Genomic DNA, 54220 nt, shown 5'->3' on the forward strand with positions numbered 1-54220 from the left:
ACGTGGCGGGCAATACGCCCAACTCGATGCGTGCCTTGAAAACACTGCGGAATATCCTTGAAACGGAATTCCGGGGCGTATATGCCCTCAAGGTGATTGATGTGTTGAAGAATCCTCAGCTGGCTGAGGAGGACAAGATTCTCGCAACCCCCACTTTGGCCAAGATCCTGCCGCCACCAGTACGCCGAATTATCGGCGATCTCTCCGACCGGGAGCGGGTGCTGATCGGGCTTGATTTGCTCTACGAAGAGCTCAGTGAGGAGGTTTTGGAAGAGGAATTATGTGAAACCGACGGCATGGCAAATCCGTCGGTTTCGGTTCCTACAGATCCTCTCCCTTCTCTTGAGCCGCTGCCCTGAGTAGTTTTTCTTCAGAACTCTTCCCTCGATGCAGGAACCAAGCCCCACTAGCAACCCCCTGATGCAGGTGCAGAAGCTCCCGACTGGGATCGAGGGCTTCGACGACGTGTGCCACGGCGGCTTGCCCATCGGCCGCTCCACCCTGATCAGTGGTACCTCAGGCACCGGTAAGACGGTGTTTTCTCTCAACTTCCTATACAACGGCATTCGCCAGTACAACGAACCAGGAATCTTCGTGACTTTTGAAGAGTCGCCTCTGGATATTCTGCGTAATGCGGCGAGTTTTGGCTGGGATCTGCAAGAGATGGTTGAGCAGGATAAGCTCTTTATTCTTGACGCCTCGCCGGATCCGGAAGGTCAAGATGTGGCGGGGAGTTTTGACCTGTCCGGTTTGATTGAGCGGATTAATTATGCAATTCGCAAGTACAAGGCCCGTCGAGTGGCGATTGATTCGATTACCGCTGTATTCCAGCAATATGACGCGGTTTCCGTGGTGCGTCGGGAGATTTTCCGCCTTATTGCCAGGTTGAAGGAAATTGGTGTCACCACGGTGATGACCACCGAAAGGATCGATGAATACGGTCCGATTGCTCGCTACGGAGTGGAAGAATTTGTTTCTGACAACGTGGTGATTCTCCGCAACGTGCTGGAGGGGGAGCGGCGGCGACGCACCGCGGAGATTCTCAAGCTGCGCGGCACCACCCACATGAAGGGCGAGTTCCCTTTCACTATGGGTAGCCACGGCATCAGCGTTTTCCCGCTGGGAGCCATGCGTCTCACCCAGCGCTCCTCAAATGTGCGGCTCAGCTCCGGCGTGCCCCGGCTCGACGAGATGTGCGGTGGCGGCTTCTTCAAGGATTCGATCATCCTCGCCACCGGTGCCACGGGTACGGGTAAAACCCTGCTGGTGTCCAAATTTGTCGAGGATGCTTGCCGCTCCAAGGAGAGAGCAATTCTGTTCGCCTACGAGGAGTCCCGCGCCCAGCTGCTACGCAATGCCACCAGTTGGGGTATCGATTTTGAGCAGATGGAGCAGGACGGCCTGCTCAAGATCATTTGCGCCTATCCCGAGTCCACGGGTTTGGAAGATCATCTCCAAATCATCAAAACTGAAATAGGCCAGTTCAAGCCATCGCGTATGGCGATCGATTCCCTAAGTGCCCTGGCCAGGGGCGTGAGCCACAATGCCTTTAGGCAGTTTGTGATTGGCGTTACTGGTTATGCCAAGCAGGAGGAGATTGCCGGCTTCTTTACGAACACCTCCGAGGAGTTCATGGGTAGCCATTCGATCACCGACTCCCATATCTCCACAATTACCGACACGATCTTGCTGCTGCAATATGTGGAGATCCGCGGTGAGATGGCCCGTGCCTTAAACGTGTTCAAAATGCGCGGCTCTTGGCACGACAAGGGCATCCGTGAATTCGTGATCACCAGCAATGGCCCTGAGATCAAGGATTCCTTTTCCAACTTCGAGCGCATCATCTCCGGGGTGCCCCACCGGATCACCACAGACGAGCGCAGCGAGCTCTCCCGTATCGCCCGCAGCGTCGCCGACGACGAGATTTAAATCTCGGCCTGGTCGTAGCGGCGTCGCTCGGCCAGTAACCGCAATTCGTCCGTGTCGGAATTTTCTAGAGGTAGGTCAAACCAGAAGGTGCTGCCTACCCCTAGGGCACTGGCCATGCGCACCTGGGTGCCGTGTTTTTCGAGGTTGCCACGCACAATCGATAGGCCTAATCCCGTGCCAGCTTCGGTGTGCACGGAGTTTTCAACTCGATAGAAGCGATCAAAAATGCACTCCTGGTCTGCATCCGAGATGCCGCAACCGCTGTCGGCGATTTCGATTCGAATCCGGGGTAGGGGCGAGGTGAGATCACAGCTGGGGCTGTCGCCCCTGGGTTCGTTGCCCGGGGTCAGCACGCAGAGATCGGGCCAGGGGTAGGCCCGTAATTGCAGCCGCCCACCCTTGGGGGTGAACTTGAGGGCATTGCCCACCAGGTTGTCGAAGACCTGCAGCAGCAGGTCCCAGTTGCCGAGGATGCGCGGCAGCTGGGGATCTGCTTCAAAGGCCAGGGAGACGCCCTTTTCATCAGCATTGAGGCGGTAGGTGCGCAGGATCTGCTCGATGGCTGGGGCCAGCTCCAGCGGCTCTAGGTTCCATTCCCGCTCCGACTCCAACCGGGATAGGTCGAGTACGTCGTTGACAAGCCTGGTGAGCCGGTCGGCTTCGGCGTTGGCGATTCCCAGAAATTCGCGCTTTTCCTCCTCGCTGAGCTGGTCGCCAAGGTCGTGGAGGGTTTCCACGTAGCTCTTGATGTTGCAGAGGGGCGTGCGCAGTTCGTGGGAGACATTGCTGATGAAGCGGCTCTGGGCGGCATTGAGCTCCACCTCGCGGGTTAGGTCTTGGATGGTCATGGCGATGCCCTTGAGGCTTTCGCCGCTGGCATCACTCACCGACTGCAAAACGATGCGCAGGGTGCGGATCGGTTCGCCAAAACTGCAACGCACATCGGCGCTTTCACGGTCGCGGCAGGTCACGCTGTCGAGGGCTGGCTGCACCTCCATTGCCAGCCGTTCGGGCAGCTCGGCAATCAGGTCGTTGCCTTCGAGGTTGCGGCCCTCCCAGCGGAACAGGCGACGGGAGGTGGGGTTGGCCAGCACAATTGCGCCCTCGGCATCCAGCAGCACTGCCCCATCGGCCATCTTGGCGATCAGGGACTGCTGCTTCACCTGGGCGGCGGTGAGCTCTTCGATGTTTGCAGCCTTGTAGTCCTCAAGCTGGGAGGCCATGGTGTTGAAGCCGTCAAGCAGCTCCCCCAATTCCCCGCCCACCGGCAGGGCCAGCCTGGTTTCGAAGTTGCCGCCAGCGATCGAGCGCACCCCCTGCAGCAGCTCTTTCACAGGGCGGGTGATGGTGAGGGCATTGAAAACAGCCCCCAAAATCACCAGCACCCAGATTGAAATGAACACAGCCACTGTCACCTCCCGGGTGAGGGCGGCACTGGCCAGCAGGGTCTCATTGGGATTGATACCCAGGGCCAGCACGCCGAGATAGCGGCCGTCACTCACCATCGGCACAAACACATCCGTCACCTGCCCGCCCGGGCTTAGGTGCTGACGGATCAGGGGCGTATCAGGCCGTTTCTGTAAATCTGAGGGCAATTCTAGGCGGCGGCTGAGCAGCAGCTCGCTGCTGCCTGAGCTGGCGCCGATCGGAATGCCTAGGTAGATCACCCCTTCTGGATCGGCGAAAAAGATGTAGCGAAGACTGCGGCTGGAGCGCCAGAAACGATCTGCTACCGCCGCCAGTTCCCGGTCGTTGCCCTCCGCCACCAGGGGCGTGATGTTGGCCGAGAGCAGCAGGCCTAGATCTCGGGCATAGCGGGTATCGCTCAGCTGGGCATCTCTCTGGATGCCGTTGAGGGCCAAAAAGGTGATGCCCGTCATCAGCAGGCTCACCACCAGGGTGGCCACCGCCAGCAGCTTGGTCTGCAGGCTGAATTCCGCCCACCAGCGGCCTATGGCCTGGCGCCAGCTCATCGGTTGCGCACCTGATGGCCGATGTCCCGGCGGAAGGTCATGCCCTCAAAGTGCACCTGGGCTAGCCCGGCGTAGGCCCGCTCGAAGGCGGTATCAAAGTCGTCGGCCTGGGCCACCACAGCGAGCACTCGGCCGCCGCTGGTTAGGCAGCGGCCGTGGTCATCTCGGCGGGTGCCGGCATGGAACAGCTGCAACTGGTCGGTGGGCTGCAGGGCGCTTTCGATGGGATCGTCGCGGCGCAGCTCCCCCGGGTAACCCTCCGCAGCGGCGATAACGCAGGCACTGCAGCCGGGATGGATGGTTAGGGCTGGTGCTTGGTCGAGGTTGCCGTTGGCGCAGGCCAACAAAATTTGGGCTAGCTCCGGCCCCAGCAATGGCATCAGGGTTTCGCACTCCGGATCGCCGAAGCGGCAATTGAATTCGATCACGCTCGGTCCGGCTGCGGTGAGCATCAAGCCGGCGTAGATCACGCCGCGGTAGTCGATGCCTCGAGCCCGCAGGGCGGCCACGGTGGGCTCGAGCACCCTCTGGCGCACTTCCTCTAGGCCGGACGCATCCAATAGGGGAGCCGGGGCGTAGGCACCCATGCCGCCGGTGTTGGCGCCGGTATCGCCCTCGCCGATGCGCTTGTGATCCTGGGCAGTGGGCAGCAGCACCATGCGCTGGCCATCGCAGAGGGCGAATACGGAAACTTCGGGGCCAACGGTGCGCTCCTCCAGCACCAGGGAGGCGCTTGCCGCTTCGGAGCCGGCCGCCTTGGGCCCAGCGCCGAAGCGGCCGGCAAAAATCTCCTCGATGGCGGCCCGGGCTTCCTCAACGCTTTCTGCCACCGTGACGCCTTTGCCGGCGGCCAGGCCATCGGCCTTCACCACCAGGGGGCGCCCTTGGGTAGTCAAAATTTGCAGAGCCTGCTCGCGGCTGTCTGCGGCCCAGTAGCCGGCAGTGGGAATGCCGGCCTCCTGCATCAGCGCTTTAGCCCACTGTTTACTTGCCTCCAGCTGCGCCCCATCGGCCCCCGGGCCAAAGCAGGGGAATCCCGCGGCGCGCAAGCTGTCGGCCAGGCCAGCAGCCAGGGGGGCTTCTGGACCCACCACCACCAGTTCAATTGCTAGGTCGCGGCAGGTGGCCTGGAGCCCGGCCTGGTCGGATTCGGCGATGGCCAGTTGCTGGCAGCCCGGTAGGTCGCAGCTGCCCCCATTACCAGGGGTAATCCAGACCGCCTCAACCCCTGGCGAGCGGGCCAGGGCCCAGCCCAGCGCGTTCTCGCGGCCACCTGCCCCGATCACCAGGATCCGCGCGGGTGTTGGACAGGAGGCAGGGGGCATGGGCCAGACGGGAGGTGGGAGGTGAGCGAAAGCTCTTCTAAGTTGAAACGTGCTGCGGGGGGCCGCCAAGCCCTGTTTCTAGTCATGCCGGCAATACCAGCGCCATTCTCCCCCCGGGCCCGGCTGTTACCAATTTTTGGCGCTGCGCTGGCTGGCCTTATGGCCGCCGCCCCTGCCCCAGACGCGCAAGCCAAAACCAGTGTTGCCAGCGCTGATCCAGCCCTGATTGCCCTGCTGCGCGATGGAGATCTCAATGCCCTCGACGCTGCCTGTGTCACCGCCGTGCGGCGGCGCGATGGGCCGCTGTTGCGCCAGCTGCAACAGCGGCTGCTCTCCATCCACCCAGCCCCCCAGCCTCTTGCGGTGGTGCTGGCTAATGCCCACAGCTTGTTGAGCTGTCAGGCCCCTGACGGGGCCCTGCAGGTGCTGGCGCGGGTGGGGCCGGCAGCGGGCGCTGAGCGGACCCAGTGGCTGGTGCTGCAGTGGCGTGCTGCCCAGGCGGGCTTGCACCACCAGCTGGCGGCCGATGCCCTCGAGCGGCTTGCGGCTGGAAACCTGGGGCAGTTGGCGTTGCTGGAGTTGCCGGTGGGCGAGAAAAAGGACGGCACCCGGATCAATCGCCCAGCCCTGGATCTGTTGGCGGACCATCTTGAAAGCCTGGGTCAACGGCAACGGGCCGCGGAGGTGTTGGTCAGTAGCTCCCAGCCCGGTGCGGCGACGGCGGCCCGGCTGGCTAAGGCGGTAGCGCTTTTTGGAGCCTTACCAGCGCTTGAGCAGGACCGGCTGCTGGAGCTGGCCCTCGAGCAGGCGGCATCCTCTGGCAGCTGGGGGCTGGTAGCTGAGATCCTCGACCAGCAGCTGGCCCTGGCTGGCGGTACGCCGGAGCAGGTCGCCCGGGCAACGGAGCGGCGCGTGCGCCTCAGCGCCCGTATCGACGATGCCTACGGTGAGTGGCTGTTGCAGCGGCGGGATCCAGCTGCCCTGTCCCGGCAGGGTGATCTGGAGCGTCAACTTCGCACCCCCCGCGCCCCTGGTGGCCATACCGCCGCACAGCAGTCCCCCGATCCTCAGCCATGACGGCCTACACACTTGGTTCCCTGCTTTACGAAGGTAAGGCCAAACGGGTATTTGCCACAGATCAGCCCGACTTGGTAGCGGTCGAATACAAGGACGATGCCACTGCGTTTAATGCCCTCAAAAAAGCCCAGCTGGCTGGGAAGGGAGAGTTGAACTGCCAAATATCGGCTTTGCTTTTTGAGCATCTCGCCGCACGGGGCATTCCCACCCACTACCTCGGGGTGGAAGGCAGCCGCTGGATGCTGGCCCGTCCAGTGCGGGTGATCCCGATTGAAGTGGTGATCCGCAACGTGGCTGCGGGCTCGCTTTGCAAGCAGATGCCCATCGCGCCAGGCACGCCCCTGGAGCCACCCTTGCTTGATCTCTACTACAAGGACGATGGCTTCGGAGATCCCCTGCTCACCGAAGCGCGCCTTGGGCATTTGGGCCTGGTTACGCCCGAGCAGCGCTGCCAACTGGAGGAGCTGGCCCGTCAGGTGAATCGGGAATTGCTGGCTTTGTTTGATTCTATCGGCTTGCAGCTGGTGGATTTCAAGATCGAATTGGGGCATACCGCCAGTGGTGAATTGGTGGTTGCTGATGAGATCAGCCCTGATACCTGCCGTCTTTGGGATCGGGCGGTGCTGGATTCTCAGGACCGGATTTTGGACAAGGATCGATTCCGACAGGATTTAGGCGGCGTTGTCGAGGCCTACGGGGAGGTCCTCAAACGGGTCCAAGGGGCCTGTCCTCCACCCAGGGTCTACCGGTAAGGTCAGCGCAATTTGCGGCCTGTCCGCTCCGCTACCCCTTCCCCATGGCTGGTTTGCTGAGTTTGAAGGCTGTTTGGCCCCTGATGGGCGCCGCCCTCCTCTCGGCGAGCCCTGCCCTAGCCCAGCCTGCATCGCAGCAGGTGGACAACCCATTGGCGGATCCGGCCAGCCAGGCGCCCGCGCCCACCAAGCCCGTCCCCCAGACACCATTTCCAACTCAGGCCGCCCCGGTAGCCGAGCCTGCTGCCAAAGCTGAACCCAAGGTTTTGATCGCCGAGGTGGCGATCGAAGGCCTCCAAGACCACCCTGAACGGGAACGGCTGGAGCTGGCCGCCTACGCTGCGATGGCGGCCACCCCAGGTTCGCGGGTTACCCGCAACGAGCTGCAGACCGATCTATCAGCGATCTATGCCAGCGGCTGGTTTTCCGATGTGCGGATCCAGCCTGTAGATGGTCCGCTGGGCGTGCGGCTGGTGGTGGTGGTGGTGGCCAACCCGGTGCTGCAGCAGGTCAAGCTCGATCCAGCCGACCTGAAGTTGCCGGAGCAGGTGGTCAAGGACACCTTCGCCGCTGACTACGGCAAAACTCTCAACCTCAACACCCTGCAGACCCGCATGCAGGAGTTGCAGCGCTGGTATGCCGATCAGGGCTACTCCCTGGCACGGATCACCGGTCCTAGCCGGGTGAGTCCGGAGGGGGTGGTGGAGCTGCTGGTTCGCCAGGGCACCGTTGAGGGGGTTGAGGTGCAGTTCCTCAATAAGGAAGGCTCTGCCACCAACGACAAAGGCGAGCCAATTCGGGGCAAGACCAAGCCCTGGGTAGTGACCCGCGAGGTGTCCATGCGCCCTGGACAGGTGTTCAACCGGCGCGAGCTCGAGGAGGACATCAAGCGCATCTACGGCACGGGCCTTTTCAGTGATGTCAAGGTGACTCTTAAGCCGGTGCCGGCCGAGCCTGGCAAGGTGGTGATTGTGCTTGGCATTGTTGAGCAGTCCAGTGGTTCTTTGTCAGGTGGCCTGGGCTACAGCCAGAGCCAGGGTGTGTTTGGCCAGATCCAGTTGCAGGACAGCAACCTCTTTGGCCGGGCTTGGGACCTCGGCACCAACATCTCCTACGGCCAATTCGGCGGCCTTGGTGATATCACCTTCACAGATCCTTGGATCAAGGACAACAAATATCGAACTTCCTTCCGGGCTCGCTTCTTCTTTAGTCGCGAAATTCCTCAGCTATTTCAAAGTGAAAATACAACGTTTAGCTACCAACTTAGGAACTTCGATGGAGCTGATTTTGATGTTGTGACTAGTCGCAAGGTCAACCCAAATGGTACTGAAACTATCAAGACAAACTTTGATACGGTCGCGATTCAGCGTATTGGGGCGAACGTTCAGCTTGTGCGTCCCTTGAATGGTGGTAACCCTTACAAAAAAGCTCCTTGGAATCTGATTTTGTCATTCGGGGGCCAGGAAGTTACCCCAATGGACTTTTCGGGAGGTAAGTATTCTTACGGTGTGGTCGGGGCTACTAAATCGCCGACTCGTGTGCCGAGCAACCAGGTTATCTGCCTCGCCTTCAACTGCGCTTCTGAAAACCAGCTGGTTAGTTTTAGGGTTGGTACTACGTACAGCACCCTTAACGACCCCCGCAACCCAACAAAGGGTAACTTCCTGAGCCTGGGCACTGAGCAATTTATTTCTGTTGGGGAAAACTCCCCAACTTTCAATCGCATTCGGGGTACCTTCACCCACTACATACCTGTGGAGTGGTTGAAGATCTTCAAGGGCTGCCGTCCCAAGCCCGGTGAGACCAAAGATTGTAAGCAGGCATTGGCTTTCCAAGTTTCAGCTGGGACCTTGGTAGGCAGTGACATTCCCCCTTACGAAGCTTTCTGCCTGGGTGGTGGCAATTCTGTGCGTGGTTACTACGACTGCGATTTAGGTGTTGGCAAGAGCTTTGCTGAGGCAACAATTGAGTATCGATTCCCGTTGTTTAGTATTGTTAGTGGTGAGATATTCTTTGATGCTGGTACCACTTTTGGGACCCAGGGAGATATCCCTGGTAACCCTGGCGGATTGCTTGGCAAAAGTGGTGAGGGCTATTCCCCGGGAGTTGGCTTAATCGTGACTACGCCAGTGGGCCCCCTGCGCCTTGAAGTTGCCACCCAGGATTTCTCCAGTGATTGGCGCTTCAACTTGGGTGTGGGCTGGAAGTTCTAGTGGCGCAATGGCCAAGTGACTATTCCGGTGCCTGGACTCTGAGCCAGTCGGTGCAACGGGAGGGGGTGGGCTTGCACAGCGGGCAGCAAACCCAGGTGCGTTTACAGCCATCACAGCGCCCGGGCTACTGGGTGGGTTGGCTGGATGCCCCGGAGCTCCCCTTGATTCGTTTGGCCCCGGATCAGGTGAGCGACACTCAGCTTTGTACAGCTTTGCGGCTAGACCAACGTCGCCTAGCCACGGTTGAGCATCTGCTGGCTGCCCTGGCCGGCACCGGTGTTACCCAAGCTGAAATCCTCGTGAGCGGCGAGGAGATCCCCTTACTGGATGGATCGGCGCTGCCCTGGGTGGAGGCGATAGATGAGGCGGGCCTTCAGGCGCTGCCCTATGCGTCAGCGGCGCTGGAGCTTGAGCTGCCGCTCACTGTTAGTAGTGGAGTCAGCTTTGCCACTGCCTTGCCCCATGTCGGCTTGCGGCTTGGTGCGGCGATTGAATTTGCCGATGCGGCCATTGGCCGCCAGCTGTTTTCAATCGATTTGTCACCTAGCGCGTTTGTTGAGCAGATTGCCCCGGCCCGCACCTTTGGGCTGCGTTCCCAGGTGGATCAGCTGCGGGCGGCCGGTCTGATCCGGGGTGGCTGCCTTGAGAATGCCCTTGTATGTGACGGCGACAGCTGGCTCAATCCGCCGCTGCGGTTTGTGGAGGAACCGGTGCGCCATAAAATCCTGGACTTGTTGGGAGACCTGGCGCTAATCGGATTGCCTCGAGCCCAGGTTTTCGCCTATCGCGGCTCCCACGGGCTCCACACATCTTTGGCTGCGGCCCTGGCCGGCCTGGCCAGCACCTCCCCCTCCAGTTCTTTCGCCAGTTGATGCCCTTGTCTGACACCAGCCCACCGCTTTCTGAGCCCGCCGCGCCGGCGTCCTTGGATCCCCGAGCTGCGGTGATCCTCACCAGCGAGCAGATTCAGGGACTGCTGCCCCATCGCTATCCATTCGCTTTGGTGGATCGGGTGATTGAGCATGAGCCGGGCAAACGCGCTGTGGCGATTAAAAACGTCACCCTCAATGAGCCCCAGTTTCAGGGCCATTTCCCCGGTCGCCCCCTGATGCCGGGAGTGTTGATCGTTGAGGCCATGGCCCAGGTGGGCGGGTTGATCGTTACCCAGATGCCCGATCTGCCCAAGGGCTTATTTGTGTTTGCCGGCATCGATGGGGTGCGGTTTCGTCGTCCGGTGGTGCCTGGCGACCAGCTGGTAATCACCTGTGAGTTGCTGAGCCTCAAGCGCCGCCGTTTCGGCAAGGTCAAGGCAGAAGCCAGCGTGGATGGTCTGCTGGTTTGCTCCGGGGAACTGATGTTCTCGCTGGTGGACTGATGGCCACGACCATCCATCCCACGGCTGTTGTCGATCCCAAAGCTCAGCTGGCTGAAGGTGTTGAAGTTGGGCCCTACGCCGTGATCGGCCCCCAGGTGGAGCTCGGTGCTGGCTGCCGCATCGGGCCCCATGTGGTTCTCGATGGCAGGGTGCGCATGGGCCGCGATAACCGCATATTTCCTGGGGCCTGCATCGGCCTCGAACCCCAGGATCTCAAATACACTGGTGATCCCACCGAGGTGGTGCTGGGCGACGAGAACACGATCAGGGAGTGCGTCACCATCAACCGGGCCACCACTGGCCACCAACAAACGCGGCTTGGGAGCGGCAATTTGTTGATGGCCTATTGCCATCTGGGCCACAACTGTGAATTAGGCGACCGGATCGTGATCGCCAATGGGGTAGCCGTGGCCGGCCATGTGGTGATCGGCGATCGGGCTGTGATTGGTGGCGTGCTCGGTATTCATCAGTTCGTGCATATCGGTACCCTGGCCATGGTGGGGGGCATGAGCCGTATCGAGCGTGATGTGCCGCCATTCACATTGGTGGAGGGTCATCCCTCCCGTGTCAGGGCTCTCAACAAAATTGGCCTCCAGCGCAGCGGCCTATTCGATCAGGACGGCGGCCGACAATTTGAGCAACTCAAGCAGGCTTGGACCCTGGTTTACCGCAGTGGCATCACCCTGGCTGAAGCCCTAAGCCAGTTGCGCTCCCAGCCCCTGGGCGGCGCCGCAGACCAGTTGTGCAGTTTCCTAGAGGCCTCCATTGGCCCCTCCCGCCGCGGGCCGATCCCGGGGACGCGCTGATGCTGCGATTGCTGGTGAGCACCGGTGAGGTGTCTGGGGATTTGCAGGGATCGCTGTTGGTAAAGGCTTTGCACGAGGAGGCCCGGCGCCGCCAGCTCAATCTCGAGATCGTGGCCCTTGGTGGCGAGCGCATGGAGCGCGCCGGTGCGGCACTGCTGGCTAACACCACCCGGATGGGTGCTATCGGATTACTGGAGGCTATTCCCTTTGTATTGCCGACCTTGAGGTTGCAGCGGCGCTTGAAGCGTTGGTTTCGCCGCGACCCTCCCGATGGCGTGGTGCTGATCGACTACATGGGCCCCAATGTGAGCTTGGGGCTGCGGCTCAAGCGCAGATTTCCCAAGGTGCCCGTCACTTACTACATAGCCCCGCAGGAGTGGGCATTCAAATTCGGCAACGGCGGCCGCTCCAATCTGATCAGCTTCACAAATCAGATCTTGGCGATTTTTCAGGAGGAGGCCCGCTTCTATCGCTGTCGTGGCGCCAATGTCACCTATGTGGGCCATCCCCTGCTGGACACCATCGGTGAAGTGCCAAGCCAGCAGGAGGCCCGCCGTCAGCTTGGGCTGCGCGGTGATGCGCCAGTGCTGCTGCTGATGCCGGCATCGCGGCGCCAGGAGATCCGCTACATGCTGCCCCACATCGTGGCGGCGGCTGCCGAGCTGCAGCGCCAGCGGCCCGAGTTGCAGGTGGTGGTGCCGGCGGGATTGCCAGGCTTCGAGGCCCATCTGGCGCGGCAACTTGGCCAGGCAGGGGTGCGGGCGGAGATCATTGCTGCCGCAGATTCAGACCAGCTCAAGGCCTGCCTCTGCGCTGCCGCCGATTTGGCCTTGGCCAAATCGGGCACGGTGAATCTGGAGCTGGCCCTGCGGGGTGTGCCCCAGGTGGTGGTGTATCGGGTCAGCCGGGCGACAGCCTTCGTGGCTCGCCACCTCCTGCGGTTCAGCGTGCCCCACATCTCCCCGGTAAACCTGGTGCTGGGAGAGCGGCTGGTGCCTGAGCTGCTGCAGGAGGACCTCACGGCTGCGGCAATCGTGCGCGAGGCCCTACCCCTGCTTGAGCTTGATGCCAGCGGTGGGGCTCGCCAAACCATGTTGGATGGATACCGGCGGCTGCGATTGGAATTAGGTGAGCCGGGCGTCACCCAGCGGGCCGCATCCGCCATCTTTGACCAGGTACTGGAAGCTCGATGAATACCCGCCCCCCCACTCTTGGTGCCCGTCCCCTGGCCTGGCTGTTGAGCCTGCTGCTCCTGCTTTGCGCTGCCCCAGCCCCAGCCATGGCTGCCAATGCGCCTCAGGAAGCGGTGCTTGCTGGCGGTTGTTTCTGGTGTTTGGAACACGACCTCGAAAAGCTCCCAGGGGTTTTGGACGCTCAGAGTGGTTACAGCGGTGGCGCCGGAGCTAACCCCACCTACGGCCAGGTATCGGCTGGGGGCAGCGGCCACCAGGAGGTGGTGCGGGTGCGGTTCGATCCTTCCCGGATCAGCTACGCAAGCCTGCTGCGCTCCTACTGGCGCAACATTGATCCTTTAGATGGTGGCGGCCAGTTTTGCGATCGCGGCAGCTCCTATCGCCCGGTGATTTTCACCAGTGGCGCCGATCAACAAAACCAGGCCCAGGCAAGCCTGCGCGCCGCCGCCGCCGAGCTGGGCCGTCCGGTCGCAGCCCTGAAGGTGCAGATCAAGCCGCTGAATCGCTTCTGGCCGGCAGAGGCCTACCACCAGAACTATGCGCAGCTCAACAGCGTCAAATACAACTACTACCGCTGGGCTTGCGGCCGGGATCGGCGGCTTGATTCGGTGTGGGGCAAGCGCGCTCGCAGTGGGGCGGCTTGGGCTTCTGGCAGCAAGTCCTGACTAGCGATCGCTCCCCTGGGAGCGCAGACAGCCAGGAATTGCGGCAATTCTGAGGAAAATCTAAAGGAATAGTGTCTCTGGTGGTCGCTTAGCTGCAGTTATGGAGCGGCTTTCCGCCCTTTCAGGGCCAGCTAGGACTGCCTAAGATTCTGTTAATTGCGTGAGCAGTCCTGTATGTATCTGCTGACCATCCGCGATGGTTTGAATACCCGCCATGTTGGGCCCTACGTAAGTCCGAAGCAGGCTGCTGACGACCTTGATCGCCTCTTGCCCCTCTGCGGTGAGCGGGCCCGCTGGCAGATTCATGCCCTGGAATCGCCTGCGGAGTTGATGGCCAGCCTGGGTGCTGGAGCCGCTCGTACGGCAGTCGTGGCTGCCTAAGCCCTAACTGCGTCCGGGATAGCCGCGCAGTAGGCCGCTCTCGATCATCAGCCCCACGCCGGCATTGATCAGGATCAGGCCAAACGTGCCATACCAGAACCAGGGCCCGGGGCTGGTAAGGGTTTCCAATTTGCCCGCGGCGGCAAGCACCTGGATACCTTTGCGGATCACCGCCTCGCCAAATAGGCAGAGCCCGGCGGGCAGGAGCAGCACGCCGAGTTGGGCCTTGACATACCAGCGGATCTTCTGAACGGCCATGGAGGGCTCAAAGGCGTCAGGGCTCCAAATTTAGGCCGCAGCTTCAAGCAGCGCCTCCGAACACACCCAATTCACCAGAGTGCGCACGCCGAAGCCGGTGGCGCCGGCGGGATCCTGGCCGCGGCCCTTGTCACTCCAGACGGTGCCGGCGATATCGAGGTGGGCCCAGGCCAGCTTTGGGGTGACGAAGTCCTGCAGGAACAGGGCGGCGGTGATCGAGCCCCCGGGCCGGGGGCCCGTGTTCTTGAGGTCGGCAAACTGGCTCTTGAGCCCGGCCTTGTAGGAGGCCCTCAGGGGCATGCGCCAGAGGTCTTCACCGCTGGCTTTGCTGGCGCCCAGCAGGGCATCGGCCAGGCCATCGTTGTTGGACCAGAGGCCCGCCATCTCCTCCCCCAGGGCGATCACGCATGCTCCGGTGAGGGTGGCCAGATCCACCACCGCATCCGGCTCGAGCTTGCAGGCATACACCAGGGCATCGGCCAGGGTCAGTCGCCCCTCGGCATCGGTGTTGTTGATCTCGATCGTTTTGCCGTTGGAAGCGGTGACGATCGCGCCGGGGTGGATGGCCCCGCCACTGATCATGTTTTCGCAGGCCGCCACGATCATGTGCACCTCCACGCCGGCGGGCTTGAGCTCGGCGATGGCACGCATGGCCCCAAGCACCGCCGCGCTGCCGCCCATGTCGTACTTCATCATCTCGATCTGGGAGCCGGCGGTCTTGAGGTTGTAGCCGCCGGAATCGAAGGTGAGGCCCTTGCCCACTAGTACCAGGCGCCGCTTAGCCACACCCTCGGGGCGGTAGGTGAGGTGGATGAACTTGGGCGCCAGGTCTGAGCCCTGGGCCACCGCCAGGTAGGAGCCCATGCCCAGGGCTTCGCAGTCGGCCCTCTCCAGCACCGTCAGCTCCAGGCCGAAGTCCCGGGAGAGGGCAGCGGCGGTGTCAGCCAAATGTTGAGGCGTGGCCACGTTGGGTGGAGCGGCCACCAGCTCCCGGGCCAGCTCGACGCCGGCGCAGCTGGCTGCCACTGCCGCCAGGGCGGGAGCGGCGCTTGCTGCCACGCCGATCAGGCTGATCGTCTCCGGCAGGCTCCGGGGCTCGGGCTTCCCCTTGAAGCGCTGGTCGCTGAACAGGGCCAGGCGGCTGGCCTCCGCCATGGCCTGGGCCGCAGCATCTGCTGCCAAGGCCTCGATCGGCATGGCCAGGGCCAGATGGCTTGCACCAGCGGCAGCAGCAGCTTGACTGGCGGCGGCGCAGGCCCGGCGCAGGCCGGCGAGGTTGAAGTCGGCTGGAGCCCCCAGACCCACCAGGATCAGGGTCTGGGGGCTGGCATCTAGGCGATCGAGGCTGAGGCATTCGCCGGGCTGGGCTTTGAAGCGTCTTTGCTCCAGGCGACTCGTCAGCGACTGACCCAGGGCGGCGCTGAGCAGCTCAAGCTGGGGGTGGTCGGGGCGATCTTCGGCACCGGCGAATAGGCCGACGGCCAGGCAGTCACCATCGAAATGGCCCAGGGCCGCAGGCAGGACGTCGGGGATGCAGCGAAAGTCCATGGGGCGGCCGAGGTTGGGCGCGATCGTAGCCAGCGCGGCCAGCCCAATTCACCTAGGCAGGATCGGCTTGAAACGGCGTGGCCCAGCGGCTGCGGGTTTCCTTGTTGAAGGGCGGCAGCCAGCGCTGAATCAGGGCCTGCTCCAGGGCGCGGCGCGGCCGGATGGCGGCGGGCACGTCTAACCAAAAGCGGATGCTGGTTTGGCAGCCCAGGCCCGCTTTCAGCAGGGCTTCGCTATATGCGGCGAGATAGGCCTTGCAGTCGTGTTCGCCTTTCCAGCGCCGATCTGCCTGGCCGGTTTCACCCACGTAGAGCAGCAGTGGCTGGCCCAGGCCGGCGGGCCGATCTGTTACCAGATAGAGGGCTGCACCCTGTTGGGGTGAGGCGGGCCAGCGCCAGAAGGAAAGGGCCTGGGGGGTGAGCTGCAGGGGGTTGAAGGCCTCGGCGATCTCGTCAGGCGTTGCAGGGCTACCGGCAAACAGAGAGACCTGCATGGCACCACCAGCTTGGTTGCTCCACAGGGGCTGCTGGTGGGCGGCGAGGCGGGTCTGCCAGTCCAGCAGCTGCGAGGCTTGCAGGGGCAGATCAGGGCCATCGGTGCGGCCAGCGCCCCCCACCTGGCTGGCCGTAAACAACTCGCCTTGACGCACCATCGCTTCAGGCCCCAGTGCTGGTTTGGCCTAGGCGGGCAGTGCCCTTGCGGCCTGGGGGCAGGGCTGGGCCGGCAGGGCCTTGCCTGAAGCTCACTTTGCCAATCCAGCTTTCCACCAGGTCGGCGGGAAATTGCAGCCGCTGTTGCAGGTCTGCCAGATCGCGAAAGGGGCTGCGACTTCGTTCACGCAGCAGTCGGCTGAGCCTGGGCGGATCGAGCCCCAGCCCTGCTAGCTCCTGGCTGGAAGCCTGGTTGAGATCCACTCGGGTAGCGGATTGCAAAGGCGTTGCTGGCTCTCCGTACCAGCGAAATTCCAGCAAGGGCAGCCAGCAGCGCATCACTGCCTCGGAGAGATCCAGCAACCGTTGCAGGTCGTCGGCGCCGCTGAGCTGGATGCCGCCCGCCTGCAGCCGCAGCAGCAGGTCCACTTGGTCGGCAGCGATGCCCGGCAGCCGCAGCCAGTCGGCCGCGGTGGCGCGGTTCACATCAAGCCGCCAGCCCAGGGCAGCGGCTCGGCCCACGGCCTCAGCATCTTCAAGCTTGAGGGCGGGGTTGTGTTGCAGCTTTAGGGCCAGCAGCTCCTGCTCCACCAGCTCCCTTTGGACCCGCTCCCGCTCCGCCGCTGCATCGGCAGGTGCAGCAGGGAGCTGTGCTGGTGGGATCTGGCCAGTGGCCCTCAGCAGCTGACGCGCCAGGGGATCCAACCAGTGCCGCTTGGCCATGGCGGAATGCCACCGCATCAAAAACGCCTCGAACCTAGCTGGGGTCTCACTCTTCAGGCCAATCGATTAAGCCCCAGCGCAGTCCGAGCACGGCGGCATGGGTGCGGTCGCGGGCCTGGAGTTTGCGGCAGAGGGAGCGCAGGTGAGTTTTGGCCGTGTCGGCGCTGATAAACAGCCGCTGGCCGATCTCTACGTTGGTGTCGCCTTCGGCCACCAGGCTGAGCACCTGCCGCTCGCGCTCAGTTAGGGGTTCAAGGGGCCCCCCCTCACCGGGTCCGCGGCGAAACAGCTCCGTCAGGCTGCGGTCTACGTAGACCCCGCCACCGCTGATCGCATGCAGGGCGGCCATGGCACTGCCAAGCCCAAGGCGGGACTCGACCAGCAAACCGTCGCAGCCGGCATCAATCGCTGCTTGGATCTCGCTCTGGCGGTGCTCCTGGGTGATCAGCAGCAGGGTGTGCAGGGTGGGCCAGCGTTGCTTGATTTGCAGCAGTAAGGAAACGCCCGAGCCCTGCTCCAGGGTGTCGCTGAGAAACACCATCGAGGGCCGGTGCCGCTCCACCAGCTCCAGGCCGGCAGCTTCACAGGTGGCGGCACCCACCAGGTGCTCCTGGCCGATCAGGCCGCCCACAAAGAAGCTGAGCAAGGCCCGGTTGCCAAGGCAGGCCACCAGGCGGGCATCCCGCAGCAGGTTGTTGATCTGGCTGGTGTTGCGGCGGATCTGCTCAAGCTTGGGCGTGAAGTCCATCGGCGCTGAAGGCTCTGCTGGGGCCCTGCACTGGCGCCATCCTGGCCAGCCCCGCTCGATTTGCCAGGGGCAATACGCCTATCCGCACTCCCCAGGGGTGCCCGGCCTCACCAGAATCTGCAAACGCTGCGCTGCCAGGGTTATGGCGTTCTTTGAATCCGAGATCGTTCAGGACGAAGCCAAGCGCCTATTTGGCGATTACCAGCAGCTGATGCAGCTGGGTAGTGAATACGGCAAGTTTGATCGCGAGGGCAAGAAGCTCTACATCGAAAAGATGGAGGACATGATGGAGCGCTACCGGGTGTTCATGAAGCGCTTCGAGCTCTCCGAAGACTTCCAGGCAAAGCTCACCGTGGAGCAGCTACGCACCCAGCTGGGCCAGTTCGGCATGACACCGGAAACGATGTTTCAGCAGATGCACCAGACCCTGGAGCGCATGAAGTCTGAGCTGGAGGCCACCGCCTAGCGGCTGCCTACGATCTCGCCACAGAGTCAAGGCGGGTCGCAATTCGAATGACAACAGCGCAGCCTCCGGCTGAAGAGCAGCCTCGAGCAGAGCATCCACCTACCGGCCTGCCTCCTCTGCCGGCCTGGCTTGAACGGGGAATGGCGGATCTGTTCCCCGCCGGCAGCGGTGCAGGTGCCAGCAGCGATCCAGATCAGCAACTTACCGCCCGTCTTGATGAGGCCAAGCGGGCCGGGCGGCCCTTGCGCATCAAGCTCGGCATCGACCCCACCGGCTCCGATATCCACCTGGGGCACTCGCTGCTGTTCCGCAAGCTGCGGGCCTTCCAGGATGCCGGCCACATCGCCGTGCTGATCATCGGCGACTTCACCGCCCGCATCGGCGATCCCACCGGTAAGAGCGCCACCCGGGTGCAACTCAGCGCCGCTGCGGTGGAGGCCAATGCCGCCACCTACCTGCAGCAGCTGGGCCTGGGCCAGGCCCGCGAGCGTGCCCTGCTTGATTTCGAGACTCCTGGCCGGCTGGAGGTGCGCCGCAACAGCGAGTGGCTCACCGGGCTTGACCTGCCCCAGGTGATTGAGCTGCTGGGCATCAGCACCGTGGGCCAGATGCTGGCCAAGGAGGACTTTTCCAATCGCTACGGCTCGGGGGCCCCCATCTCCCTGCACGAGTTTCTTTATCCGCTGCTGCAGGGCTACGACTCGGTGCAAGTGCAAGCGGATCTAGAGCTGGGCGGTACCGATCAAAAGTTCAACGTGGCCATGGGCCGCGACCTGCAGCGTCACTTTGGCCAGCGGCCTCAATTTGGAATGCTGCTGCCGATTCTGCCGGGACTAGATGGCGTGCAGAAGATGAGCAAAAGCCTGGGCAACACCGTGGGCCTCGCCGAAGACCCACTTTCGATGTATTCGAAGCTTGAAAAGGTTCCCGATGCGGTGGTCGACGACTACCTAACCCTGCTGACTGATCTGGATTTGGCGGGTCTGCCGCAGAACCCAAGGGAGCGTCAGAAACTAATGGCCCTGGAGATCACCCAGGCGCGCCATGGCGGGCCGGCGGCGGCGGCGGCCCAGGTGGATGCCGCCAAGCTTGTAGCCGGTGCGGCTGGTAGTGGTGCCGCCGCCGCCGAGGTGCCGGAGGCCTCGCTGACGGCGGTGAACTTCCCCGCCAAGGCCTTCTACCTGCTCAGTGCTGTGGGCCTCTGCGCTAGCAGTAGCGAAGCCCGCCGCCAGATCCAGGGCGGCGGCGTCAAGCTCGATGGCGAAAAGCTTGTTGATCCCAACCAGGAGTTTGGCGGCCCCGAGGCGCTCGCCGGCAAGGTGCTGCAGCTGGGCAAGAAGACTTTCCGGCGGCTGGTGGCTGGCTGAGCGCTCCCACCGGCAGCTCCTACCTGGTGCCCAGCAGGTCGTCCCAGCTCGGGCCCTGGGCTGCAGCTACATCACCGGAACTGCCGCAGGGAATGCTGATGCCCCCATCGCCCCAGGGCTGCCAGGCAGGTAGGGGGCAGGAGGCGCCCGGCTCAAGGCTGAGGGTCACCGGCAGGGGCAGGGGAGTGGAATCGGAGAAGGCCATGGCCACGGCTCGCACCACCTAAGCCTGGGCGGTGGCATGGGGCCCTCAATGCAGTGCTGATGCCATCGCCATGTCTTCTGGGAGACGCCCTGTCTAGCCTGCATGCAAGCTGCCAGCGGCCCTTGCTTGAGCCCAGTGATCGAATCATCGTGGCCCTCGATGGCATGGCCCCTGAGCAGGCCCTGTCCTTCACCGCCGCCGTACCCGAGCTGCGTTGGGTGAAGGTGGGCCTGGAGCTGTTCGTGGCTGGCGGGCCGGCGGTGGTCCAGCAACTGCGCGATCAGGGCAAACGGGTGTTCCTCGATCTCAAGTTCCACGACATCCCGGCCACCATGGCCGGTGCCTGCCGCAGTGCCGCCCGCCTCGGTGCTGAGCTGATCACGGTGCATGCCTGCGCCGGCAGCGCGGCCCTGGGCGCGGCCCAGGCGGCGGCGCTGGAGTCGGCTGCGGCGGCAGGCCTGCCTGCCCCCACCCTGCTGGCGGTGACGGTACTCACCAGCTGGGAGCAGGCCCGTTTTGCCTCTGAGCTGGCGATTGTGGAGCCGCTTGCTGCCTACGTGCCCCGGCTGGCCCAGCTGGCGGCGGCGGCCGGTATCGGCGGCTGCGTCTGCTCACCCATGGAGGTGGCCGCCCTGCGGGCAACCCATCCAGAGCCCTTTGCTCTGGTGACCCCCGGCATCCGCCCCGCTGGAGCAGCTCTTGGCGATCAGCAGCGGGTGCTGACACCGGCCCAGGCTGTCGCCGCCGGTGCCAGCCAGCTGGTGATAGGCCGGCCGATCACGGCGGCGCCAGATCCAGCTGCGGCCTTCGCGGCTTGTTGCCTGGAGCTGGGCGGGCTTTAGGTCACCAGTGAGGTTCAGGCCACCAGTGAACTTCGGGGCACCAGCTCGGCGTAGAGCGCCTCTAAAGCGTCGATGTTGCCCTCAAGTGTGTAGCGCTCTAGGGCGCGGGCGCGGGCGCGACGGCCTAGCTCGGCGGTGAGCACGGGTTGATCGCGCAGCACTGGGATCAAGGTGCGCAGCTGGGTGGTGACGCCCTGGGTGCTGATCACGATGCCAGCGCCCCCCTCCAGCACCTCGCCATCGGCGCCGGCGTCTGTGGCGATGCAGGCGGTGCCGCTGGCCATGGCCTCCAGTAGGGCCAGGCTCAGGCCCTCCACCAGGGAGGGCAGCAGAAACACCTCGGCCAGCTGCTGGAAGGCCACGCGCCGCTCCAGGCTGGGCTCATAGCCCCACCACACCAGATCTGGTTCATCCCCCGGGGCCTGCAGCGCACTGCGCAAGGGGCCATCGCCCACGATCACCAGCACGCAGCCGGCGGGTCGCACGAGCCGCCAGGCCTTGATCAGGGCCTCGACGTTTTTCTCAGTGGCCACCCGGCCCATGTACAGGAAGACGCGCCGGCCGGCAAAGCGCTGGCGCAGCTCCTGCAGCTCTGGGCTGGCAGCGGCGGCCAGCGATGCCGGCTGCCACATGCTGGTGTCGACGCCGTTAGGGATCACGGCCAGCCGCTCGGCCCGCACCCCCAGGCGCAGCAGCATCTCCGCCTGCAGCTCCGAAAACACGATCACCCGATCAAATTTGGCCAGGGTGGGCCCATAGAGCTGGTAGGTGAGCTGCTGGGTGCCGGCGGTGAGGTTGCGCAAGCTCGCATCGAAGGCGGGATGAAAGGTGGCCACCACCGGTAGCCCCAGCTGCTGGCAGAGATCGGGTAGGCGGAAATCGAGGGGAGAGAGGGTGAGGCTGGCGTGCACCAGGTCGGGCTTCAGTCGCTCCAGGGATTCGCGCAATTCCCGCTGGGCCCCCAGCGATGGAATCGTGTACACCTGCGACTTCACTAGGTAAGGCAGGGCAACTTCTGGGCCGCCGCCATTGCTGTCGCCCTGGTTGTCAGCGTCCGGCAGGGCATCGCTGGAGCGAGCCAGGCTGCCGGGGGGTGTGTCGAAGTGGATAAAGCTGATCCCATGGCCGCGGCTGCGCAGCGCGTGGGTCGTGCTCAGTCCGTAGGTGACGTTGCCGCAGAACGGTGTTTTCTTGCCCAGCCAGGCAATGTGGGCCACCAGGGCTCGCGCGTCCGGAGGTTCACGCTACCAGCGCTGCCAGGGCCGCTCCAATAAGGCCGCCAGCAGGGCAATGGCTGCCAGGCCCCAGAGCACCGGCAGCAGGCCGTAGCGGCTCACCACCGCCCCGGCCAGCACCAAAGGCAGGCTCAGGGCCACGTTGATCAGGTTGTTTTGCAGGCCGAATACCTTGCCGCGCAGCTCTTCCGGTGTTTCTTCCTGGATTGTGGTTTGGGCGGGAATCGCCAGCAGGGCCGAGCCCACCCCCAGCACGCCGCAAAGCAGCAAGGTGAACACCAAATTGCCGCGCAACTGACCCAGCAGCACCAGGCTCCAGCCGATCGTGGCGAGGCCCGTGGCAGCCAGGTGGCGGCGGTTGAGCCCCTGGCCCAGCTGGGCCACGGCTAGGGCCCCAATGGCCAGGCCCAGGCCGCTCATCGCCAGCAGGGTTCCAAACTGGGTGGGGCCAAGCCCGGGGATAGCCGCCGCCAGGCTGATCGCCAGCACGTAAAGGGCGGCAAGCAGGCTGTAGAGCAACACCAGCTGCACCATGGCGCTGAACACCCGCGGCCGCTCCCGCAGCACCTGAATCCCCTCGCCGATTTCTTGCCACACGGTTGTGCGGCTCGGCGCCCGAGGCGGCTCCTGCCAGCGGATTCGGCTGATGGCTACGGCCGCTAGGCCGTAGCAAAGGGGCAGCAGCAGAAATTCACCACCGCTGATGCCGATGCGTTGCAGGCCCAGGTTTAGGAGCCGCAGGATCGGATCACCCAGGGCAAAGCCCACGATCGTGGCGGCCATGCTGGTGGCCTGATAAAGCGAGTTTGCTGCTAACAGCTGGTCGCTTGGCACCAGCTGGGGTAGGGCTGCTTGTTCGGCCGGCGCAAAAAACTGGGTGAGCACCGATTCGAAAAAGGTCATCAGCACCAACCCCCAGTAGCCCCAGCTCAGCCCCAGCCACTCGGGGCCCTCCAGCAGGCATAGGGGAGCTAGCAAGACCAGCAGCGCCCGCAGGCCGTTGGATGCCACCATCACGCCCCGCTTGGGCCAGCGGTCGGCCCAGACCCCGGCGACAGTGCCCAGCAGCATGGCTGGAATCGTGTTGGCCACGTAGATCCCCGTGGCCAGCAGGGTGATCATCTGGGCCCGGGTTTCGGGCAGGTCCAGCCGGATTGCCGAGGCGGCCTCCGCCAGGGCGGGGTTGGCCTCAGGCGTTCCCTTCACCCAGGTCTGGGCGATCAGGAACACCATCAGCACGATGTAAAACTTGTCTGCCAGCTGGGAAAAGATCTGGCCAAGCCAGAGCCAGCGGAAATCGGGCAGCGCCAGAACGCCCTGCAATCCGGTGGCGTTGGAATTGCCGCTCAAACTGGCTCGAATTGCTGCTGGCTCGTCATGATGGCGCAGTACCGGCTGCCAGGCCGGTGCGCAGCAGCCGGAAAGCCCGGGGTTTGCGGCTGAGATGCTCCTGGCACCAGTGTTCCACCAGTTCCAGCAGGTGCAGCCATACCGGCAGGGGGCCCATCAGTTCGCCATCGCGCCGGCGGGGCAGGTTGGGCCGCAGCAGCCGTTGCAGCAGGGCCAGTTCGGATGCATTGAGCACTACCCGTGCCCCCGGCACGCCTCCGATCACCAACCCCTCGCTCGGCACCAAGCTGCAGCGCCAATCCCAATCGCCCACGGGCGGATCCAGGGGCTCGCCGCTGCGGCTGCAGCAGCCCAGGGGTAAGGCGTAGCCGCCAAGGGCCAGCAGGTGGACGCTGCCCTGCACCGCGATTGCCAAGGCTTCTAGGTCGCAGCTTCGCTCCCGCACCAGGGCGTCGAGGCGGCCTAGCTGCATCAGTAGGTCGCCCAGGATGCCGGCGGAGGGTGCGTCGCTTGGCACCAGGGCCAGACAGAGCTCCATCAGGGCCTGGGCGGCGGCGAGGGCCTCCAGCTGCTGGGCCAGGCCGCTGTAGCTGCGCAGCACTTTCAGTTGACGCACCCGCCTCAGGCCGCTGCGACCGCCCACCTGCAGGCGTAGATGGCTCAGGGGCACGGCGGCGGCCAGGCTGCTGCGGGGTCTGCGCGCCCCCGGCACGGCCAGCCGCACCACCCCCTCCTCGTCGCTGAGCAGGGTAAGCAGCCTGTCGTTTTCGCCCAGGGGCCGGCAGCTCAGCGCCAACCCTTCGAGGCTTTGCTCCGGCACGGTTGCTTCAGCCCCGCATCGCCTGGGCCAGGGCCACGCCGCGGCTGGTGCCGAGCCGGGTGGCGCCAGCCTCCACCAGGGCAAGGGCATGCTCCAGGTTGGCGATGCCACCGGAGGCCTTGATGGCTGCCCGACCGCGGGCCAGCTGGCGCAGCTGTTCAATGTGGTCCACCGTTACCGCTGGCCCAAAGCCGCTGCCGCTTTTAAGGAAGCGGGCGCCGGCATCGATGCTGATCTCCACCAGCAGGGCCAGGGCGTCGGGATCGAGCCTGCCCACCTCCAGGATCACCTTCACCGGCAGGCCCAGCTCGCAGATGGCGGCGAGTTCGTCGTGGATCGGCGTGCTCTGGCGGTCCGCTAGGGCGCCGAAATCGGGCACCACGTCCAGTTCGTCGGCCCCGGCCTCAGCCGCTGCCACCGCTTCGGCCAGCTTCACCGCCGCTGGCACGGCGCCGAAGGGGAAGCCCACCACGGCAATCAGCTGGGGGCTGGCGCCCTTGCCCTCAAGGGGCAGCTGCTCCCTGGCGCTGGCCACCCAGCGGGAGGCCACGCACACCCCGGCAAAGCCGAAATGGCGGGCTTCCTCGCAGCACTGGCGCACCGCGCTGCTGCCGTGGTGGGGATCCAGCAGGGCGTGGTCGATCAGGGGGGCTAGGTCTGGCCGGTCGGCGCTCACGCGTCTTTGGCCTGGATTACCCCGAAGCCGCCATGGTTGCGGTGATAAACCACCTGGATCTGGCCACTTTCGGCGTCGCGGAAGACGTAGAAGTCGTGGTCGATCAGCTCCAGCTGGTGCAGGGCATCATCGATGCTCATCGAGGGCATGTCGTAGTACTTACGCCGCACACCCCGGTTGGGCAGTTCGGGCTCCTTGCCGTCCACCAAGGTGCTGCCGGGGGGCGGCAGATTGGCGGCGGCGCCGGCCTCCTCGTCGCGGGCGGAGCGGTGCACCGGCCCCTGCTCCTGCTCCTGGATACGGTCCTTGTAGCGGTGCAGCTGGCGGCTGAGCTTGCTAGCCACCAGGTCGATGCTGGCGTAGAGGTTGTCGCTGCGCTCTTGGGCTCGGATCACGGTGCCATTGGCAAACATCGTGACTTCAACCGTTTGCTGCGGCACCCGGGGATTGCGGGCCACCGACAGGTGCACATCGGCCTCTTTAACGAGGCCCTCAAAGTGGTGAATGGCGCGGGTCAGCTTGGTTTCGGTGTACTCCCGAATGGCGGGAGTGACGTCAAGATTGCGGCCATGGATCAGCAGTTTCATCAGATGGCAACCGCCTCCGGTGCTCTGGTGCACCAACGCTAAGAACGGCTTGTGATATCAACCAACCTCGATGCAATCCTTTTTGAAGCGACGGTTCCGGTGCCGTTTGAACGGGCCTGGGCGGCCCAGCGCCAGCTGCAGCAGCGGCTGCTGGACCATCCCGAGGGGCCTGACAGCGTGCTCCTGCTTGAGCATGAGCCCTGCTACACCCTGGGCCGAGGCGCATCGGAGGCCTTTCTGAGCTTCGATCCCGCCGCACCGCCCCTGCCCCTGCATCGCATTGACCGCGGCGGCGAGGTGACCCACCACGCCCCGGGCCAGTTGGTGCTCTACCCGGTGCTCAATTTGCAGCGCCACGGCGCTGACCTGCACCTGTACCTGCGCCAACTTGAGCAGGTGGTGATCGATGTGCTGGCGGGTCTGGATTTGCAGGGCGAGCGGATCGATGGGCTCACCGGGGTGTGGCTGGAGGGCCGCAAGCTGGCGGCGATCGGTGTGGGGGCGCGGCGCTGGATCAGCCAGCACGGCCTGGCCTTGAATGTGGATTGCGACCTGGCTGGTTTTGCGGCAGTGGTGCCCTGCGGACTCGCTGATCGGCCCGTGGGGCGTCTGGTGGATTGGCGGCCGCAGCTCAACACCCAGCAGCTGCGCCGGCCATTGCTGGATGCTTTTGCCAGCCGTTTCGGCCTGGTGCTGCGGCCATCCAATCCCCAGGACGGGATGTTCCAGCTGTGACTGCTGAGCTGGCCAGGGAAATTGTTTTCCGCAGCGGCGAACACCTTGTTCTGGTGACTTCCAGTGTGGCGCTGGCCCTGCTGATTGCCCTGCCCCTTGGTCTGGCGATTCAGGCGCACCCCCGCTGGCGCCGCCTGGTGCTGGGGCTGGCCAATGCCGTGCAGACCATCCCCAGCCTGGCGATATTCGGCTTGTTGCTGACTGTGCCCCTGCTCGGTGGCATCGGCTCCACGCCGGCCGTGGTGGCCCTGACCCTCTACGCCTTGCTGCCCCTGCTGCGCGGACTGCTCACCGGGCTCCAACAGGTTCCGCCTGGGCTCAAGCAGGCCGGGCAGGCATTGGGTCTCAGTGGCGGCCAGGTGCTGCGCTACGTGGAGCTGCCGCTGGCCCTGCCCAGCCTGATGGCGGGCCTGCGGGTGGCTGCCGTGATCGCCGTGGGGGTGGCCACGATCGGCGCGGCGATTGGTGCCGGTGGGCTGGGGGTATTCATCTTCCGGGGCATCGCCACGGTGAACAACACCCTGCTGCTGGCCGGGGCCCTGCCGGCGGCGGCCATTGCTCTGGCTGCCGATGCTTGTCTGGGAGCCCTAGAGAATCACCTAGTCCAGGGGACGGGGCAGCCCCTTCAAAGGTCACGGCTATGGCTAGGGATCCGGGAGTGGCTCCGGCGGCGGTGGGCCCTGGCGGCGGCCCTGACCGGCGCGGCCCTGCTTGCCGTCGTCCTCGGCTGGCATCAGCTGGCCCCTCCAGGCCCTGCTGGCTCGGTGGTGATCGGGGCCAAGGGTTTCACCGAACAGCAGTTGCTTGGTGAACTGCTGGCCCAGGAGATTGAAGAACTCACTTCGCTGCAGGTGCGGCGCGAATTCAGCCTCGGCAGCACCTTTCTTTGCCATGAAGCCGTGCGCCAGGGCCGGGTCGATGGCTACGTCGAATACACCGGCACGGCCTGGTCGGCGATCCTCAAGCAGCCCTCGGGACCCGGCGCCAGCGACCGGGCCAGCCTCTGGAGCCGCGCTCGCCGGCTTTATGCCGAGCGCTACGGGCTGAGGATGTTCCCCTCGCTTGGCTTCGAGAACACCTTTGCGATTTTGATCCGCCAAGCCCAGGGGCAGCAACGCGGGCTCCGCACCATCAGCCAGGCGGTGCAGCCCGCCCGCCGATGGCGGGCGGCCTTCGGCTACGAGTTTCTTAACCGGGGCGATGGCTACCCGGGGCTGGCCAGCCGCTATGGCCTGCGTTTCGCTGCGCCGCCCACGGCCATGGATCTGGGCCTTACCTACCGGGCCCTGGCCGACGGCCGGGTGGATCTGATTGCAGGAGATAGCACCAGCGGCCTGATTCCCTCCCTGAAGTTGCAGGTGCTGCTGGACGACCGCCATTACTTCCCCGCCTATGACGCGGTGCCCGTGTTCAACGCCGCAAGCCTGGAGCGCCATCCGGAGCTGGTGCCGGTGCTGGAGAACCTGGCGGGCCGCCTCTCGGCAGCCACCATGCAACAGCTCAATGCTGCGGTGGATCTGGACCACCAGAGCCCCGAACTGGTGGTGCGCCGCTGGCGGCAGGATCACTGACCAGTCCCCTCCCTTGCAGGCTGGCGTGCGCCCCAGGGGTGTTAACACTGCTGCCAAGCCCTACCGCTTCCACCGCCGTGGCCCGCGCCGCCTCCCCCGCTGAAATCCATTGGAGCGGCAGTCGCCGCGATCGCCAGGCCCTGGCCCAGCGCGCCGACTGGAGCGGTCTCACCGGCCTGGAGCAGCTCTGGCCAGTGCTGGCGGCGCGCCACGGCGATGCCCTGGCCCTGGAGGCTCCCCATGCGGTCACGCCCGAGCAGCTCAGTTACCGCCAGCTGCAGCAGCGCATTGAGCAGGCCGCGGCGGCCTTTGCCGGCCTGGGCGTGGGCGCTGGCGATGTGGTGGCCCTGTTTGCCGAAAACGGTCCCCGCTGGCTGCAGGCCGACCAGGGGCTGATGCGGGCTGGGGCCGCTGATGCGGTGCGGGGCAGCGCCGCTCCTGTGGAGGAGCTGCTCTACATCCTTGAAGATTCCGGCGCTTGCGGCCTGGTGGTGGAGTCGGCGTCCCTGCTGGCCAAGCTGAACCTCTCCCCTGAGGCAAGGGCGCGCTTGCGCTTTGTGGTGCTGTTGGAGGGGGAGCGGGATGGGGGGGCGGAGCCAGGGCCCTGTTTCAGTTGGGGCGAACTGCTCGAGCGCGGGGCGGCGGCGTTGGCCTGCGGCACGCCGGCCCCGCCACCACCGGCTGCTGGGGCCCGCCTCGCCACGATTTTGTACACCTCTGGCACCACGGGGCAGCCCAAGGGCGTGCCCCTGAGCCACGCCAACCTGCTGCACCAGCTGCGCCACCTGGGAGTGGCCGTGGCACCCAAGCCGGGTGACCGGGTGGTGAGCGTGCTGCCGATCTGGCACTCCTATGAGCGCAGCGCTGAGTATTTCCTTCTGGCCTGTGGCTGCCGCCAGACCTACACAACCCTCAAGCAGCTGCGCGCCGACCTGCAGCGGGTAAAGCCCCACTACTTGATCAGCGTGCCGCGCCTGTGGGAGGCCTTGCTCTCTGGCTTTGACGACGCCCTGGCGGCCATGCCGGCCTCGCGCCAGCGGTTACTGGGCGCGGCCCTGGCCAACAGCCGCGCTTTTGGCCGCCGCCGCCGCCAGGCCCTCGATCTCACCCTGCGCCCTGAAGGGGTGTTGTCTCGGTTATGGGCGGCCGGCTTGGCCTTGCTGCGCTGGCCCCTGCACCGGCTGGCGGCGGCCTTGCTTTGGCCGAAGCTGCGCCAGCAGCTGGTGGGCGGCCGCCTGCGCACTGCCATCAGCGGTGGCGGCGCCCTGGCCATGCACGTGGATGGCTTCTTCGAGGCCATCGGCATCGAGCTGCTGGTGGGCTACGGCCTCACCGAAACCAGTCCCGTGCTCACCTGCCGGCGCCGTTGGGCCAACCGCCGCGGCAGCGCCGGCCAGCCCCTGGCGGGCACCAGCCTGCGGATCGTTGATCCCGAATCCGGCGAGCTGCTGGCCCTGGGGCAGCGGGGCCGGGTGCTGGCTCGCGGCCCCCAGGTGATGGCGGGCTACTGGGGCAAGCCGGAGGCCAGCGCAGCCGTGCTTGACGGCGAAGGCTGGTTTGACACCGGCGATCTGGGCCACCTGCTGCCCGATGGCTCCCTGGTGCTCACGGGCCGGGCCAAGGACACGATCGTGCTCAGCAGCGGCGAAAACATTGAGCCCGGCCCCCTCGAGGAGGCCTTGGTGGCCAGCCCCTTGATCGAGCAGGTGCTGGTGGTGGGCCAGGACCGCAAGCAGCTCGGCGCCCTGGTGGTGCCCAAGGAGGCTGCGGAGTCAAGCGATCTGGCCCTGTTGCGGGCTCTGACGCGAGAGTGCAATCGGCTGCTGGCCGCCCGCCCCGGCTCCCGTCCCGACGAACGCCTCTGCGGTGTGGCCTTGGTGGAGCCATTCACCCTCGATAACGGTCTGCTCACCCAGACCCTCAAGCAGCGCCGCGACCGGATTACGGCCCGCGACGCTGCGGCGATTGAGGCGATCTACGCACCCCGCTGACCCTTGTGGGTGCGGTGCGGCGAACCGGCGGTTGACCCCGGTGCGCCCTGCTGACAGCCTGGGCGCTGCTTTGCTCCCCCCATGGCTGACGGCTCCCTCACGATCAAGCGCACTATCACCGTGCGTGCCGTGGTTACTCCCCGTTGGAAGGAGGACGCCGAGCGAGAGCTAAGCAATGCCATCGCCAATGTCGACGCCCAGCTGTCCCAGCTAGAGCAGGAGGGTCAGCAGCTGGTAGACGAAATCCGCCGCCAGAGCGCCAACCCCCTCGACCCCCGGGTGCAGGAGCAGGTGGCTTCAGTGCAGCAGCAGGTGGCGGCAAAGCGCGCCGAGCTTGAGGAGCAGAAGCGTCAGATGCTGGAGCAGCAGCGCCAGGTACGCGAATTGGAAATGGAGCAGATCGTGGAGCAAGGCCAGATCGAGAGCGTCTGCGATGTGCAGGTGGGCGACAACCTGGTTGAGAAGCTGCAGGCGGCTGTGCTGGTGCGCGATGGCGTGATCGAGGCCATCGAAGCCGGCTGATCCCCCTGGCGGGAGCCGCGTAAAATCAGCCCATTACACGGCAGACCTCCGTTGGCCACCCACGAAATCTTCATGCCGGCCCTCTCCTCCACCATGACGGAGGGCAAAATCGTGGAGTGGCTCAAGCAGCCAGGCGACAAGGTTGAGCGCGGGGAGTCCGTGCTGGTCGTCGAATCGGATAAGGCCGATATGGATGTGGAGTCCTTCAACGAGGGCTACCTAGCGGCTGTGTTGATGCCTGCAGGCGGCACGGCGCCGGTGGGCGAAACAATTGGCCTGATCGTCGAAACCGAGGCTGAGATTGCCGAGGTGGCAGCCAAGGCCCCAGCTGCACCTGCTGTCGCCCCAGCACCAGCTGCTGCCCCAGCGCCTGCGGCCGCCACCCCAACTCCTGCTCCCGCAGCACCCGTAACCCAACCTCCTGCCCCGTTGACACCCGCTGCTCCGGCTATTGCTGTGGCGGCTCCGGTGGTGGCTCCCGCGTCGACGGCCAGCGGCCGGGTGGTGGCCTCGCCGCGGGCCAAGAAGCTTGCCTCCCAATTGGGTGTCGATCTGGGTGCCCTGCGCGGCAGCGGTCCCCACGGCCGCGTCCAGGCGGAAGACGTGATGGCTGCCACCGGTCAGCCGATCACGGTGCCGCGGGTTGCCGAGGGTTCAGGCCCCGCCTCCGCACCTGCAGTTGGCAATGGTGCAGCCGCGCCTGCCCCAGCTCCCGCCGGCGATGCCTTCGGCCGGCCCGGCGAGAGCGTGGGTTTCAACACGCTGCAAAACGCGGTTAACCGCAACATGGTCGCCAGCCTGGCGGTGCCCTGTTTCCGGGTGGGATACACAATCACCACCACCAAGCTCGACGCTTTCTACAAGCAGGTGAAGCCCAAGGGCGTCACGATGACCGCCCTGCTCGCCAAGGCCGTGGGCGTGGTGCTGGCCCGCCATCCCCAGGTAAACGCCGCCACCAGCGCCGATGGCAGTGCCATGGCTTTCCCCGCATCAGTGAATGTGGCCGTGGCCGTAGCCATGGAAGACGGCGGTCTGATCACCCCGGTGCTGGCCAACGCCGACAAGACCGATATCTATGCCATGGCCCGCAACTGGGCCGATCTGGTGGCGCGGGCCCGCAGCAAGCAGCTCCAACCCGAGGAATACAGCACCGGCACCTTCACCCTCTCCAACCTGGGCATGTTTGGTGTGGATCGCTTCGATGCAATCCTGCCCCCAGGCACCGGCGCCATCCTGGCGGTGGCCGCCTCCCGGCCCGCTGTGGTGGCAGGTAAAGACGGCTCGATTCGGGTGGCCAATCAAATGCAGGTGAATCTCACCTGCGACCACCGCACCATTTACGGCGCCCAAGCCGCCGCCTTCCTCAAGGATTTAGCTCAGCTGATCGAGACCAACCCCGAAAGCCTCGCTTTTTAAGCCGGCCATGGGTGGCGCTCCCGAGCAGCTCGATCTACGGCTCTCCAGCTACGACTTCCATCTGCCAGAGGAGCGCATCGCCCAGCGTCCCGTTGAGCCGCGCCATGCGGCGAGGCTGCTGGTGGTGGAGCGAGGGGAGGCTAGTCCTGCGCCCCAGGCTCGTCATTTGAGTGTCTGGGACCTGCAGCAAGAGCTGCGGCCCGGCGACCTACTGGTGGTAAATAACACCCGGGTGCTTCGGGCCCGCTTGGAGGCGCGCCGGCCCAGTGGCGGGGCAGTCGAGCTGCTGGTGCTCGAGCCTTGGCATGGCGGGCCGGCCCAGTGGCTTTGCTTGGCTAAACCCGCCAAGAAGCTCAAGCCTGGTGATTGGCTCGAGGTGGTGGCCGAAGGCCAGCCGCCGCTGCCGTTGCAGGTGCTTGGCAGCGACCCCGCTACGGGCGGGCGGATTGTGCAGTTTCCGGTGGAGTGCGCCGATGCGGCCGCATTGGAGCCGCTGCTGGTGCAGTACGGCGCTATCCCCCTGCCGCCCTATATCCACGAGCACGACGCCAGCGACAACGAGCGCTATCAGACCCGCTACGCCTCCCGGCCGGGAGCCGTAGCTGCCCCAACGGCGGGGCTGCATCTCAGCGACGAACTGCTGGCGGCGGTCCGCGCTCGAGGTGTAGAGCTGGCCACCACCACGCTGCACGTGGGCCTGGGCACCTTTCGGCCTGTGGAAACGGAAGACCTAAGCCAACTCCAGCTGCACAGTGAGTGGGTGGAGGTGACCCCAGAGCTGGTGGCGGCGGTGGCCGCCTGCCGCGCCCGGGGCGGCCGGGTGATAGCCATCGGCACCACCTCGGTGCGCAGCCTCGAGGCGGTGGCCCAGCTGCATGGCGGTGAGCTGCGGCCCCATACGGGGCCGGTGAATTTGGTAATTCAGCCGGGCTACAGGTTTGCCGTGGTGCAGGGGCTGCTAACCAACTTCCACCTGCCTAAGAGCTCCTTGTTGCTACTGGTGAGTGCCCTGCTAGGCCGCGAGCGCCTTTTGGTTCTTTATGCCGAGGCGATTGAGCGCCAGTACCGCTTTTTTTCCTATGGCGATGCCATGTGGATTGCGCCGGAAGTAGTGCTCAGCTCAGCAAGGCCATAAAAAAGCCCCCGGATTCGCCGGGGGCTGAGCTCGCAGCAAGGAATTGCTGCTACGGGGGTGCGACTCAGGCGGCGGCCAGATTGGCGGCTACGAAGTCCCAGTTCACCAGCTTCTCGAGGAAGGTGGTCATGTAGTCGGGACGGCGGTTCTGGTAGTCGAGGTAGTAGGCGTGCTCCCACACATCCATGGTGAGCAGGGCCTTCTGGCCGTGGGCCAGGGGTAGGTCGGCGTTCGCGGTCTTGGTGACTTTCAGGGTGCCACCATCGAGCACCAGCCAGGCCCAGCCGCTACCGAACTGGGTGGCACCGGCGGTTTTGAACTGCTCGACGAAGGCCTCGTAGCTGCCGAAATCAGCATTGATCTTGTCGGCCAGGGCGCCGGTGGGCTGGCCACCACCACCAGGCTTCATGCACTGCCAATAGAAACTGTGGTTCCACACCTGGGCTGCGTTATTGAAAACGCCAGCCTTGCCAGCATCACCAGCCACTGCGGTGATGGTGTCTTCCAGGCTCTTGGCCTCAAGGTCGGTGCCAGCCACAAGGTTGTTGAGGTTGGTCACGTAGGCAGCGTGGTGCTTGCCGTGGTGAAACTCCAGGGTGGAGCGGGAGATGTTGGGCTCGAGCGCATCGAGGCCGTAGGGCAGCGCGGGCAGCGTGTGAGCCATGGAGAGGGAAAAGACGACGGGTTGGGCAGGAGGGGCGGCGCGCCAGCATCCAGCCAGAGCGCCCATCCTAACGATCCCCGCCCGCAGCTCAGCCGCCGATGCGCAACAGCTCCACCTCAAAAGTGAGGGTGGCGTTGGGGGGGATAACGCCGCCAGCGCCCCGATCGCCGTAGGCCAGATCGGGTGGAATCACCAGCTTGCGCTTGCCGCCCACCTTCATGCCAGCCACACCCTCATCCCAGCCCTGGATCACCCGGCCGCCGCCAAGGGGAAAGGAGAAGGGACCGCGGCCGTAGCTGCTGTCGAATTCCGTGCCGTTGGCCAGGGTGCCCCGGTAGTTCACGGACACGGTCTGGCCGGCGATGGCTTCAGCGCCGTCGCCGACTACCAAGTCGGTGATGCGCAGGCCGCTGGGGGTGGTGCGCTCTTTTGGAGCGTTGAGTTCACCGCCGAGGCCGCTGGCCTGGGCGATCTCAGCGCCGCTGGTTTGATCGTTTTCGCTGGCCATCACAAAAAGGGTGGGGTTGGGGTCGTCGGGGTCGAGCTCGAAGCTGCTGCTCACGGCTGGCCGCGCTTGGGCTGAAAACAGGGAGGCCATGGCTTGGCCACCGGCGCTGGCCGCATCAACTCTGGCCGCGTCAACCACGGTGGGATTGACCAGCTGGCTCACCAGAGCCAGCAGCAGACAGGCCACGCAGACAGCGGAGCTGATCAGGATGTCGCGCATGGGACTCCAAGTACTCGACTGATTCTGACGGGCAGACGGATAGCCAGGGCTGATCAGTCGGGAATTTCGATCTCGCCAGGCATTTCATTGCCTGGGCGCTGACGCAGGCTGCGTTCAAGCCGGTCGAGTCGGCCCCGCAGCTCATCAAGTTCGCGCTGACGGGCCAGGCCTAGGTCTTGCAGGAGCTGGTCTTTATTGCGCTCCAGCTGGCGTTCGGCCTGCTGCTCTAGCTCGGGGGTTTCGCCCCGCAGGGCTTTGAGCACGTCGTCGACGAGGGCTGGAGCCTGGCTGGGATCGAGCTTGCCGCTGCGCACCCAGGCCTGGGTCACGCTGCGCAACCGCTCTGACACCAACGAGGTGGTGCCGAGGCCGCGCAGCAGCAGTTGTTGGAGGGGGTTGTTCGGATCCATGGCGGCTTGATTCCCCAGACACCCTGGCGCTTCCTACGCTTGCTTGCCATGGGCAATGACCGGCTGGGGAGGTGGTGGCTGGCTCTGGCCTCGGGGCTGCTGGCCGGACTGGCGCTGCCGCCTCTGGGCCTGCCTCCCCTGCTCTGGCTGGCCCTGGTGCCCCTGTGGGCCCTGGCTGGCTCAGCCCTCGGCGCTTGGGGTGGGGCCCTATGGGGCGCCGCCGCCGTGCTGGTGAGTCACCGCTGGTTGCTGGGTCTCCATCCCCTCGATTGGATCGGCGTACCGGGCCCCTTGAGCCTGCCCCTGGCCCTGCTGTTGCTGTTGCTGTGTGCCCTGGCGGGAGCACTGCTGGTGGCCATCTGGGTGCTGCTAGCGCGGCGCCTGGACCCGCGCCGCGTCAGCAGCGCCCTGCTGCTAGCCGCTGGCTGGGGGCTGATTGAGGTGCTGCTGGCTAAAGGGCCTTTGTTTTGGCTGGGGCTGGGGGCTGCTGCCCTACCCGGCGATCGCCCCTTGGCGGGATTGGCTGCCTTTGGCGGTAGCGGATTACTGGCAGCGGTGCAGTTGCTGCTGGGCTGGTGCCTCTGGCGCTGCTGCACCGCCCCCCAGCGCCGCCGCTGGCTGGTGGTTACAACCGCAGCGGTGCTGCTCAGCCACGGCGCTGGTGCTGCTGCCTTAGCGGCCATGCCCCTGCGGGGGGAGGGCGGCAGCGAGAGAGTGCTGGTGCTGCAGCCGGCGATTCCCACCCGCCGCAAGTTTCAGTGGGACCAGCAGCAGCGGCTGCAGCAGCGCCTGGCGGCCGCGCTGGCGGAGGCGGCCCAGCGCTCGGTGGATGTGGTCGTGCTGCCGGAGGGGGCCCTTGGCCTTGAGCCCCAGCTGGCGGAGCCGGTGCCGGTGGAGCTGATCAGCGGCGGCTTCCGCTGGCAGGAGGTGGCGGGGGAGCCCGAGCAGCGCAGCGCCCTGTTGCGCCTGGCGGCAGGGGAAAGTCAGGCGAGTAGCTGGCTCGATAAGCATCGGCTGGTGCCCTTGGGGGAATGGGTGCCCTTAGCCGACCTGGCTCGCTGGAGCGGCCTTTCGGCCGTGGGGGGCCTGCAGCCAGGAGCGCCGTCGCGGTTGCTGCTGCGGCCATCTGGCGCCATCGGCGGGGCAATTTGCTACGAACTATCCGATGGGTCCTCCCTGGCTGCCGCCGCCCGCGACGGAGCCGGCTGGCTGCTGGCCAGCGCCAACCTTGATCCCTACCCTCTGCTACTCCAGCAGCAGTTTCAGGCCCTGGCCCAGCTGCGGGCCATCGAAACGGGCCGCTGGCTGGTGAGTGCCGCCAACACGGGGCCCAGCCTGCTGGTGAATAGCCGCGGCATGCCCGTGGCTTCGCTGCCTTCCGGGCGGGCCGCCACCGGAGTGTTTACTGTTCCTCGCCTGCAGGCCCCCAGCCCCTACGACCGCTGGGGAGAGCTTCCCTTGCTACTGGTGCTGGTGGGGGTGGCTTGGCGCAGATGGGGCTGAGGGATCACCTGCTTCGGCGTAACTGCCGGAGCCGCCCCAGGGTGCAGGCGTAGACAGCCAGCAGCACCGCAAACGGCAACACCACCACGCCCAAGCTGCCGTGGATGTCAATCCAGTCGCCCGGCAGCTGCAGTGGAAGCCGCCCCCAGCGTCCGTCATAACGGCTGTAAACCACCACGCTCGTTAGCCAGCAACCCAGCACGGCCAGGGCGCTGCAGCCATGCAGGGCGCGCAGCAGGGAGGGTTGATAAGGACCCTTTTTTGGAGAACCGTGATTAACGGAGCCTTCTTTTGAGGGGCTGGGCCTCACAGGAGCGCTGCTCATTGTTTTTTTGGGATTGCCGCCCTATCCCGCAGCCGGTGGCACAAAAACATCCCAATGGTGTGGCCAAGGGCGACCAAGGCAACCCCACCTGCGAGGCTCGCCAGCAGCAACAGAGCGCTTTCCCCTGGTTTGCCGGCCTGCAGGGCTCTTGCCAGGTCCAACATCCAGGTGCAGAAGGTGGTGAGGGCCCCGCAGAAGCCGATGCCTGCCAACAGCATCAGCCTTTTGCGCTGGCTGGCTTGGGCCAAAACCAACCCAAGCAGTAGGCAGCCCAGCATGTTGGCGATCACATCGGCCTCCAGCTGCCAGCGCAGTAAGGCGCCGGGGATGGCGCCGCCGGCCACGAGGGCCAGGTCGCGCAAATCTCCCTTCAGGCTGCGGCTTGGGATGGTGCTCACGGCTGAGCGCCCAGGCTGAGGCCCGCCAGCATCGCCAGCAGACCTCCGGTCACCGATCCGCCAGCGAGCACGGCAGCCTCGCGCCAATGCCGCTTGCCCAGCTCGCTCCAGAGCTCGGCGCTGAAGCTAGAGAAGGTGCTGAAACTACCCAGGAAGCCGGTGCCGATCAGAAGCAGTGCTCTGCGGGAAGCTTCGCCGCAGCTCTGCTCTAGGCCCACAATCAGCCCTAGGGCAAAGCAGGCGATCACATTCACCCCAAAGGTGCCCCAGTGCCGGCTGGGCAGCACGGGCTCCAGGTGATCCACCACCCGGAAGCGGAGCCAGGCGCCGGGAACGGCGCCGATCGCCACCAGGAGGGCATCGGCCTCTGATGCTCCTGCGGCCATTGCTGCCCAACAATTCCCTGTCACTCTGCCCCCGGCTGGGCAGCTCAGGGCCTGGTTGCGGAGGGATCAGGTTCTTGGCGGCGGAATAGTCCGTCGAGGTAATGGCGAGCCACGGCCCGGTCTGGGCAGCCGTGCTGGAAGAGGAAGCCGGCCAGGGCTGCCTGCATCAGGCGGTATTGATCCCACTGCGGGTGAACCCGGACAAACTCCCGCATGGCGTCGTACAGCTCCTCAGGGAACTGGTTTTCGACCGAAACAAAGGCGGGGGCGTGGTCCGGGATCTGGAGCATGGCGGCTTCGGCCTGGGTCCCCCATCACCCCACGCCAGGCGCTCATCCGTCAAAGGCTGCCCCGGGAGGCGAGTCCGGCAAGACGCACGGCCACCAGCACCGGCCCATGGGCGCTTTCGGGGTTTGGGGGCTGCGGCCTCAGGCTCGGAAGTGTTGCTTGGAGACGCGTCAAGGGGAGGGCCGTTTTCCCCATCTAGAACCAAAAGGATCAGGGCGAGCGGCCGATATTGAGCCGACGTTCTGTGGAAAAACCTACGCAAAGCTGGGGATAAGGGCGCTTGGTTGGGGAAAAGCCCACTGCTCAGCAGTGGTGATCAATCCAGGGTTGGTCTGCAGGAACCCCTATGGCCGGCCCCGATCGAGCGCAACCTCAGCTTCAAGATCTGTTACGATCATCCTAAGTTTCGTAACCAACGAACATTCATGGCTGAATCCACCACCCGCTTTGGTTTTGTCGCTTTCGCTGAAACCTGGAATGGTCGTCTCGCCATGCTCGGTTTCGTGATCGGACTCGGTACCGAGCTCCTCACCGGCCAAGGAATCCTGGGCCAATTGGGTTTGGGCTGAATCCACTCGGGCTGACCACAACAGCCTTCAGAATTTTTCCGGGCAGTGAAAACTGCCCGGTTTTTTTCTGTTCTTGCAGCCAGACCCTGCTGCTGACGGCTGCCTAGCTGGCAATCGGCTTGGCGGCAATCACCGCCAAGAAGGGATCGCCTTTGCGGCCAAGCCAGCCGAGAGCTCCTGGGGCTGCTGTCTCTTCCGCCACCAGCTCAGGCCTGCCCCAACCCTGGGCCATCAATACCTGGGTCACGTAGGCCAAGTGATCACGGTCGCCGCCGTCGGTCCAGATCTGGGGCGCTTTTTGAAAGAACATCCGGTTGCTGAACGCCACGATCACTTCACCCCTGGGCCGGATCACCCGCAGCAGCTCGGCGGCTACAGCTTCCGGTTGTTGAAGGTATTGCCAGCCGGCCACGATCAGCGCCACATCCACGCTGTCGTTGGCTAGCGGTAGCTGCTGATCAACGTTGAGGTTTTGCACCCAATGGCGATCAAGGCGCGGATTGGCTTTGAGCTCTTCGGCATTGAGGCCATGGCCGATCACCTCCTGATAGGCGATGCCCTCTGGTAGATGGCTCACCCAGCTGCTCATCAGATCCAGCACCACGGCGCAAGGGGGGATGCGCTCTCCATACAGAGAGGTCAGCCGGGCCCGGAAGCTGGCATCGAGGTGCTGGACGAAGCGGGGCTCTGCGTAAAAAAGAGCGTCGTCTGAGCGATCGAGCTTGTAACGGTCGGCTTCATTTAGCACCGGTACGGGCGCAGCCATGGTCAAGGAGTCGAGTGTTTGGAGCAGAATTGGATCATGGCGGAGCTGCAAAACGGCTGCGACTTATCAGATCTGGCTCCTTGGCGCTAGAGTCTGCAAATCTCCTTAACAATTGGATCGTCGCCGCATGTTCACGCTTGAGAAGGCAACCCAGATCTTTCCCGATACAGCTTCAGCTGACGTCGTGCCTGCGATCACGGCCCGCTTTCGCTTGCTGAGCGCCGAGGACCAACTGGCTCTGATCTGGTACGCCTATCTCGAAATGGGCAACACGATCACCGTTGCCGCCCCTGGAGCAGCACGGATGCAGTTTGCCGAGCCTGTGCTCAACCAGATCAAGGCGATGAGCTTCGCTGAGCAGAGCCAGGTGATGTGCGAGCTTGCCAATCGCGCCGATACCCAAATCGGTCGCACCTACGCCTGTTGGTCGGTAAATATCAAGCTGGGCTTCTGGTACCAGTTGGGCGAATGGATGGCCGCCGGTTTTGTTGCTCCGATCCCTGAGGGCTACCAGCTGTCGCCCAACGCTTCTGCCGTGCTCAGCTCAGTGAAAGCTGTCGATCAGGGCCAGCAGATCACCCTGCTACGCAACTTTGTGGTTGATATGGGCTACGACCCCGCCAAAGGCGAGGGACAGCGAGTCATGGAGCCCATTGCCGCTCCCACTCCCCAAGAGCAGCGCAAGCGGGTGTTCATCGAGGGCGTTATCAACCCAACGGTGAACAGCTATATGGACCTGCTGAACGCCAACGACTTTGACAATCTGATCGAACTGTTTCTGCCGGATGGTGCCCTACAGGCCCCTTTCCAGAAGCCAATCGTGGGTCGTGACGCGATCCTGCGCTTCTTCCGTGAAGACTGCCAAAATCTGCAGCTTCTTCCTGAGCGAGGCTTTGCTGAGCCCACAGAAGGCAATTTCACCCAAATCAAGGTGACTGGCAAGGTCCAAACCCCCTGGTTTGGAGCCGGCGTTGGTATGAACGTTGCTTGGCGTTTCCTGCTCAACCCTGACGGCAAGATCTACTTCGTGGCCATCGATCTATTGGCTTCGCCTGCAGATTTGCTGAAATTCGGCCGTTGAGCGTAGCCAGCCGCAAGGGGCTTCTGCTTGCCGCACTGATAATGCTGGGTTGGCTGGCCAGCCTTGCTGGCCTGTTGAGCTGGGATTTAAACGCCACGCAGCTGGCCGGACCACTGGTTTGGCTGGCGATCTTTTTTGGAGTGGTAGGCCGGACCCTGCTTCAAACAGGCCTATTCATCGTTGGTCACGACGCCATGCATGGGGTGTTGTGGCCCCATTGGCGCTATGGCAATGCCTTGCTGGGCAGGATCGCCCTGGGCCTATATGCGGCGCTTCCTTATCAAGCCTGCTGCCGCAACCATCAACACCACCATCTATTCACTGCAAGCTCCGCTGACCCTGATTTCTACGGGGACCCGGCTGCAGGGGCCATTGGTTGGTATGTCCGTTTCATGGCTGGCTATCTCACCTGGGGGCAGATGGGCCGGTTACTTACCGGCTGGACAGTGTTGTCCTTGATCGCCTGCCGCTTGGCTCCAATCGGCTGGCTGAATGTGCTCCTGTTTTGCACCTTGCCCCTGCTGCTCAGCTCGCTGCAGTTGTTTGTTTTCGGCACCTACCTGCCCCACCGAGGCCAGCGTTTGCCCCAGCGTCGCCCCCATGCCGACAGCCTCGAACTGGCCCCCTGGCTCTCCCTACTGGCCTGTTTCCACTTCGGATATCACCGGGAGCACCATGACGCCCCAACGCTTGCCTGGTTTGAACTTCCGGCCCAGCGGCGTAGGTCTCGCAGCAGGCTGAGTCCCCGACTAGCCTCGCTGCTAAGGGAGAGGGCTCAATTCACATGATGGACACAATGCTCGAAGGTTGGACAGACACGGAGCAGGCGGTTGCCCGCGAAGCCTTCGAACGTGCGTACACCAGGGCAGTGCAGAAGCTAGTGGCTCAGGTGCGTGCCAAGGCCGACGAACTTGAATCTGCAGAAACCATATGGCAGCTGCATGATTACTTGAGTATTGAGCGCCACACTATCGAAGGTCGCTTTGATTTCCGCCTTGACGGCATCCTGTTCGTGTTTGCCAGCTTGGTCAAAGACAGCCTGCTGCAGATCGACGAACTGAACGGTCTAGAAGCTGAGAAGCTGGCCAAGATTGTGGCGATGTCCCGCTTTTAGCCCTCAAGTGATTGAGCGGTTGCCCTGATCGGGCATGGGCCTTGGGCTGGGTGGCTCGAAGGCAGGCAACAGGCTGTTAACTCCCAGCATCACGAAGCCAAGGACCCCAAGCAGGGCCAGCAGCCTTAGCAACAAAGGGCGCCCCTGGTCGATGGGCCAGTCGTCTTGGTCCTCCCTTAATGGAGGCAAGGGCTTGCGGTTAGGCATCAGATGTAAAACATCGGCAAGGGCTGCTTTATGGCATCGTGCTCGCGCAGCAGTTGGGCCAGGGTGGTGGCTCTGAGAAGGGCTTCCTTACTGGCTTCCAGTTTTTGCTCTAGAGCTGCAAGCACCAGGAAGGCCGGATCATCTGGTTCTCTTTGCTGTTCCGTGCTGCTGCTGCCTTCCAATGCAGCCACTACATCTGCCACGGTGATGTTGTCTGGATTGAGGGCGAGTTGAAAGCCCCCCCTCGGTCCACGGATGCTGGTTAGCAGTCCGGCCTTGCGCAGGCCGGTGAGCATCTGCTCCAGGTAGCGTTCGGGAATGGCATGGCGCTTGCAGATTTCGCCGGTTTGAACCAAGGCTCCAGAGGCGTAAGCCCCGGCGAGGTCTATGAGGGCGACCAATCCATATTGGATTTTGGCGCTGAAGCCCATGGGCTTGCAATGGTCAACTGCCATTCTGCCAGCCAAACAGCGCTCGGCGGGTCGGAAATCCCAAGGGCTGTCAACTGGTTGCGCCAAAAGCCCCCAAACCAAGAGGAGGCTGGGGGCTTTTCTATAAGACGGCTCATTGGTTGAGAAACCGTCAGCCGGTAGAAAATCGGGCGTTAAGGCCAACCAAGGCAGGCTCGGCGCTCACACACGCCATGCGACTCGGTGGTTCCGTGTGATCAGTTGGTTGGGTGGAAAAGGGTTGGATATGGCCTGATGGTGGATCTGAGTCAAGGGCATCACCTCCAAAGAGCGGAGATTGGTTGGAGCGGAGATCTGGGTAGGCCCATCTCCCCTCAAACTCAAAATAGTCCGAATCAGGGATCTAAGTAGGTTGGCGGGGGGGCCTATTCCCGTACGGCCGCAAGCCCTTTTCCCAGATAGGCTTTAGGGGTTGGGGGAGAAAAGGTAGTGACGAAGCAGGAAGATTTAATTCAACGGGCGTTGTTGGAGTCGGAGCAGCGCTACCGGCGTCTTTTTGAGTCTGCCCAAGATGGCATTTTAATAATTGATGCGTTGACTGGCTTGATTCTTGAGGTTAATCCCTACCTCTGCGATCTACTTGGTTACCCCTCTGCTGAAATTGTGGGCTTGAAGTTGTGGGAGATTGGCGCTTTTGTTGATAAGGGTAAATCGCTTCAGGCTTTTTCTGATCTGCAAGACAAGCTCTATGCTCACTATGACGACATGCCTCTGCTCACGAAGGCCGGAAAGTCGATAGCGGTGGAATTTGTTAGCAATGTCTATTCGGTTGGCGAAGCTATGGTGATTCAGTGCAATATTCGTGATATTTCAGAGCGGAAGCGGGCCGAAGGCCTGCAGCAGGACTATGACAATGCGGTGTTGGCCGGCTTAAGTGGCATCGTTAACGCCCTCACCTCGGTGCTGGAGGCGCGCGACCCCTATACCGCTGGGCATACTCACCGAGTGGCGGATCTTGCCGAGGCGATTGGTCGAGAGCTGCTCCTGGATGCCAGCACCATGGAGGGTTTGCGCATTTCCGCACTTGTGCACGACATTGGCAAAATTGCAATTCCTGCTGAATTGCTGACCAAGCCCACTGCTTTGTCTATTTGGGAAATGGCCCTGATTAAGAGCCATGTGGAGGTGGGCTATGAGGTGCTTAGTGAAATTGATTTTCCCTGGCCCGTGGCTAAGGCGGTGCATCAGCACCACGAGCGGCTCGATGGCAGCGGCTACCTTCAAGGGCTCGAGGGCGACGCCATCATTCTCGAAGCCAGGATTCTGGCGGTGGCCGACACCGTAGAAGCGATGACTACCAACCGTCCCTATCGCTTTGCTAAAGGATTAGTGGAGGCGCTGGAGGTAGTTAGTGCGGGCAAAAATACCCTTTTCGATGGAAATGTGGTGGATGCTTGCCTGGCGCTCTTCCGGGAAAAGGATTACTCCTTCCCCCAATCTTTGGCCCGCCACGGCGGCGGTAATAGCTAATTAGTTGTGAGATGCCCCTAGGCACCTCATCGCTCAAACATCAAAAAACCCAGGAATAGCCTGGGTTTCGGTATGGAGCCAAGCGGATTCGAACCGCTGACCCCCTGCATGCCATGCAGGTGCTCTACCAGCTGAGCTATGGCCCCGATAGGACGCCATGGCAACGGAATGCTGGTCATTCCGCTTGGCTTGTGGCCTTGCCTGACGCTCAATGAGCTTACAACGCCACCTGTTTAGACCTGGCGCCAGACGGCCACTAGCTTGCCCTGCACCGTTACCTGGTCGGCTGGGAGCACGATTGGGGCATAGGCCGGATTGGCTGCTTCCAGGGTCACCGTGGCGCCGCTGCGGTGGAAGTGCTTCAAGGTGGTGCCGCTGCCGGGCACCAGGGCGCTGACAATCGTGCCTGCTTTGAGCCGGCTCGGGTCGCTGACAGGTTCAAGCAGCACCACGTCCCCGTCGGCGATGTGGGCGTCCACCATTGAATCGCCGTTCACGGTGAGGGCAAAAAGGCCGCGGGTATCGAGCACCGGGGCCAGGTCGAGGCGCTCCTGGATGTCGTCGAAGGTTTCAACCAAGCCGCCGGCGGCTACGGCGCCGAGCACTGGGATGCCGCTGGCCATGCCGCCTAGGAGCTGCAGGGTGCGGGCTTGGCCCTCTTGCCAGGTGATCCAGCCCTTCTGCTGCAGGTGGCGCAGACGGCTCTGGATCGGCGCTGGCGAGCGCAGCCCCATCGCTTCCATCATTTGGCGGATCGAGGGGCTGTGGCGGTTGCTGCCGATGTAGTCGCTAAGCCAGTCGTATAGCTCTTGCTGGGCAGAGGAGAGCTCCTGCTGGTCTTGGTTGGCTTGGCTGTGGTTGGTTTTGGTGTGACTGGAGTGGCTGGGGCTGGAATTGGGCACGGACGCTACGTCGCTGATACAGATGTACCGCCTCGCGGCCTGTTTGTCCAGCTCAGGCGCCGCCGAGTAGTGCTACCAGTAGGGCTTGTTGGGCGTGGAGGCGGTTTTCGGCCTGATCAAATATGCGGCTGGAGCTGCCCTCCATGGCGCCGGCGCTGATTTCCAGGCCGCGATAGGCCGGCAGGCAGTGCAGCACGATTGCGCTTGGATCTGCTTCTGCGACCAGCTCTTCGTTTAGGCACCAGCCGGCAAAGGCCCTCTGTCGCTCTGCCTTTTCCTCCTCCTGCCCCATCGATGCCCACACATCTGTGTAAAGGGCGTGGGCGCCGCGTACAGCAGCCACCGGCTCGTGCAGCACCGCCACCTCGGACCCGCGAGCAGCCGCGAGACGTAGTGACTGCTCAAGCACGGCTGCATTGGGTCCAAATCCCACCGGGCAGCCGATGCGCACATTCACCCCGAGCAGGGCGCCGCAGAGCATCAACGAGTGGGCCACGTTGTTGCCGTCGCCCACGTAGCTGAGGGTCAGGCCCTCCACTGCTCCGAAGGCCTCCTGCAGTGTCAGGTAGTCGGCGAGGGCCTGGCAGGGGTGCTCGAGGTCGGTGAGGGCATTGATCACCGGGATCGTGGCCCAGTGGGCGTACTCCTCGAGCTCGCCCTGGCCGAAGGTGCGGATCGCCAGGGCATCTACATAGCGGCTCAGCACCCGCGCCGTATCTGCCACCGGCTCCCCGCGGCCTACCTGGCTCACCTGGGGATTGAGATCGATGGTTTGGCCACCAAGCCTGGCCATGGCCACCGAGAAGCTCACCCGAGTGCGGGTGGAGGCCTTGCTGAAGATCAGCCCGAGGGTTTTGCGGCCTAAATCAACGGGGCTGCGGCCGGCCTTTAGGTCGGACGCCAGCTGCAGCAGGGCCTGGGTCTGTTCGCCGCTGAGGTCGGCCGAGGAGAGCAGGTCCTGCCCGCGCAGCTCTGCAAGGGGCGGATAGGCACTGATGGCAGCCATGGCTCAACTCCTAGGGCATGACGCTGCTAGCCAGCAGCTCCTTGAGGTCGTCGCCTTCGATCACCTCCTTTTCGAGGATCTTCTCGGAGATCGATTCGAGCAGCCCCCGGTTGTGGTTCAGGATCGCTAGCGCCTTGTTATGGGCGTTGTCGACTAAGGAGCGAACCTCCTTATCGATCGCTTGGGCCGTGGCGTCACTCACCACCCGGCGGGGGTTGTTGTTGCCACCAAGGAAGCGGCTGCCGCCCTGCTTGTCGTAGGCCAGGGGGCCGAGGGTTTCGCTCATGCCGAAGGTGCCCACCATCTGCTCGGCGATGTCGGTGGCGCGTTGCAGGTCGTTGGCGGCGCCGGTTGTGACCTCACCAAACACCACCTCTTCAGCGCTGCGGCCGCCAAGCAAGGTGGCAATTTGACCCTCGAGGTCTTCCTTGGAATTGAGGAAGCGCTCTTCGGTGGGCAGCTGCAGGGTGTAGCCCAGGGCGCTCATGCCGCGGGGCACGATCGAGATCTTGGCCACCTTGCTGCCGCCTGGCATTAGGTGTCCCACGATTGCGTGGCCGACTTCGTGATAGGCCACCACTTTTTTCTCATCGGGTTGCAGCACCCGGCTCTTCTTCTCCAGGCCAGCCACCACTCGTTCAATCGCCTCGTTGAGGTCGCCTTGCTCCACCTCGGTGCGATAGGAGCGGGCTGCAAGCAGGGCTGCTTCGTTCACGAGGTTTGCCAGGTCGGCGCCGGCAAAGCCGCTGGTGGCTTGGGCAATCTTGTCGAGATCGACGGCGCTGGAGAGCTTCACCTTCTTGGCGTAGATCTCCAGAATCAGCTTGCGACCGGATAGGTCGGGGCGATCCACCAGCACCTGGCGGTCGAAACGACCGGGCCGCAGCAGGGCGGCATCAAGGGTTTCGGGCTGGTTGGTTGCAGCCAGCACGATCACCGGCTTGTCCTGGCCGGCAAAGCCATCCATCTCCGTGAGCAGTTGGTTGAGGGTCTGCTCGCGTTCGTCGTTGCCGCCCACCACACCCATCGAGCCCGAACGGCTCTTACCGATGGCATCGAGCTCGTCGATAAAGATGATGCAAGGCGCTTTTTTCTTGGCTTCTTCGAATAGGTCGCGCACTCGCGCAGCGCCAGCACCCACGAACAGCTCCACGAATTCGGAGCCGGAAATGATGAAGAAGGCCACGCCTGCTTCACCTGCAACGGCCTTGGAGAGCAGGGTTTTGCCCGTGCCGGGAGGGCCTACCAGCAGCACACCTTTGGGAATGCGGGCGCCGATGGCGGCGTAGCGCTCGGGTTTTTTGAGGAAGTCAACGATCTCTGCCAGCTCGGCTTTGGCTTCATCCACGCCAGCTACGTCGGCAAAGGTGACCCGCGATTCCTCATCGGGCACGTAAACCTTGGCTTTGCTCTTGGTGAAGCTCAAAGCTCCCTGGGCGCCACCGCCCATCTGGCGGCGGGCGAAAAACTGCAGCACCAGGATGAAGATCAGCGGCGGCACCACCCAGCTCAAGGCGGTGGTGAAGAAGCTGGGCTTCTGGGGGGGCGCGGCGGCGAACTCAACCCCGTGCGACTCGAGCCGCTGAGGCAGATCCATGTCGAAGATCGGCGTGGTGGAGAGCACCGTGGGAGCACCCTCCTCTTCGGGCTCCTTTAGCTCGTAGCGGATCTGGTCTGAGGTGATGTAGGCCCGTTTGACGTTGCTGCCGTTCACCTGATCGATGAACAGGGAGTAGGGCACCCGCGGCACCTGGGCGGCTGGATTGGGCAGGAAGTTGCTGAACAGCAGCAGCACACCAAAACCGATCAACACCAGGTTGATGATTCCGAAGCGGCGGTTAGGGCGGTTGTCGTCCTGGCGGATCGCCATGGTGCGGCAGCCAAAGGTGCACCCAAACTAGGGCTGTGGTCCCCTGGTCGTTTCGGCGGCGGGTCGGGAGAACCGTACGAGGACCCATTCCAGCTATGTGTGGTCGCTATTCCCTCTGCGCTGGCTTCGATCGCCTGCAGCCCCGCTTGCAGGGCCCCCTGCCGCCCGGTCTGGCGGCCCACTACGCGCCGCGCTTGCAAGTGCTTCCCGGCGAACCCCTGCTGATCCAGCGCCAGGAAAATGGCCAGCTGCAGGTGGGGCTAGCCCTTTGGGGGCTGCTGCCCGACTGGGTCAAGGATCCCGCCATCGCCCACCGCTGCTTGCATGCCCGCGCCGAGACGGTGGCCTTCAAGCCCAGCTTTCGCGCCGCCTGGCGCCATCGCCGATGTTTGATTCCTGCTGATGCTTTTTGGGAGCAGGGCCAGTGGCTGCGGCGCCGCGATGGCGATCTGTTTTGGCTTGCCGGCCTCTGGGAGCGCTGGATCGGCCCCGATGGCAGCGAGCTCGACAGCTGCTGCGTGCTCACCACCGCCCCCAATGCTCTGATAGCGCCAATCCACCGGCGTATGCCGGTGGTGATTCCCAACGGCCTGGAGCAGGCCTGGCTTGAGCCCACCGATGGCCATGGCCTGCGGGCCCTCGAACCGCTGCTGCTGCCCTGGGATGGCGGCGACTGGCAGGCCGATGGGGCAGCGATGGCGCTAGACCAACCGCAGTTGGAACTGGACCTGTGAGCCTCGAGCGCCTCGATGCCTTTTTGGCGCATGCCCGCCAATCGCCTCAGCTGGCGACCCAGCTGGCGGAGCCCTTGGAGCTGCAGGACTTTCTGGAGCTGGCCCGCGGCGCTGGCTATGCCCTTGAGGAGGCTGATGTGATCGCCGCGCAGCAGCGGCAGGAGTCCAGCCTCAGCGATGCGGAGCTCCAGGAGCGGGCTGGCGCTGAAGGCCGGCGGTTGCGCAATTTCATCTACTCCTGATGGCAGCCCCTGAGCTGGTAGGCGCCTACCCCCGCCCCCCGGCCCTGGTTGAGAGCAGCCAGCTGGTGCGGGTTGAGGCCCTTGGCCAGCTTCTGGCCGAGAGCCGCCGCAGTTTGCGGGTGCTGGAAACCTTTCACCCACCCACCTACTACTTGCCGCCTGAGGCGGTGCGCCAGGAGCTGCTTGTGGCCAGTAGCGGCGCCAGTTTTTGCGAGTGGAAGGGGGTGGCGCGCTACTTCGATGTGGTGCTGGATGGCGGTGGCCAGGCCGAGCGCCGGCTGCGGCGGGCGGTGTGGACCTACCCCGAACCCACCGAGGCCTTTGCTGCTTTGGCCGGTTGGTTTGCGGTGTACCCGGCCTTGATGGACGGTTGCTGGCTGGATGGTGAACTCGTGCGGCCCCAGCCAGGCGGCTTCTACGGCGGCTGGATCACATCCCATGTGCAGGGGCCATTCAAGGGTGATCCCTTGCATCCGGAGCTCGTATGAGCAGCCTGGTGGGGAAGGGCATCGAGCCACCGGCCTGCTCCACCACCTCGCCGATCAACAGCAGGGCTTGCTGCCGCAGGGCCCAGGCAGCGTGGATATCGCTGCTGGCCGCGTAGCAGAGCAGGCGCAGCTGGAGGCTGGACTCGCCGTAGCCCACGAAGTGGGCTAGCTGATCCTTGGCCGGGTCTAGGCCGGGCAAGCTTGAGAGGCGCTGCTCCAGGTTTTGGGTGATCTTGGCGACGCGCTCCCGGTCTGCGTAGCTGAGGCCAAATTCGATCCAGATGCGGCGGTTGTCGATCTGGGCCAGGTTCAGGATTGCTTGGCTGGTGAACACCCCATTAGGCACGTAAATGCGCTGGCGTTCCGGATCGCGTAGCTCGGTGTAAAACCAGCCCACCTGCTCCACCGTGCCAAGCAAATTCAGGCCAGGCAGGTTGATGGTGTCGCCGAGCACGAAGGGGCGGTTGATGTAGAGGCTCAAGCCACTGAGGCCGTTTTCCACGATGGTGCGGGCGCCGAAGCCCAGGGCAGCTGCTCCAAACCCCCCTGCGGTGATCAGCACTCCCGCCGATACACCCAGCAGATCTAGGCCCATGACCAGCACCACCAGCAGGGCTGCTGTGGTCAGCAGCTTGTCGAGCACGTCGAATAGGAACAGCTGATCCTTGCTGGAGAGATGCGGTAGCAACTGGGCGGCGTAGTGCTCGGTGCGCTGTTTGAGTTCGCCGCGCCAGCGCAGCAGGGTCCAAATCACGCCGATGGTGAGCAGCAGATTGCGCACCTCCAGGCCCGCCAGCCACCAGCCCGCACTGCTGAGCAACACCGTGCCCGCCAGGCTGACTCGCCCGCTCAGTAGCAGGGCTTGCCCCAGGGAGCCGCTGCGGCAGCGCCTGCCGAGCCGGTCGAGCAGCAGCCAGGTGCCTAGGGCCAGCAACACTCCCGCCAGGGGAAGCTGCAGATCGAAGGGCAGTTTTGCGGCGATCATGGCTCCAGCTCTGCAGGTGAGCTGAGTTGCCAGAGCAGATCGCTGCCCAGGCGCTGGGGCGCTTGCGCCTGCCAGCTCCGCACCTGGGCCATAGCTGTGAAACCCAGCTCACCAAGGGGGGTGCGGGCCGGCTGGCCGCCCATCAGCTTCGGGGCGATCACGGCGGCCAGCTCCTGCACGCAGCCCTCGGCTAAAGCGGCGGCGGCCAGTTCGGGGCCGCATTCCCAGAGCACCTGGTTGCAGCCCCGCAGCGCCAAGGCCTCCAGCAGCAGTCGGGGGCTGCAGCCCTCGAGCTCCAGTCTGGGCACGCCCCGTTTATCCAGGGCGGCTGCGGCCGCGGCTGGAGCCTCTGGCCCATGCACCACCAGGGTGGCGGCGGCGCTCTGATCCCAGAGCTTGGCCTCGGCGGGGAGCTCCAGGCGGCGGCTGAGCACCACCCGCAGCGGCTCGGGTTGACGTTGGCCGCGGCTGGTGAGCAGGGGGTCGTCGGCGCGCACGGTGCCGCCGCCGACGATCACCGCATCGCAGCCGGCCCGCAGCTGGTGCACCCAAGCGCGGGCCTCGGGGCCACTGATCCACTGGCTGGCGCCGTTGCTCAGGGCGGTGCGGCCGTCGATTCCCATGGCCCACTTGAGGATGCCCAAGGGGCGGCCGCTGCTGATGCGGTGAATGAAGGCTCGGTTGAGGCAGCGGGCCTCGGCCTCGGCTACGCCGGTGATCACCTCGATGGCCGCGGCCCTCAGCTGGGCTAGGCCGCCCCCCGCCACTTGGGGGTTGGGATCGGCCATGGCCACCACCACCCGGGCGATGCCGGCGGCGATCACCGCCTGGCTGCAGGGGGGGGTGCGGCCGTGGTGGCAGCAGGGCTCCAGGGTTACCACCAGGGTGCCGCCGCGGGCCCGCTCGCCCGCCTGGGCCAGGGCGCCCACCTCGGCGTGGGGCTCGCCTGCCCGGGCGTGATAGCCCTCCCCCACCAGCGAGCCGCCGGCATCGAGCACCACCGCTCCCACCAGCGGGTTGGGGCTGGTGCGGCCGGCGCCCAGCTCAGCTAGCTGCAGGGCCCGTTGCATCCAGGGAAGCCAGGGCGCCGTGGAGTGCATCACTGGCTCATCCAGCAGCGCTGGGCAGGCTGCGCCATTCCGCCACCACAAATGGCGGCACCGGCAGCTCCACAAATACCCCCGGCAGCACCAGGCGCAGGGGCCGGTCTTGGTGCAGGTCGGCCAGCAGGGGAGCTAGATCAAACTCGGCGGCGGCGGCGCGGCCATCACCCGCTAGCTGGGGATTGGCCATGGTCACATCGGCCAGCTCCCAGCTGAAGTGACCGCTGCGCACCTGTAGGGAGGTGGGGTGGTCTAGCCGCACCTTGCCGGGATAGCCCACGATGCGCAGCTTCAGGGGGCCGCCCGGGGTACCTTCGCGGTAAGCGACCACCTGCCAGCTCTGGTAGTCGAGGTCGCGCAGGCTCTCGAGGCTGCGCACCACCGGGGTGCCGTTTTCGTCGTTGTGGGCGTGCACCAGGGCCTGGGCCGGGGTGGGCAGGCTCAGCCAGAGCCCTAGCGCCAGCAAGGGGGCCAGCAGCAGGGAAAGCAGGCGTTTCATGGTTGGCGCTCAGCGCCTGGAATCCCTTGCCAGTTGGTGTGGGTAGCCCAAAGGGCCCAGATCGCCATGGCGCGCAAGTAGTGGCAGGCCCGGAAGGTGTTCACGCCAGTGATCGCCTCGGGGGTGCGGAACTGCAGGCCGCCGCTATACACCTGCTCCACTACGGCGCCGGTGATGGCAAAGGCCGTGCTGGTTTCTCCCATTAGGCGGTAGTAGGCCGCCAGGCCGAAGTTGATGCCGGTCCACACCTCAAGGGGATGGGTGCCGTTGGGATCGAGCGGGGTGCCGTCGCGGCGCAGGCCGTTGGCTACCCCGAGCTTGCCGCCCTGGAAGCCCTCAAAGCACGACTCTTTAATCGCTTTAAGCGCACTGCTGGCGCGCTCATCAGCCACCACGGAGGGCAGTCCCAGCAGGCGGGCGTAGAAGTCGCCGCAGAGCTGGTCTGCCATCACCACCGGCGTGCCGCTCTCGGCATCGATTTTGTAAAACTCGCCGTTCCACAGCAGCAGATCGAAGTTGGCGCGCGACTGCTCCAGCCAGCCGCCCAGTAGGCGCTGTTCGCCACTGGTGTCTAGCCCTAGCTCCAGTTGCAGCTGCTGGGCGATCGCCAGCCCCGCCTCCAGGGCGGCGATCCAGAGGGCGCCGCAGTAGGCGCTGACGCCCTTGAGCGGCCAGTCGTCGAAGGTTTGGTCGGGGGCGCCGCCGTTGTCGGGCAGGCCGTCGTTGTTTACATCGAAGGTTTTGAGGTAGGTGAGGGCCTGGATAGCTGCCGGCCAGCACTCGGCCAGGAAGCCAAGGTCTGGGCCGCTGGGGGCGAGCTTGTAGGTGCGCCACACCTGCAGCACATAGTCGCTGGCTAGGTCTTTCCAGAGATTGCAGTCTTGGTAGGCGGTGTAATTGGTGGCCTCAAACGGCCGCTCGTTGGGGGCACCCAGATCGTGGGGGGTGGCACCGGCCAGTTTGCGGGCGGCCTCCACCCGGCCCTTGCCCTGGGTGAAATACCAGCCGATCGGCCGCAGGGTGGCATCGGCAGCGGGGATGGCGCGGGCGAAGCTGCGCAGCACGGCCTTGTCGAGCTCGGGCCAGAGCTGCAGCAGGGCAAAGGAGCCGTAAAGCCGCACGTCCAGGCTTTCGTACCAGGCGTAGTCGAGGCACTCGAGCACGCCAAACTGACCCACCGGATCGCCTGCAGCAGCGGCGGTCCAGAGGCTGCCGCCACTTGCTAGGTCGTAGAGCTCGTTGAACAGGGCCATCCGCAGCGGTTCGGGCAGATCGCTGCGCTCCAGCACCGGTTTTTGCCAGGCCTCGATCTGACTGCGCCAGTCGCGCCAGTCGCGCAGAGCCTCGGCGGCGATGGCGGCGGCGCTGGTGCCGCTGCTGCCGCCGGCCTCTCCGCCAAAAAAATCGGTGTAGCGGCGCAGGGCGCGGCTGCCGGTGGCGAAGGCCGTGACCGGCAGGTCCCAGCTGATTACCAGGGGGATTTCGATGCTGGCTCCCGGCTCAAGACAGCACTTCACCGCCAGGGCGGCGCTGGCAGGGTCGCTATCGCCACTGCGGCGGTCGTTGTTGCTGTCGGGGATCGAGCCGTCGCGGGCGAAGGGTTCCCACAGCTCAGCGCCACTGCCGCTGGGATCCCAACGGCTGCAGCGCTGCACCTCCAGGTGGTCGGCGGTGGCGATGCACCACTGGCCCTGGCCCTCGGCGAGGGGGGTGGCGCGCTCACCATCAAGCAGCACCCCCTTGAGCCCCGGTTGCTCCACCCAGGTGTTGCGGTGGCCCTTGCTGCGGCCGATCGCGGGCACATAGTTGTGCTCTGGGCTGCCGTCGTCTCGAAACTCGACTGCTGCTGTGGGGTCTGTGTTGGTGAACCAGCCCGTGGTGTTGCGCCAGCTGAGCAGCAGGGAGAGGTCGAGGGGCCGGTTGGTGGGGTTGGTGAGGGTCCAGACGAACACCGCCACCGGGTAACTGGTGCGCTGGTAGTCGCCCGGCAGGATCGGACTGAAGGCTTCGCAGCACACTTCGGCGGCAAAAATGCCCTCGTATTCGGTGCTGCTGATCGGGTAGCGGGCGGCGTAGGTGCCGGTGCGCCGCTTGGCGCTGCTGGCGGGATACCAGCTCCAGGCGCTCAGGGGTTCGCCGGCTGCGGGCCTGGAGGCATCGGCCTCAGGCTTCACCGCCAGGGCATGGGCGCGGCTCTGGTCGCCGTCGGTTTCAAACAGGGCGAACTGGCAGTCGGGCAAGTTGCCAAACCAATGCTCGCCGCCATCGAGGTGCCAGAGGTTGAAGGAGCCATCGGGGGCGCGGCCGATGCAGCCGGCGCCGAAGCCCCCTAAGGGCATGCCGTGGTTGGGGCCGTCGTCGAGGTTGCTGGCGTAGCGCACCGTGTAGGGCTGCTCCCAACCCAGGCCAAAGGCCCGGCTCCAGCTACTGCTGCCAGCGGTGGGAGCCCCGTTGCCCTTCAGCAGCGATGTGAGGGCTGAAAGGCCGAAGCGCGCCATGGGGCCAGAAAAGGTGCGCCCAGCTTGTCAGAGGTCGTTGGCGGGTGGGACTGGGCTTCCTGCCGGGGCTCAAACGGAAGTGGTGTGTGCAGAAGATGGCTGGAAGAAGCGGCGTTCGCAGGCTTCCAAAAAACTTTGAATGAAAACAGAAGGTGGCAGAGGTAGCTGTGCTTGAGTTGCAGCCTAAATTGTTTTTATGGGGCGCTCAAGTGGTCTTATTTTCACGCACAATAATGGGTTGAGGCTGTTTAATTCAATAAGGTGATATTGCTTCTTTCCTTGTGATTTTCCTGTTAATCAGTCGAGCTTCTGACCTGGGCCAAAGGGGCGAGTCTGATGGGGGTCAGATGATGCTTAGATCAGTGAGGCGACCCATGAAGCCAGTGATCTCGATGATCGAATCAGAGCTGCTGCTGAAGCCTGCTTGGTCATTGTTGAGCGCCACGAAGGTGCGGGTCGAGGCACCGCTACCGAGAGTGAAGGTGGCTGCCTGATTGGCCTTGAAGGTTACATTCGTAAGCACCTGACTTATGACATTTTGATTGAGGCGACTAACACTACCTAGTTGGCGCATATTGCCTTTGGAGACCGCTGTGGGGCCATCAAGGCGGTCGGTGCCGATCCTGAAATCAGTGATCCGATCAAATCCGCTCAGCAGAGACTGATTCAGGGCCGAATAGCGGAAGGTGTCGGTACCGCTCGCTCCCGTGAGCCTGTCAGCTCCGGCACCACCAATGATGATGTCATTGCCAGCACCTCCATTGATCGTGTCGTTGCCTGCGCCACCATTCAGGGTGTCGTTGCCTGCGCCACCGTTCAGGGTGACTGCCACATTGGCGGCAGTTTCGATACCGGCAGCGGTGACAGCGGTTTGGATGGCCGGTGCAGCACCGGTGATCAGGTCCACTGCTGTGGCGTTGACGGTGACAGTTGTCTTGCTGTCGAGGGTGTTCAGAGCAGCCGCATCAGCCTCAGTGTCAT

60 protein-coding genes and 1 tRNA gene (2 of these 61 running past the window's edge) are annotated in these 54220 nt (G+C 64.3%); 29 read left to right on the forward strand and 32 right to left on the reverse strand.

Going from position 1 to position 54220, the window contains the following annotated elements; genetic code table 11:
* Positions 1-359: the 3' portion of a circadian clock protein KaiB gene (gene kaiB, locus KBY73_RS12800; RefSeq protein WP_254937462.1), read on the forward strand. It extends 34 nt beyond the left edge of the window; only the last 359 of its 393 coding nucleotides appear in the window; the start codon falls outside the window, past its left edge; it ends in the stop codon at positions 357-359.
* Positions 360-387: 28 nt separating this feature from the next.
* Complete coding sequence (kaiC, locus tag KBY73_RS12805) at positions 388-1929, forward strand: circadian clock protein KaiC (RefSeq protein ID WP_254937463.1); 1542 nt, start codon at positions 388-390, stop codon at positions 1927-1929.
* Here kaiC and nblS read toward each other — a convergent pair.
* Together nblS and purD are read right to left on the reverse strand one after the other, a co-directional pair.
* On the reverse strand, positions 1926-3902 hold the full coding sequence (gene nblS, locus KBY73_RS12810; protein ID WP_254937464.1) for a two-component system sensor histidine kinase NblS: 1977 nt from the start codon (positions 3900-3902) through the stop codon (positions 1926-1928). The two genes, kaiC and nblS, sit on opposite strands and share 4 nt — an antisense overlap.
* Positions 3899-5227 carry a phosphoribosylamine--glycine ligase gene (gene purD, locus KBY73_RS12815; RefSeq protein ID WP_254937465.1) on the reverse strand — a complete coding sequence of 443 codons (1329 nt, stop codon included), beginning with the start codon at positions 5225-5227 and terminating at the stop codon, positions 3899-3901. The genes nblS and purD overlap by 4 nt, the downstream gene beginning before the upstream one ends.
* Positions 5228-5386: 159 nt before the next feature.
* Here purD and KBY73_RS12820 point away from each other — a divergent pair, with 159 nt between their 5' ends.
* The 9 genes from KBY73_RS12820 (at position 5387) to KBY73_RS12860 (ending at position 13689) form a co-directional block, all read left to right on the forward strand.
* Entirely contained in the window at positions 5387-6304 is a 918-nt protein-coding gene (locus KBY73_RS12820; protein WP_254937466.1) for a hypothetical protein, read from the forward strand.
* Positions 6301-7056 (forward strand): phosphoribosylaminoimidazolesuccinocarboxamide synthase, encoded by a 756-nt coding sequence (gene purC, locus KBY73_RS12825; protein WP_254937467.1) that lies wholly within the window; start codon positions 6301-6303, stop codon positions 7054-7056. Before KBY73_RS12820 ends, purC begins: the two co-directional genes overlap by 4 nt.
* 44 nt (positions 7057-7100) lie before the next feature.
* A complete protein-coding gene (locus KBY73_RS12830; protein ID WP_396097102.1) occupies positions 7101-9269 on the forward strand; it encodes a BamA/TamA family outer membrane protein in 2169 nt (722 codons plus the stop codon).
* On the forward strand, positions 9269-10141 hold the full coding sequence (gene lpxC, locus KBY73_RS12835) for a UDP-3-O-acyl-N-acetylglucosamine deacetylase (RefSeq protein WP_254937469.1): 873 nt from the start codon (positions 9269-9271) through the stop codon (positions 10139-10141). The genes KBY73_RS12830 and lpxC overlap by 1 nt, the downstream gene beginning before the upstream one ends.
* Before the next feature lie 5 nt (positions 10142-10146).
* The gene (gene fabZ / locus KBY73_RS12840) at positions 10147-10644 is read left to right on the forward strand and encodes a 3-hydroxyacyl-ACP dehydratase FabZ (protein WP_396097104.1); all 498 of its coding nucleotides are present in this window, start codon (positions 10147-10149) and stop codon (positions 10642-10644) included.
* Positions 10644-11450: an acyl-ACP--UDP-N-acetylglucosamine O-acyltransferase gene (gene lpxA, locus KBY73_RS12845; protein WP_254937470.1), complete on the forward strand. Its 807-nt coding sequence runs from the start codon at positions 10644-10646 to the stop codon at positions 11448-11450. Before fabZ ends, lpxA begins: the two co-directional genes overlap by 1 nt.
* Positions 11450-12643: a lipid-A-disaccharide synthase gene (gene lpxB / locus KBY73_RS12850; protein ID WP_254937471.1), complete on the forward strand. Its 1194-nt coding sequence runs from the start codon at positions 11450-11452 to the stop codon at positions 12641-12643. The genes lpxA and lpxB overlap by 1 nt, the downstream gene beginning before the upstream one ends.
* Positions 12640-13308 (forward strand): peptide-methionine (S)-S-oxide reductase MsrA, encoded by a 669-nt coding sequence (gene msrA / locus KBY73_RS12855; RefSeq protein WP_254937472.1) that lies wholly within the window; start codon positions 12640-12642, stop codon positions 13306-13308. The genes lpxB and msrA overlap by 4 nt, the downstream gene beginning before the upstream one ends.
* 174 nt (positions 13309-13482) lie before the next feature.
* Complete coding sequence (locus KBY73_RS12860) at positions 13483-13689, forward strand: hypothetical protein (protein ID WP_254937473.1); 207 nt, start codon at positions 13483-13485, stop codon at positions 13687-13689.
* Between the two features lie 3 nt (positions 13690-13692).
* On the opposite strand, the gene KBY73_RS12865 is transcribed toward KBY73_RS12860, so the two are convergent.
* Genes KBY73_RS12865 through KBY73_RS12885 form a run of 5 tightly spaced genes read right to left on the reverse strand, consistent with a single transcriptional unit; the run spans position 13693 to position 17616 of the window.
* Positions 13693-13947 (reverse strand): hypothetical protein, encoded by a 255-nt coding sequence (locus KBY73_RS12865; protein ID WP_254937474.1) that lies wholly within the window; start codon positions 13945-13947, stop codon positions 13693-13695.
* Positions 13948-13977: 30 nt separating this feature from the next.
* Positions 13978-15495: a leucyl aminopeptidase gene (locus KBY73_RS12870; RefSeq protein WP_254937475.1), complete on the reverse strand. Its 1518-nt coding sequence runs from the start codon at positions 15493-15495 to the stop codon at positions 13978-13980.
* Positions 15496-15547: 52 nt separating this feature from the next.
* Complete coding sequence (locus KBY73_RS12875; RefSeq protein WP_254937476.1) at positions 15548-16147, reverse strand: GIY-YIG nuclease family protein; 600 nt, start codon at positions 16145-16147, stop codon at positions 15548-15550.
* 4 nt (positions 16148-16151) lie between these two features.
* A complete protein-coding gene (locus KBY73_RS12880) occupies positions 16152-16868 on the reverse strand; it encodes a hypothetical protein (RefSeq protein ID WP_254937477.1) in 717 nt (238 codons plus the stop codon).
* A 46-nt stretch (positions 16869-16914) separates the two neighbouring features.
* On the reverse strand, positions 16915-17616 hold the full coding sequence (locus tag KBY73_RS12885; RefSeq protein WP_254937478.1) for a response regulator transcription factor: 702 nt from the start codon (positions 17614-17616) through the stop codon (positions 16915-16917).
* Between the two features lie 142 nt (positions 17617-17758).
* Between KBY73_RS12885 and KBY73_RS12890 the strand changes: the two genes are divergently transcribed.
* Together KBY73_RS12890 and tyrS are read left to right on the forward strand one after the other, a co-directional pair.
* Positions 17759-18082 (forward strand): DUF1825 family protein, encoded by a 324-nt coding sequence (locus tag KBY73_RS12890; protein WP_106502272.1) that lies wholly within the window; start codon positions 17759-17761, stop codon positions 18080-18082.
* Between the two features lie 140 nt (positions 18083-18222).
* On the forward strand, positions 18223-19449 hold the full coding sequence (tyrS, locus tag KBY73_RS12895; RefSeq protein ID WP_254937479.1) for a tyrosine--tRNA ligase: 1227 nt from the start codon (positions 18223-18225) through the stop codon (positions 19447-19449).
* Between the two features lie 19 nt (positions 19450-19468).
* Here the strand turns inward: tyrS and KBY73_RS12900 are convergent, their stop codons facing one another.
* Complete coding sequence (locus KBY73_RS12900) at positions 19469-19654, reverse strand: hypothetical protein (protein WP_254937480.1); 186 nt, start codon at positions 19652-19654, stop codon at positions 19469-19471.
* A 122-nt stretch (positions 19655-19776) separates the two neighbouring features.
* Here KBY73_RS12900 and pyrF point away from each other — a divergent pair, with 122 nt between their 5' ends.
* On the forward strand, positions 19777-20496 hold the full coding sequence (gene pyrF, locus KBY73_RS12905; RefSeq protein WP_254937481.1) for an orotidine-5'-phosphate decarboxylase: 720 nt from the start codon (positions 19777-19779) through the stop codon (positions 20494-20496).
* Positions 20497-20510: 14 nt separating this feature from the next.
* Here pyrF and KBY73_RS12910 read toward each other — a convergent pair whose 3' ends face one another.
* The 5 genes from KBY73_RS12910 to hpf are packed head-to-tail and all read right to left on the reverse strand — an operon-like array spanning position 20511 to position 25164.
* Positions 20511-21713: a glycosyltransferase family 4 protein gene (locus tag KBY73_RS12910; protein ID WP_254937482.1), complete on the reverse strand. Its 1203-nt coding sequence runs from the start codon at positions 21711-21713 to the stop codon at positions 20511-20513.
* A gap of 27 nt (positions 21714-21740) precedes the next feature.
* A complete protein-coding gene (locus tag KBY73_RS12915) occupies positions 21741-23081 on the reverse strand; it encodes an MFS transporter (protein ID WP_261349850.1) in 1341 nt (446 codons plus the stop codon).
* 25 nt (positions 23082-23106) lie between these two features.
* Positions 23107-23901 carry a DNA repair protein RecO gene (gene recO / locus KBY73_RS12920; RefSeq protein WP_254937483.1) on the reverse strand — a complete coding sequence of 265 codons (795 nt, stop codon included), beginning with the start codon at positions 23899-23901 and terminating at the stop codon, positions 23107-23109.
* 7 nt (positions 23902-23908) lie between these two features.
* A complete protein-coding gene (gene deoC, locus KBY73_RS12925; RefSeq protein WP_254937484.1) occupies positions 23909-24577 on the reverse strand; it encodes a deoxyribose-phosphate aldolase in 669 nt (222 codons plus the stop codon).
* The gene (hpf, locus tag KBY73_RS12930; protein ID WP_254937485.1) at positions 24574-25164 is read right to left on the reverse strand and encodes a ribosome hibernation-promoting factor, HPF/YfiA family; all 591 of its coding nucleotides are present in this window, start codon (positions 25162-25164) and stop codon (positions 24574-24576) included. Before hpf ends, deoC begins: the two co-directional genes overlap by 4 nt.
* Positions 25165-25215: 51 nt before the next feature.
* Here hpf and lipB point away from each other — a divergent pair, with 51 nt between their 5' ends.
* The 6 genes from lipB to queA all read left to right on the forward strand — a co-directional run bounded on the left by lipB (position 25216) and on the right by queA (position 32534).
* A complete protein-coding gene (gene lipB, locus KBY73_RS12935) occupies positions 25216-25899 on the forward strand; it encodes a lipoyl(octanoyl) transferase LipB (RefSeq protein ID WP_396097111.1) in 684 nt (227 codons plus the stop codon).
* Positions 25896-27470, forward strand: coding sequence for a glycine betaine ABC transporter substrate-binding protein (locus KBY73_RS12940; RefSeq protein ID WP_254937486.1), 1575 nt, complete (start codon positions 25896-25898; stop codon positions 27468-27470). The genes lipB and KBY73_RS12940 overlap by 4 nt, the downstream gene beginning before the upstream one ends.
* A 77-nt stretch (positions 27471-27547) precedes the next feature.
* Positions 27548-29461, forward strand: coding sequence for an AMP-binding protein (locus KBY73_RS12945; protein WP_254937487.1), 1914 nt, complete (start codon positions 27548-27550; stop codon positions 29459-29461).
* Positions 29462-29542: 81 nt separating this feature from the next.
* Positions 29543-29983, forward strand: a complete 441-nt coding sequence (locus tag KBY73_RS12950) for a YlqD family protein (RefSeq protein WP_106502263.1) — start codon at positions 29543-29545, stop codon at positions 29981-29983.
* Between the two features lie 51 nt (positions 29984-30034).
* Positions 30035-31399 carry a dihydrolipoamide acetyltransferase family protein gene (locus tag KBY73_RS12955; protein ID WP_254937488.1) on the forward strand — a complete coding sequence of 455 codons (1365 nt, stop codon included), beginning with the start codon at positions 30035-30037 and terminating at the stop codon, positions 31397-31399.
* A gap of 7 nt (positions 31400-31406) precedes the next feature.
* The gene (gene queA, locus KBY73_RS12960; protein ID WP_254937489.1) at positions 31407-32534 is read left to right on the forward strand and encodes a tRNA preQ1(34) S-adenosylmethionine ribosyltransferase-isomerase QueA; all 1128 of its coding nucleotides are present in this window, start codon (positions 31407-31409) and stop codon (positions 32532-32534) included.
* 64 nt (positions 32535-32598) lie between these two features.
* Here queA and KBY73_RS12965 read toward each other — a convergent pair whose 3' ends face one another.
* The 3 genes from KBY73_RS12965 to KBY73_RS12975 all read right to left on the reverse strand — a co-directional run bounded on the left by KBY73_RS12965 (position 32599) and on the right by KBY73_RS12975 (position 34335).
* Positions 32599-33198: a superoxide dismutase gene (locus KBY73_RS12965; protein ID WP_254937490.1), complete on the reverse strand. Its 600-nt coding sequence runs from the start codon at positions 33196-33198 to the stop codon at positions 32599-32601.
* A gap of 88 nt (positions 33199-33286) precedes the next feature.
* A complete protein-coding gene (locus tag KBY73_RS12970; protein ID WP_254937491.1) occupies positions 33287-33925 on the reverse strand; it encodes an FKBP-type peptidyl-prolyl cis-trans isomerase in 639 nt (212 codons plus the stop codon).
* A gap of 53 nt (positions 33926-33978) precedes the next feature.
* Positions 33979-34335 carry a phasin family protein gene (locus KBY73_RS12975; RefSeq protein WP_106502258.1) on the reverse strand — a complete coding sequence of 119 codons (357 nt, stop codon included), beginning with the start codon at positions 34333-34335 and terminating at the stop codon, positions 33979-33981.
* Between the two features lie 48 nt (positions 34336-34383).
* Between KBY73_RS12975 and lnt the strand changes: the two genes are divergently transcribed.
* On the forward strand, positions 34384-35838 hold the full coding sequence (gene lnt / locus KBY73_RS12980) for an apolipoprotein N-acyltransferase (protein ID WP_254937492.1): 1455 nt from the start codon (positions 34384-34386) through the stop codon (positions 35836-35838).
* Between the two features lie 4 nt (positions 35839-35842).
* Here lnt and KBY73_RS12985 read toward each other — a convergent pair whose 3' ends face one another.
* Genes KBY73_RS12985 through KBY73_RS13000 form a run of 4 tightly spaced genes read right to left on the reverse strand, consistent with a single transcriptional unit; the run spans position 35843 to position 37237 of the window.
* Entirely contained in the window at positions 35843-36163 is a 321-nt protein-coding gene (locus KBY73_RS12985) for a hypothetical protein (protein ID WP_254937493.1), read from the reverse strand.
* Complete coding sequence (locus tag KBY73_RS12990) at positions 36160-36561, reverse strand: CrcB family protein (RefSeq protein ID WP_254937494.1); 402 nt, start codon at positions 36559-36561, stop codon at positions 36160-36162. Before KBY73_RS12990 ends, KBY73_RS12985 begins: the two co-directional genes overlap by 4 nt.
* Positions 36558-36947 carry a CrcB family protein gene (locus tag KBY73_RS12995; protein WP_254937495.1) on the reverse strand — a complete coding sequence of 130 codons (390 nt, stop codon included), beginning with the start codon at positions 36945-36947 and terminating at the stop codon, positions 36558-36560. The genes KBY73_RS12990 and KBY73_RS12995 overlap by 4 nt, the downstream gene beginning before the upstream one ends.
* A gap of 44 nt (positions 36948-36991) precedes the next feature.
* Entirely contained in the window at positions 36992-37237 is a 246-nt protein-coding gene (locus tag KBY73_RS13000; RefSeq protein WP_254937496.1) for a DUF2811 domain-containing protein, read from the reverse strand.
* Between the two features lie 423 nt (positions 37238-37660).
* On the opposite strand from KBY73_RS13000, the gene KBY73_RS13005 reads away from it, so the two are divergent.
* On the forward strand, positions 37661-37804 hold the full coding sequence (locus KBY73_RS13005; RefSeq protein WP_242036302.1) for a chlorophyll a/b-binding protein: 144 nt from the start codon (positions 37661-37663) through the stop codon (positions 37802-37804).
* A 103-nt stretch (positions 37805-37907) separates the two neighbouring features.
* Here the strand turns inward: KBY73_RS13005 and KBY73_RS13010 are convergent, their stop codons facing one another.
* The gene (locus tag KBY73_RS13010; RefSeq protein WP_254937532.1) at positions 37908-38570 is read right to left on the reverse strand and encodes a class I SAM-dependent methyltransferase; all 663 of its coding nucleotides are present in this window, start codon (positions 38568-38570) and stop codon (positions 37908-37910) included.
* Positions 38571-38697: 127 nt separating this feature from the next.
* Here KBY73_RS13010 and KBY73_RS13015 point away from each other — a divergent pair, with 127 nt between their 5' ends.
* The 3 genes from KBY73_RS13015 to KBY73_RS13025 are packed head-to-tail and all read left to right on the forward strand — an operon-like array spanning position 38698 to position 40765.
* A complete protein-coding gene (locus KBY73_RS13015) occupies positions 38698-39651 on the forward strand; it encodes an orange carotenoid-binding protein (protein ID WP_254937497.1) in 954 nt (317 codons plus the stop codon).
* Positions 39648-40439: a fatty acid desaturase gene (locus tag KBY73_RS13020; protein WP_254937498.1), complete on the forward strand. Its 792-nt coding sequence runs from the start codon at positions 39648-39650 to the stop codon at positions 40437-40439. Before KBY73_RS13015 ends, KBY73_RS13020 begins: the two co-directional genes overlap by 4 nt.
* On the forward strand, positions 40436-40765 hold the full coding sequence (locus KBY73_RS13025; RefSeq protein WP_254937499.1) for a hypothetical protein: 330 nt from the start codon (positions 40436-40438) through the stop codon (positions 40763-40765). The genes KBY73_RS13020 and KBY73_RS13025 overlap by 4 nt, the downstream gene beginning before the upstream one ends.
* Positions 40766-40768: 3 nt before the next feature.
* Here KBY73_RS13025 and KBY73_RS13030 read toward each other — a convergent pair whose 3' ends face one another.
* On the reverse strand, positions 40769-40972 hold the full coding sequence (locus tag KBY73_RS13030; protein WP_254937500.1) for a hypothetical protein: 204 nt from the start codon (positions 40970-40972) through the stop codon (positions 40769-40771).
* Positions 40972-41427 (reverse strand): Rrf2 family transcriptional regulator, encoded by a 456-nt coding sequence (locus KBY73_RS13035; protein WP_254937501.1) that lies wholly within the window; start codon positions 41425-41427, stop codon positions 40972-40974. Before KBY73_RS13035 ends, KBY73_RS13030 begins: the two co-directional genes overlap by 1 nt.
* A 444-nt stretch (positions 41428-41871) precedes the next feature.
* Between KBY73_RS13035 and KBY73_RS13040 the strand changes: the two genes are divergently transcribed.
* On the forward strand, positions 41872-42912 hold the full coding sequence (locus KBY73_RS13040; RefSeq protein ID WP_254937502.1) for an HD domain-containing phosphohydrolase: 1041 nt from the start codon (positions 41872-41874) through the stop codon (positions 42910-42912).
* A gap of 73 nt (positions 42913-42985) precedes the next feature.
* Here the strand turns inward: KBY73_RS13040 and KBY73_RS13045 are convergent.
* From KBY73_RS13045 to ftsH, 4 genes are all read right to left on the reverse strand, one after another.
* Positions 42986-43058: transfer RNA gene (locus tag KBY73_RS13045), tRNA-Ala, on the reverse strand.
* An 87-nt stretch (positions 43059-43145) separates the two neighbouring features.
* Positions 43146-43814 carry a transcriptional repressor LexA gene (gene lexA, locus KBY73_RS13050; protein WP_254937503.1) on the reverse strand — a complete coding sequence of 223 codons (669 nt, stop codon included), beginning with the start codon at positions 43812-43814 and terminating at the stop codon, positions 43146-43148.
* Between the two features lie 52 nt (positions 43815-43866).
* On the reverse strand, positions 43867-44820 hold the full coding sequence (gene argF / locus KBY73_RS13055) for an ornithine carbamoyltransferase (protein ID WP_254937504.1): 954 nt from the start codon (positions 44818-44820) through the stop codon (positions 43867-43869).
* A 10-nt stretch (positions 44821-44830) separates the two neighbouring features.
* Positions 44831-46690 (reverse strand): ATP-dependent zinc metalloprotease FtsH, encoded by a 1860-nt coding sequence (gene ftsH, locus KBY73_RS13060; protein ID WP_254937505.1) that lies wholly within the window; start codon positions 46688-46690, stop codon positions 44831-44833.
* A 95-nt stretch (positions 46691-46785) separates the two neighbouring features.
* Between ftsH and KBY73_RS13065 the strand changes: the two genes are divergently transcribed.
* Genes KBY73_RS13065 through KBY73_RS13075 form a run of 3 tightly spaced genes read left to right on the forward strand, consistent with a single transcriptional unit; the run spans position 46786 to position 48154 of the window.
* Positions 46786-47424, forward strand: coding sequence for an SOS response-associated peptidase (locus KBY73_RS13065; RefSeq protein ID WP_254937506.1), 639 nt, complete (start codon positions 46786-46788; stop codon positions 47422-47424).
* The gene (locus tag KBY73_RS13070; RefSeq protein WP_106502241.1) at positions 47421-47666 is read left to right on the forward strand and encodes a Nif11-like leader peptide family RiPP precursor; all 246 of its coding nucleotides are present in this window, start codon (positions 47421-47423) and stop codon (positions 47664-47666) included. Before KBY73_RS13065 ends, KBY73_RS13070 begins: the two co-directional genes overlap by 4 nt.
* Positions 47666-48154 (forward strand): DUF427 domain-containing protein, encoded by a 489-nt coding sequence (locus tag KBY73_RS13075; RefSeq protein WP_254937507.1) that lies wholly within the window; start codon positions 47666-47668, stop codon positions 48152-48154. The genes KBY73_RS13070 and KBY73_RS13075 overlap by 1 nt, the downstream gene beginning before the upstream one ends.
* On the opposite strand, the gene KBY73_RS13080 is transcribed toward KBY73_RS13075, so the two are convergent.
* The 5 genes from KBY73_RS13080 to KBY73_RS15090 all read right to left on the reverse strand — a co-directional run.
* Positions 48120-49139 (reverse strand): mechanosensitive ion channel family protein, encoded by a 1020-nt coding sequence (locus tag KBY73_RS13080; RefSeq protein WP_254937508.1) that lies wholly within the window; start codon positions 49137-49139, stop codon positions 48120-48122. The genes KBY73_RS13075 and KBY73_RS13080 overlap by 35 nt on opposite strands.
* Positions 49136-50239, reverse strand: a complete 1104-nt coding sequence (gene ribD / locus KBY73_RS13085; RefSeq protein WP_254937509.1) for a bifunctional diaminohydroxyphosphoribosylaminopyrimidine deaminase/5-amino-6-(5-phosphoribosylamino)uracil reductase RibD — start codon at positions 50237-50239, stop codon at positions 49136-49138. Before ribD ends, KBY73_RS13080 begins: the two co-directional genes overlap by 4 nt.
* 7 nt (positions 50240-50246) lie before the next feature.
* Positions 50247-50741, reverse strand: coding sequence for a DUF3122 domain-containing protein (locus KBY73_RS13090; RefSeq protein WP_254937510.1), 495 nt, complete (start codon positions 50739-50741; stop codon positions 50247-50249).
* Entirely contained in the window at positions 50738-53239 is a 2502-nt protein-coding gene (locus KBY73_RS13095) for a GH116 family glycosyl hydrolase (RefSeq protein WP_254937511.1), read from the reverse strand. Before KBY73_RS13095 ends, KBY73_RS13090 begins: the two co-directional genes overlap by 4 nt.
* Before the next feature lie 343 nt (positions 53240-53582).
* Positions 53583-54220, reverse strand: the 3' end of a protein-coding gene (locus KBY73_RS15090; RefSeq protein WP_315858441.1) for a bluetail domain-containing putative surface protein. Its footprint extends 3046 nt past the window's final position; the window shows 638 of its 3684 coding nt (coding positions 3047-3684); the start codon falls outside the window, past its right edge; it ends in the stop codon at positions 53583-53585.

This window comes from Cyanobium sp. Tous-M-B4 (assembly GCF_024345395.1).
Lineage (GTDB): Bacteria > Cyanobacteriota > Cyanobacteriia > PCC-6307 > Cyanobiaceae > Cyanobium_A.

Bases quoted from the DNA above. Each gene is read 5' to 3' on its own strand.
- queA (WP_254937489.1), top strand. From the start codon at position 31,407: ATGGGTGGCGCTCCCGAGCAGCTCGATCTACGGCTCTCCAGCTACGAC.
- hpf (WP_254937485.1), bottom strand. From the start codon at position 25,164: ATGAAACTGCTGATCCATGGCCGCAATCTTGACGTCACTCCCGCCATT.
- KBY73_RS12870 (WP_254937475.1), bottom strand. From the start codon at position 15,495: ATGGACTTTCGCTGCATCCCCGACGTCCTGCCTGCGGCCCTGGGCCAT.
- KBY73_RS13075 (WP_254937507.1), top strand. From the start codon at position 47,666: ATGGCAGCCCCTGAGCTGGTAGGCGCCTACCCCCGCCCCCCGGCCCTG.
- purD (WP_254937465.1), bottom strand. From the start codon at position 5,227: ATGCCCCCTGCCTCCTGTCCAACACCCGCGCGGATCCTGGTGATCGGG.
- KBY73_RS12885 (WP_254937478.1), bottom strand. From the start codon at position 17,616: ATGGACTTCACGCCCAAGCTTGAGCAGATCCGCCGCAACACCAGCCAG.
- tyrS (WP_254937479.1), top strand. From the start codon at position 18,223: ATGGCGGATCTGTTCCCCGCCGGCAGCGGTGCAGGTGCCAGCAGCGAT.
- KBY73_RS13025 (WP_254937499.1), top strand. From the start codon at position 40,436: ATGATGGACACAATGCTCGAAGGTTGGACAGACACGGAGCAGGCGGTT.
- argF (WP_254937504.1), bottom strand. From the start codon at position 44,820: ATGGCTGCCATCAGTGCCTATCCGCCCCTTGCAGAGCTGCGCGGGCAG.
- lpxA (WP_254937470.1), top strand. From the start codon at position 10,644: ATGGCCACGACCATCCATCCCACGGCTGTTGTCGATCCCAAAGCTCAG.
- KBY73_RS12975 (WP_106502258.1), bottom strand. From the start codon at position 34,335: ATGGATCCGAACAACCCCCTCCAACAACTGCTGCTGCGCGGCCTCGGC.
- KBY73_RS12820 (WP_254937466.1), top strand. From the start codon at position 5,387: ATGGCCGCCGCCCCTGCCCCAGACGCGCAAGCCAAAACCAGTGTTGCC.
- KBY73_RS12860 (WP_254937473.1), top strand. From the start codon at position 13,483: ATGTATCTGCTGACCATCCGCGATGGTTTGAATACCCGCCATGTTGGG.
- KBY73_RS13010 (WP_254937532.1), bottom strand. From the start codon at position 38,570: ATGGCTGCGCCCGTACCGGTGCTAAATGAAGCCGACCGTTACAAGCTC.
- KBY73_RS13035 (WP_254937501.1), bottom strand. From the start codon at position 41,427: ATGGCAGTTGACCATTGCAAGCCCATGGGCTTCAGCGCCAAAATCCAA.
- purC (WP_254937467.1), top strand. From the start codon at position 6,301: ATGACGGCCTACACACTTGGTTCCCTGCTTTACGAAGGTAAGGCCAAA.
- lnt (WP_254937492.1), top strand. From the start codon at position 34,384: ATGGGCAATGACCGGCTGGGGAGGTGGTGGCTGGCTCTGGCCTCGGGG.
- KBY73_RS13030 (WP_254937500.1), bottom strand. From the start codon at position 40,972: ATGCCTAACCGCAAGCCCTTGCCTCCATTAAGGGAGGACCAAGACGAC.
- KBY73_RS12995 (WP_254937495.1), bottom strand. From the start codon at position 36,947: ATGGCCGCAGGAGCATCAGAGGCCGATGCCCTCCTGGTGGCGATCGGC.
- KBY73_RS12965 (WP_254937490.1), bottom strand. From the start codon at position 33,198: ATGGCTCACACGCTGCCCGCGCTGCCCTACGGCCTCGATGCGCTCGAG.
- KBY73_RS12830 (WP_396097102.1), top strand. From the start codon at position 7,101: ATGGCTGGTTTGCTGAGTTTGAAGGCTGTTTGGCCCCTGATGGGCGCC.
- ribD (WP_254937509.1), bottom strand. From the start codon at position 50,239: ATGCACTCCACGGCGCCCTGGCTTCCCTGGATGCAACGGGCCCTGCAG.
- KBY73_RS12950 (WP_106502263.1), top strand. From the start codon at position 29,543: ATGGCTGACGGCTCCCTCACGATCAAGCGCACTATCACCGTGCGTGCC.
- KBY73_RS12875 (WP_254937476.1), bottom strand. From the start codon at position 16,147: ATGGTGCGTCAAGGCGAGTTGTTTACGGCCAGCCAGGTGGGGGGCGCT.
- KBY73_RS13090 (WP_254937510.1), bottom strand. From the start codon at position 50,741: ATGAAACGCCTGCTTTCCCTGCTGCTGGCCCCCTTGCTGGCGCTAGGG.
- KBY73_RS13080 (WP_254937508.1), bottom strand. From the start codon at position 49,139: ATGATCGCCGCAAAACTGCCCTTCGATCTGCAGCTTCCCCTGGCGGGA.
- KBY73_RS12900 (WP_254937480.1), bottom strand. From the start codon at position 19,654: ATGGCCTTCTCCGATTCCACTCCCCTGCCCCTGCCGGTGACCCTCAGC.
- msrA (WP_254937472.1), top strand. From the start codon at position 12,640: ATGAATACCCGCCCCCCCACTCTTGGTGCCCGTCCCCTGGCCTGGCTG.
- kaiC (WP_254937463.1), top strand. From the start codon at position 388: ATGCAGGAACCAAGCCCCACTAGCAACCCCCTGATGCAGGTGCAGAAG.
- ftsH (WP_254937505.1), bottom strand. From the start codon at position 46,690: ATGGCGATCCGCCAGGACGACAACCGCCCTAACCGCCGCTTCGGAATC.
- KBY73_RS13095 (WP_254937511.1), bottom strand. From the start codon at position 53,239: ATGGCGCGCTTCGGCCTTTCAGCCCTCACATCGCTGCTGAAGGGCAAC.
- KBY73_RS12985 (WP_254937493.1), bottom strand. From the start codon at position 36,163: ATGAGCAGCGCTCCTGTGAGGCCCAGCCCCTCAAAAGAAGGCTCCGTT.
- KBY73_RS13015 (WP_254937497.1), top strand. From the start codon at position 38,698: ATGTTCACGCTTGAGAAGGCAACCCAGATCTTTCCCGATACAGCTTCA.
- KBY73_RS13065 (WP_254937506.1), top strand. From the start codon at position 46,786: ATGTGTGGTCGCTATTCCCTCTGCGCTGGCTTCGATCGCCTGCAGCCC.
- KBY73_RS13005 (WP_242036302.1), top strand. From the start codon at position 37,661: ATGGCTGAATCCACCACCCGCTTTGGTTTTGTCGCTTTCGCTGAAACC.
- nblS (WP_254937464.1), bottom strand. From the start codon at position 3,902: ATGAGCTGGCGCCAGGCCATAGGCCGCTGGTGGGCGGAATTCAGCCTG.
- KBY73_RS12880 (WP_254937477.1), bottom strand. From the start codon at position 16,868: ATGGCCAAGCGGCACTGGTTGGATCCCCTGGCGCGTCAGCTGCTGAGG.
- KBY73_RS12970 (WP_254937491.1), bottom strand. From the start codon at position 33,925: ATGCGCGACATCCTGATCAGCTCCGCTGTCTGCGTGGCCTGTCTGCTG.
- KBY73_RS12890 (WP_106502272.1), top strand. From the start codon at position 17,759: ATGGCGTTCTTTGAATCCGAGATCGTTCAGGACGAAGCCAAGCGCCTA.
- KBY73_RS12865 (WP_254937474.1), bottom strand. From the start codon at position 13,947: ATGGCCGTTCAGAAGATCCGCTGGTATGTCAAGGCCCAACTCGGCGTG.
- lpxB (WP_254937471.1), top strand. From the start codon at position 11,450: ATGCTGCGATTGCTGGTGAGCACCGGTGAGGTGTCTGGGGATTTGCAG.
- KBY73_RS13000 (WP_254937496.1), bottom strand. From the start codon at position 37,237: ATGCTCCAGATCCCGGACCACGCCCCCGCCTTTGTTTCGGTCGAAAAC.